A 41280-nucleotide genomic window follows, 5' to 3' on the forward strand; every position below is an offset into this window, starting at 1 on the left:
AAAGTTGAGGTAGAGCAAATGCTGGCCGATACCCTCACAATGCCCCAGATTGGTATTATGCTTGAAGTCCCCTCTACCCTTTTTTTGCTGCCCCAATTAAGGCAACGGCTTGATTTTGTTTCTATTGGTACGAATGACCTGACCCAGTATTTGCTTGCGGTAGATCGCAATAACACCCACGTCGCTTCGCTGTATGATAACTTACACCCGGCGGTGATTAGGGCGTTGAAACTGGCCTTTGATGAATGCCAGCGCCTTGATCTCCCTGTTAGCATATGCGGGGAAATGGCCGGCCTCCCCATGGGGGCACTCATCTTACTTGGCTTAGGTTATCGTAGCCTGAGTATGAGTGGTCGCAGTGTTCCGCGCACCAAATATTTATTGCGACACTTGGATGCCAAAGAGCTGGAGCAGCTTATTGAATGGGTATTGAAAGCCGAAACCAGCCATGAGGTCAAAGCATTATCAGCCGAGTTTATGGAATCACAGGGGTTGGGGGGATTAATTCGCGGGGGGATTTAGGGAGGCGATACAAAAATGGCAAATTTTCTGTGTGCGTGTATTGAGCCCAATGTATTGAATCTAAATAGTCGGGTGGGAGCAAGTCGCTTGCCTGTGTTATGATTTACAATTATTTGTCTTAAGCTATTCAAGTCATATAATTCATTCACACAAGATCATTTGTTCACAATATCATTCATTCACACAACATTATTTTAGTGGGGAACGATGAGCACTAGCTATCTGGCATTTCCTAATATTGACCCAGTCATCTTTTCAATCGGGCCTGTATCCCTCCACTGGTACGGTCTTATGTATCTGGTTGGTTTTGTTTTTGCTATGTGGCTGGCAAATCGCCGTGCGGCAAAACCCAACAGTGGCTGGAACAAAACCGAAGTTGAGAATCTACTGTATGCAGGGTTTGTCGGGGTTTTTGTCGGTGGGCGCCTCGGTTATGTCCTGTTCTATAATCTGCCAATGTTCCTTGATAACCCCCTTTACCTGTTTAAAGTTTGGGATGGGGGAATGTCTTTCCACGGTGGATTGATCGGGGTTATCTGCGCCATGTGGTGGTTTGCGCGCCGGACTCAGCGCCACTTCTTACAAGTCGCCGATTTTGTTGCACCATTGGTTCCTTTTGGCTTGGGCATGGGGCGTATCGGTAACTTTATCAATGGAGAATTGTGGGGGCGGGTTACGCTTGATACGCCGTGGGCAATGTTATTCCCAGGTTCTCGCAGTGAAGATATTGCCATGGCCAGCGCTGATCCTTCGTTATGGCCTATTCTGGAAAAATATGGTGTCCTGCCCCGCCATCCATCACAATTATATGAAATGGTGCTTGAAGGCATCGTATTATTTATCATCCTCAATGTATTTATCCGTAAATCGCGCCCGATGGGGAGCGTTTCAGGTTTATTCCTGATTGGTTACGGTGCATTTCGTATCATCGTTGAATTTTTCCGCCAACCTGACGCACAGCTTGGGTTGTTTGATGGGATAAGTATGGGGCAAATGCTTTCTATCCCGATGATTTTAATGGGAATAATAATGATGGTATGGGCATATAAATGCCCTGGTAATAAAACTCGCAATAACCGTAATAACAAGGTACAAGAGGCAAAATGAAACAGTATCTGAATTTAATGAAAAAAGTGCTGGAAGAAGGCACAGCAAAAGATGACCGTACGGGTACGGGAACACTCTCTATCTTTGGTCATCAGATGCGTTTCAATTTGCAAGCAGGTTTCCCCTTGGTCACAACCAAGCGTTGCCATATTCGTTCTATTATTCATGAATTACTGTGGTTCTTGAAGGGCGACACCAACACCCAATACCTGCGTGATAATGGCGTGTCTATCTGGGATGAATGGGCAGACGAAAATGGCGATTTGGGGCCGGTTTATGGTAAACAGTGGCGTGCCTGGGGCGCTGCGGATGGTCGTCAAATCGATCAATTAACCCAGGTTATTGAGCAGTTGAAAAGTGATCCTGATTCACGCCGGATTATCGTTTCTGCCTGGAACGTTGGGGAGCTGGATAAAATGGCACTGGCACCCTGCCATGCTTTTTTCCAGTTTTACGTCGCAGATGGCAAACTCTCCTGCCAGCTTTACCAGCGATCTTGTGATGTGTTTCTAGGGTTGCCATTCAACATCGCCAGTTATGCGTTATTGGTGCATATGATGGCGCAACAGTGTGATCTTGAAGTGGGTGATTTTGTCTGGACTGGCGGAGATACTCACCTTTACAGCAACCATTTGGAACAGACCAGACTGCAATTAAGTCGTGAGCCGCGCGCGTTACCTAAATTAGTGATTAAGCGTAAGCCAGACTCATTGTTTGATTATCAATTCGAAGACTTTGAAATTGTGGATTATGATCCGCATCCGGGTATAAAAGCCCCAGTTGCCATTTAATTCTCCTTTTCCATCCTCAAATCTGGGGGTGGAAAACGTATTTACCCACCTTAATCATTCCTTTCATTAATCACATTTCGTATGGTACACCCATCTCATTGAGGCCTTGACATTTTTTGTTCAATTAGTAGATTGTTTGTTTATAACATCAACAGTCGGAGAAATTGACATGTTAAATAATGCAGTCATTGAATCATCATTTATGACAGGGCAATTAAGTTTAGACGCAGTGATCATCGAGGCATTCAAATATAATGATGGGTATATCGTTATTACAAATAATAGTCCTTTTTATCCCAAAAACTACAAGTGGGGTGACCAAAAAAGTGATGTCGGGGTTATCGTCTTTAATAACCATGAATTAAATATTGTCAAGACTTATTCTGCGATCTTCATTGACGGGAAGATTTATATTGATCATGATATCCCCAATAAATTAAATATAGAAGACAAACTTATTCCAGCCCACTACCTGGAATCGCTAAATGGCCTGGAATGTCAATCTATAGTAGGTGAAAAAGTTAAATTATCGGTTGATGCTGAAACCAGACATAAAGTTAGCGCCGCGCATAGCATGGCTCACTTTATGTCTTTAGCTTTAAATAAAGCAGCCAATAAATATTGGAATAAAGATTATGATACAGATAGTTTGGGCAACTATAACTTAGATAAGGCAGCAATATTTAAGTCATCAATTTCTGAATTAAAATCAATAGATACATATAGGTTTGGTAAGTCAATAAAAAAGAAAGGGTTTGATAAAACATCATTTCTGGAAAATATTGTTAGCCTCAATGAGGAAATCAATTTAATCCTGAAAAACTGGCTTGCAACAGGGAGTGAAGTACGGGTTGAATACACATCAAAAGACATTGAAAATTTACGGTTATGGAAAAGTACGGTAGAAAATCATCCGGTTGTTATCCCATGTGGTGGAACTCATATAAAAAATACAAAAGAAATACAGGATGTTAAGGTGGAAATAAAACCAGGAGAAAGTGATGAATATATCGTGATTATAACGCACTGTAAGTTGAGATAATAACATATGATCAGTTTTGAATTGCTATCGGTATTTATTCTATTAGCGTTACTCTCTTACCTGACTCCTGGCCCTGATTGGGCTGTTATCAGTAAAGGCGTATTCAAGAGCAAGAGAGAAGGGATGATCACGGCATTTGGTGTGCAATCAGGGTTGTTTTTTCATCTTGTATTAGGATCATTAGGCGCTACAGTTATTTTGGCTACATCGAAAACCGCGTTTAGTCTGTTACAAATAATCGGTGCCATTTATCTTGTGTATCTGGGGAGTTCAGGATTAAGAGAGATTTACCTCAATAAAAATCAACAACAGTCAATTTCTGATTCACAAGAGATCATTAAGCAGAAAAGGAATCCTTTTTTAGTCGGATTATTAGCTAATGTATTTAACCCCAAAGTGGCCATATTTTTTATCAGTATTCTGCCTCAATTTATTAATCCGGTACTCCCTCCGCTTAAACAAGTTATCATACTTGGGATGATTGATATTATCATTGGGGTTTTGTGGTGGATTATATTTGTTTATGCGCTTTCTTATGTTCAGAATGTATTTTTTAAAGGAAGGTCTCAAGTTATTATAGAATCGATAACTAATGTTTTTTTGTTGTTGTTTGGGATTGTTATGTTAGTCGGTGCTATTTTTATGTAATTGACTTGTTGCTGTAATATGTTATTTCTGTCCGAATTTATCTATAGCGTCATGGGGGCATCAATGTAATATTAATTGATGCCATTATAATCTTTATATATGAGGTTAGGTAATGAAAGGTAGAAGGCTTTGTGTTGTTTATGATGATTCTTTTTATAATAAATTAGGTGGTAACAATATTGCCAAAAATTCATTTTATAATGTAGTTTGTTTTTTTAAGTATTATAATTTTTATGTATGTAATATGCATTATTACATGTCAAAAGGAAATGCCTTAAGTGATATTGATATCTTGCTTACAACCAATGATGTTTCACAGCATGATTTAGAAGAACAACCCAAGTCATCCATTATATTTTCTTTGTCGGATATTTATTCTCATGCTAAAAATAATTCTATGAATAAATATGTTGTTACCAAAAACATAGAGTTTGAAAATAAAAAATTTAATTATTTAAATCAACTTAATGGGGAGATTGAAATAATTTACGAAGGGGAAGAATTCCATTTGCATGGTAATTATGTTAGGCATTTTGTTGATTATGATGGATGGCAGGATTTTATAAAATATAACGATTTTGTCATTGGCGTGAAAAAAGAGATAGGGAATAAAAAATTCTATTATTTAGGTTTGCTGAATACTTACTCTTCTTTCTATTTTGCAAAATGTGAAAATGAGGCTTTTTTAAAGAAAATGATTGGGGATATCATTGATAATGATCAAAGAGAATTTTATTTCCAATCTGGAATGAATTTTTCTAATAGTATCATTAAATATAAAGAGCCAGATACTACCCGTGATTTATCTGAAATTAAAGGTGATCATATTATTTATGTGGATAATGAGAAATTACTTAGAAAAGGATTTTATGGTGATAAGTTAAATAGCCCTTATAATGACTTAGATAAATTCCTTTCTGAAAGCTTTAAACGTATAACTTTCCTTAACCAAGAACTCATAGAAAGTTTATATAATTTTAAAAACCATGGTAATGATTATGGTGTATTATTATTAAAGGGGTTAAACTTTGATGATGTTTTGCCACCCACCCCATCTCATGCATTAAATTATCCCGATAGAGGTAATTTTTATGGTGAATTATGGTTAGCCATGGTCTCAGAATTTCTTGGTTATGCTGTTGGGTATTCACAGGAAAAAAATGGTAACATATTCCAAAATTTGGTTCCTAATATAAAAAAAGAGTTTCTATTGTCATCAGAAAGCTCAAAAAAGGAGCTTGATTTTCATACGGAAATTGCTTTTCATCCATTAATGTGTGATTACGTTTTACTATATTGTTTACGTCAAGATCATGAAAAAAGTGCTAGAACCTTTATAGCAAGCGCTAAAATGATGCTCCGTGACTTATCTTTTAGGGAAATTCGATTATTGTTTGAGCCACTCTTTATAACAGGAATAGATTATTCTTATGGTAGCCCTAATGGAGTAAAAGGTAATGGCCCGATGACGTCAATTCTTTATGGAAATCCTAATGATCCTTATATGATCTATGACTTAGATTTAATGAAAGGGCTTAACTCTGAGGCGGAATTTGTCCTTGATAAACTCAAAAAGATTGCTAACAAGCATAAATATTGGGTTGCACTTGAAGCAGGGGACTTACTTATCATTGATAATAATCGATGCGTACATGGCCGTTCTGAGTTTATACCGCGTTATGATGGTTATGATAGATGGTTGTTACGTACCTGCGTATTAACCAATATTAAACAGGCAAGTCATGATATCCTTGAAGAATCCAGGATCATTAATACACGATTTGTTATTTAATTTCTTCTTTATTTAAGGAGTTGTTATTTGCAAAATAATATTTAATGCTTTTGTTTGTTTTTATTAAAAAACCGACTAAATATACCAAAAAACAATATATTCCTTATTTAAATTATAGTGGAGAAAATTCGGGTTAAAAATAAAGGTGGTAAATTAATCAAAATGGAATAATTAAAGAGTAGATAGTTATTCTACTCTTTTTTTTATTTCTCCCGGTAAAAATACAGGCTTGATTTTGTGAACTATCTCGAAATTAAAATGTAACAAAATAAAATTTTTATTTTATATTCAAATCTCTTCGCAGAATTAAATCATGGCGCTGTTCATTACGCTTCTAATAGTCGATATTCCCCTTGACCACATTGAGCGGGATATAGACGTCAAGGAATTATGAAATACATTAACAATCACAACGGATTTACCTTATTAGAACTCATGATAGCGATGCTCATCATCTCCATCAGTTTGTCCTGGGGGTTGTATCATTGGGGGAAATATCAAAATCGCCTGCATTTGCAATCCGCGGTGCACAATGTGCTCTCTTTTATGGAGAGGCAACAGGCTTTGGCCAGTTATTTAAATCAAAATCGTACCCTGTGGTTAATCATCGGGCAGCCTTGGTGCCTGGTGTCCTCTGTAACCCAAATAACGGCTTGTGATGAAGGCGATGGGGAACGGGTTTATTCTCCTCACGAAGCGGTGTTTTTATCCTTTTCCACAACTGATCACATTGATTTTTATGGGATCAGAAATACCGCATTGCCCGCCAGTTTCACGCTGGTCAATCCGGCGGGTGATATTAACATCATCCTTTCAGGCCGTGGGCGGATCAGAACATGCAGTAACACACTTAGCCAGTTACCTCAGTGTGAGGGAATAAAAAACCCATGATTTTGACTCTCTTCGGCTGCAAGCAAAAACAGGCAGGGTTCTCCTTATTAGAAATAATGGTCGCCCTGCTAATCAGTAGCGTGATTTTTGTTGCCATGACAAAAACCTATCCGGTTTTATCGAGTCAGACACTCGATCTCTATCGCAAATATAGACTGCATTATTTGGTGAATAGAACAACTTATTTGATGGAAAAAGAGATTCGGCGGGCAGGTTATTGTCGGGAGAGAAAACAGTGTGAAGGAAATCCATTCATCATTAACTCTAAAAATAGGGAAGTCGCCGATTCCTGCTTTATTGTTGCTTTTGATCTCAATTTAAATAACCAATGGGAGAAACCTGATCATATTGAATCTGAATTTTTTGGTTATCGCTTAAATAATCGAGCACTTGAGTGGAAAAGAGGGGCAGAAGATTGTCAGGAAAGTGGCTGGGAAAGACTATTCGATCCAAAAGAGATTGTCATTGATACCTTCCATCTTGAAAAATCACGGGCAAAAGATGACATGATTTTTGTCACTTTGTCCATTGGTGCTCATTGGTTGAAATCCCCATCCGTTGTCTATCGTCATCAAGCGACAATTCGGCTGCGCAATATCAGGGAATAAACAGATCAAGGAAAGAAAAAGAGATGGCAGATAAGCAACAGGGAAATGTTTTGCTGGTATCGATAATGATGCTATTGGCGTTGAGTTTGATGATGTTGAAATCCCTCCATTATCAACAGGAAAGTGCCATGCGCATGATGATAGATGAACAACACTATTTGCAGGCTTTTGGGCAGGCAGAATCATCCCTGGCATGGGGAAAAGTGCAATCATGGTCTCTCAATCAGCAAGAAATGGGGAGCTGGTCTTGTCTGCAACAAACTGAATTTCACTTGAAAAGCTGCCTAAGACACTATTTGGACAATATTTTTCTACTAAAAGGCATTGCTCAATTCACATCGGGAGAGAAGTTTGAACTTTATCAATGGATGAAACAGATGAAACCCCTAAACCAAGATACACTTATGCCTGTTGAACTGATCCCCATTGAAAGCGGTTGGCTGGATTTTTGCCCTGTTGATCAGGAAGAGTTTTGTTTATGAAAATATTGGCTTTATCTGGACAACAAGCGGGGATGAGCTTACCCGAAGTCATGGTGGCCTCTGCCGTATTTGCGATCTCTTTATTGGGGTTAATGCGTTACCATCAAGCCTTGTCAGCTAATTTCCAGCAATATTGGGGGCAGCTTAAGGCGGTACGATATGCCCATGACCAATTGGAGCAGTATGAGCATCTGGCAGGCCAGGTTGGTATGAAGAAAACAGACGAAGAGGCGGCTATACCGCAGGAATGGAAAATGGACGTTCAGCGAGAATTTCGCGCTTGGGGATGCTATCAGGTAACGATTAAGCTGACAGTACATTACAATAAACCCAGTAAATTAGAACGCTGGTTTTGTGCAAGTGGGAGCATTGATGTTTAGCGTTTATCATTCAAATCAGCTCGATCTTCTTAAAGAGTTGATGGCGAGATTGATCCAAGATAACCCTCTTTCTAACCCATTTGGCAAAGAAGTGATTTTGGTTCAAAGCCCAGGGATGTCACAGTGGTTGCAGATCCAGTTGGCAGAAAAACTGGGGATTGCCGCCAATATGGAATTTCCCTTGCCTGCCACTTTTATCTGGCAGATGTTTACCCAAGTGTTGCCCGGTATTCCCAAGGAAAGTGCTTTCAGTAAGGATGCCATGAAATGGAAATTGATGACCTTACTGCCTGATTTGTTGACGGAGCCGGAATTTTCAGCGCTCAGACATTACCTTGATCACGATATTGATAAACGCAAAATTCACCAGCTCGCCGGCCGAATTGCCGATCTGTTTGACCAATATCTGGTTTATCGCCCCCAGTGGTTAGAAGGCTGGGAAAAGGGGCAATTAAGTGATGGCTTGGGCAGTAACCAGTTGTGGCAAAAAAGGCTATGGTTTGAACTGACAGAATACACTCGTCAGCGACAACAACCTTTGTGGCATCGCGCCAATTTATACCAACGATTTATCATGGCGTTGGAAGAGGGAAACTTTCCATTGGAAGCTCTCCCGCCCCGCATTTTTATCTGTGGGATATCGGTATTGCCTCCCGCTTACCTGCAAGTCTTGAAGGCATTAGGTAAGCATATTGATATTCATCTTATGTTCACGAACCCATGCCAATATTATTGGGGAGATATCCAGAGTTACGCCTTTCTTGCCAGATTAACTAGCCGCAAGCCAAGACATTATAAAAGCAAGCAATGGCTAGAAAGGTTCAAACAGCCAGAAGAAGCCTCATCGCTCTTTAATGCCGAAGGGGAACAGGAGCTGAATAACCCACTGTTGGCATCTTGGGGTAAATTGGGAAGGGATCACCTCTACCTGTTGTCACAATTGGAGCCGGATTCCGATTTTCATGCCTTTGTGGAATTAACGCCTGATTCTATCTTGCACCAAATCCAGCAAGATATCCTTAATCTTGAAGATCATGCCCAGATTGGTTCTACAGAAGATACCTTCAAAAACAGCCTGCAAAAGCGCCCATTTGATTGTGCTGATCGCTCTCTGACGTTTCATTCATGCCATAGCCCGCAGAGGGAGATCGAAGTATTGCAAGATCAAATCCTGCGTTTATTGGATGATGACCCTTCACTGACACCGAGGGACATCATCGTGATGATGGCAGATATCGATAATTATACCCCCTATATCCAGGCGGTTTTTGGCAATGCACCGGATGATCGTTATATCCCCTTTGCCATCTCTGACCGTAAAGCTCGTCAGGCGCACCCTGTCTTACAGGCATTCATTACATTGCTGGATTTACCACAGAGTCGATTTACCGCAGAACAGGTATTAGCATTATTGGAAGTCCCCGCTTTAGCCAACAAATTTGCTATTCAGGAAGACGGGTTGCGTTTATTGCGGCGTTGGGTAAAAGAAGCGGGAATATGCTGGGGGCTGGATGATGATAATATTGAAGCACTTTCTTTGCCTGCCACGGGGCAAAATACCTGGCGCTTTGGCCTGACACGAATGCTATTGGGTTATGCGATGGATAGCCAGGTCGGGCCGTGGAACGATGTGTTGCCTTATGATGAATCCAGTGGCCTGGCGGCCGAATTGGCGGGGCAACTGGCTGAGTTTTTAATGGAGTTGAATCGCTGGCGGAAAATTTTGGGGGAAGAACAGCGATTGGTGGATTGGCTGGCGGTATGTCCGCAACTGTTGGAAACTTTTTTTGCGGCGGATGATGACATTGAACTGGTTCTGGCGCTGATTACGCAACAATGGCAAAAAGTGATCGATAATGGCCTGAATGCACATTACCAAGAACGCATCCCCTTAGTGTTACTGCGCGATGAGCTGACGCTTCGTTTTGATGATGAGAAGATCAGCCAGCGTTTCCTGGCTGGAGCCCTTAATTTTTGTACTCTGATGCCTATGCGTTCCATTCCTTTTAAAGTTGTTTGCCTGTTGGGAATGAATGATGGGGTTTATCCGCGAACCCTCCCCGCCCTTGGGTTTGATCTGATGGCAGAAAAAACGCAACGAGGGGACAGGAAACGGCGCGATGATGACCGTTATCTCTTTCTGGAAGCGTTGGTTTCGGCGGAGCAATGTCTTTATATTAGCTATATTGGTAAATCGATTCGCGATGATACTGAAAGCAATCCATCCGTATTAGTCAACGAGTTACTGGACTATATTTGCCAGAGTTTTTGCTTATCGGGTGATGAGAGGTTGAATATTGATGACAGTGCCAAAAATGTCAGAAAACATTTGCTGTCACAACATACTCGCGTCCCTTTCGCGACCGAAAACTTTTCACCTGACCAATATTTACAGAGTTATGCCGCAGAATGGTTGCCTGCCGCAACCCGGCAGGGAGTTTTAGCAACGGATTTTTGCCAGCCGATTGCGTTTGATCGCAGTGAGGTAAAAGAAGTCGCCTTAGATGAATTGATCCGCTTTTATCGCCACCCTGTTCGGGCGTTTTTCCAGCAACGGCTGAAAGTGCATTTTGTCATTGAAGAGATGGAGCTACCGGAAGAAGAACCTTTTGTGCTGGATAACCTGCAACGCTACCAATTTAACCAACTGCTGTTAAGCATCCTGATAGAACAGGGAGCGCCTGAATCTTTGTTCCACCATCTCCGTGCGTCAGGAGGGTTGCCATATGGCGCCTTTGGTGAGGTTTATTGGATGGAACAGCTGGGCACCATGCAGCCTTTGGCCTCCAGGGTACGTGAAGAGAGAACAGACTCTTTTGCCATTGACCTCGATGAGCCATTAGACACAGTGAAATTGACCGGCAGAATTAATCAGGTACAGCCTGATGGCATTTTACGTTGGCGACCCGCGAACTTAACAGCCAATGATGGTATCCAACTATGGATTGAACATCTTGCCTACTGCCTTTCAGGTGGAAGTAGTGAAAGCCGTATGTATGGAACGAATAAAAAAGGGAAAAAAGAGAAAGAAGATAAAAAGGTGTCAGAATATCGCTTCTTACCGCTAAAACCGGATGAGGCGAAACAGTATCTGAACCAGATGATCGAGGGTTATCTGCAAGGAATGTCAGAACCCCTTCCCTTATTTTGTCGAAGCGGGTGGGCCTGGCTGGTTGACTGTTTTGATAAGGAAACCCGTGAAATCGATTTTAGCGAAGAGGCTCAACAAAGTGCTGAAAATAAATTGATGGAGCATTGGTTAGGGGCACATGACAGAAAAGGGGAAGGCGCTGATCACTATGTACAGCGGGCTTTCCGGCAAGTTGATCAATCACTGTTGGAGCGAATGAAGCGTGAAACTCAGCGTTATTTACTGCCGATGGCACGCTATTTTAATGGATCACTATTTAAATAATTAGGGAGAATATTAGGTTATGCCTAAATATCTTATCCGCATCATGACGATGCTCTGTCTGCTATTTTTTGGGATGACTGGATATGCACAATCACTTTGGCAGCCATTGCCAGAGACGATCCATAAAAGTGATCGCGATCCTCGTCAATATAAAGCCATTAAATTGCAAAATGGTATGACAGTTTTGCTGGTTTCTGATGAAAAAGCGATTAAATCATTGGCTGCCGTATCACTTCCGATTGGTCATATGGATAATCCAGATAACCAGCTTGGCCTGGCGCACTATCTTGAGCACATGGTATTGATGGGTTCTAAGCGTTACCCGCAACCCGGCGGGTTTGCTGAATTTTTGCAAAAAAATGGCGGCAGCCGTAACGCCAGTACCACCGCCAATCGTACTGCATTCTATCTGGAAGTTGAAAATGGCACCTTAGCAGAAGCGGTTGATCGCCTTGCCGATGCATTGGCTGAGCCTCTGCTGGATCCGGTTAATGCCGATCGTGAACGTCACGCCGTTGACAATGAGATGACCATTGCCCGTGCGGGTGAAGCGCATCGTTTATGGCAAATTCGTTCCGAAACCATTAATTCGGCTCACCCTAATGCCCGCTTTGCTGGTGGAAACTTAGAAACACTCAAAGACAAACCTGACAGCAAATTACAGACTGCCTTGGTTGATTTTTACCAGCGTTATTACTCCGCCAATTTGATGAAGGGGGTTGTGTATGGCAATCAATCCATCGATAAATTGGCTCAGATTGCGGCAGAAACGTTTGGCCGTATTCCGAACCGACATGCTTCGGTGCCGGCTATTACCGTCCCGGCAATCACTGACAAAGAAAAAGGCATCATCATCCATTATGTCCCTGCCCAGCCCTACAAAGCGTTGCGACTGGAGTTTAGCATTGCTGACAACAGTGCAGATTTTCGCAGCAAGACCGACGAATATGTCGGGTATTTGATTGGCAATCGCAGCCAAAATACCTTGTCTGACTGGTTGCAAAAGCAGGGACTCATCGAAGGTATTGATGCGGGGGCAAATCCCAAAACGGATGGCAATTCAGGCACATTTAATATTTCGGTTTCGCTAACGGATAAGGGACTTGAACATCGTGATCAAGTTATCGCCGCCATCTTTTCTTATATTAACCGGCTAAAACAACAGGGGATCAACAAGCGTTATTTCGATGAAATGGCTAAGGTTCTGAATTTATCGTTCCAATATGCGTCAATCGTGCGGAATATGAACTACATTGAAGGGCTATCTGATGCCATGCTGGTATTGCCTATCTCCCATGTGTTGGATGCGGGTTATATGACCGATGCGTTCAATCCCAAAGCGATAGCCAACCGTTTAGATGAATTAACGCCTGAAAATGCGCGCATCTGGTTTATCAGCCCAACAGAGCCACATAACAAAGAGGCTTATTTTGTGCAGGCTCCATATCAAGTCAACAAAATCTCGCCCCAGCAGATATCGGCATGGAAAAAACTGGCACAGGCAGACGTATTCTCTTTGCCTGCGTTGAATCCCTACATTCCTGATGATTTATCCTTGATTAAAACATCGGGTAGCCAAGAACAGCCTAAAATGATTTTGGAAAAGCCAAATGTTCGCTTGCTGTATATGCCGAGCCAATATTTTGCGGATGAACCTAAGGGCAGTATTGCACTGGAGATGCGCACGCCAAATGGCTTGAAGAACATCAAAGATCAGGTTTCCGATACCTTACTGGGCTATTTGTCTGCACTTGCCCTTGATCAGCTCAGCTATCAAGCATCGGTTGGGGGAATGGGCGTTTATACCGGTTATGTTGATGGTTTGAAAATCGGCGTTAATGGCTATTCGCAACATTTACCAGAGTTATTAACTTCCGTGATTGATCAGTATATTTCGTTTATACCGACCCAAGAGGAACTGGCTCAGGCAAAATCATGGTATCGGGAACAAATGGACGCCGCCAATAATGGCAAGGCTTTTCAAATGGCGATGCAACCCATTTCCCGCCTCTCCGGTGTACCTTACTTTGAACAGGCAGAAAAACGGAAAGTGCTGGATACCATCACTGTTGATGATATCGTGAAATACCGTCAGGGCATGATCCAACACTCGGCTTTACAGGCTTTGGTTTTCGGTAATTTCACCCAACAGCAGGGTATTGATATCGTTCAATCCGCACAGAAACAGCTCGCTAACCAAGGAACGATATGGTGGACGGGTGAGCGCATTGTGATTGACAACAATTATGCGATTAACTTCAACGGTACTGCGAATAGCACGGATAATGCGCTGGCAGAAATTTTTATTCCAACGGGGTACGACCGTATCCAGGGATATGTCTATTCCGGCTTGTTAAGTAGTATTTTGTCACCGTGGTTCTATGATCAATTGAGGACAACAGAACAGCTTGGTTATGCAGTTTTTGCGTTCAACCAAAATGTAGGCCACCAGTGGGGATTGGGTTTCTTGTTGCAAAGTAACAGCAAACAGCCGGATTACTTGCATCAGCGTTACCAAAGTTTCTACCAACAGGCGGATAAGAAGCTGAAAGCGATGTCTGAGGCAGAGTTTGAACAGTATAAAAAATCACTGCTAACCGAAATGCGTGAGCCGCCACAGACCTTCTATTCAGAAGTCGCCCGCTTTGATACGGATTTTGGGCGTAATAACTTCAAATTTGATACACGTGATAAAACCATCGCAGCGATGGAGAAAGTCACCAAAGCACAGCTTGTTGCATTTTATGAAAAAGCCGTTCTTAAGCGTCAGGGATTAGCACTGGTTTCCCAAATTATGGGGAAAAAAGGCACGGTTCATCAATATGCAGAGCTGAAAGGCTGGAAAACTTACGATTATGTGTCAGATTTCCAGAAACAATTACCGGTTAAGGTGAATGCTCAGTGAGCAAAGCAATACCGGAAGATGAAATGTCAGGCCGTCAGATGCAAGATCATCCAATGATACAGTCTCATAAACTTAACCCGTTAACATTGCCGCTGTATGGTCAGCGGCTGATCGAAGCCTCCGCAGGGACGGGAAAGACTTATACGATAGGCTTATTGTATCTCCGGCTGTTACTCGGATTAGGCGGCACTGCCGCCTTTTCCCGCCCGCTGAATGTTGAGGAGATCTTGGTTGTTACGTTTACGCAAGCGGCGACAGATGAGCTGCGTGGACGTATCCGCGAAAATATCCATCAACTTCGCTTGGCGTGTATCCGGCAAGGAACAGCGGATAGCGATCCGATCTATCAGCAATTACTGGCTGAAATTCCTGACAAAGAACGCGCGGCCAGTTGGCTATTAGCCGCGGAACGCCAGATGGATGAAGCGGCGATTTATACTATCCACGGTTTTTGCCAGCGCATGTTGGTGCACAACGCGTTTGAATCCGGTGTACTGTTTGATCAAACCTTAATCCAGGATGAAAGCCAGTTACGTAAACAAGGCTGCGCCGATTTTTGGCGGCGTCACTGTTATCCCCTGCCACTGCCCATCGCGACGGAAGTCAGCCGGCTATGGAGTGGACCGGATGCATTGTTGAAAGATATTTCGGACTATTTGCATGGGGATATGCCATATATCGTCAATGCCCCTGATGGTGATGAAACGCTGTTTAGCCGTCACCAGAAAATCATTGAGCAGATTGATGCAATAAAACGCCAGTGGAATGACGCGGCTTCTGAGTTAGAAGGGCTGATCACTCATTCCGGTGTTGATAAGCGCAGCTACAGCAAAAAGCATTTACCTAATTGGTTGCACAGTGTTTCTGAATGGGCTAAATCCCCCACGCAGGATTACCTGCTGCCTAAAGATCTGGATAAATTTTGTCAGTCACGCTTATCAGAAAAGACCAAAAAAGGGGAAGCGCCGCAGCACGCACTGTTTGCCGCCATTGACGGTTTATATCAACACCCGTTGACATTGAAAGATATCCTCCTCCCTAAAGCGATTGTTGAAATCCGCCAATCGGTTAACCAAGAAAAACGGGTCCGTGGCTACATGGGTTTTGATGACCTGCTGACCCATTTAGACAGTGCCTTGCGGCGTGCAGGAGGGGAGCAGCTTGCAGCAACCATTCGGCAACGCTATCCCGTCGCAATGATCGATGAGTTTCAGGATACCGACCCACAACAATATCGCATTTTTCAGGCCATATATGGCCATCAATCCGAAAATGAACGGCCGGAAAACGAAACGGGCTTATTCTTTATTGGCGATCCCAAACAGGCGATTTATGCGTTTCGCGGGGCAGATATTTTCACCTACATTCGTGCCCGTTCTAACGTTAAAGCCCATTACACGCTGGAAACGAATTGGCGCTCTTCCGCCCCCATGGTGCAAGCGGCCAATAAGTTGTTTTCCCGCCCGCCACACCCGTTTTTGTTTGCACAAATCCCCTTTATTCGCGTCTCTGCCGCAGAGAAAAATGATGGCCTGAGCTTTTCTTTGCACGGCGAGGATCAAGCCGCTTTGCGGTTTTGGTTACAGCCCGGTGAGGGGGTTTCCAAAGGGGAATATGAGCAAATCATGGCACGACAGTGTGCTGCCCAAATACGGGATTGGTTGCAGGCAGGGCAAGAAGGGAAGGCGCTCTTATCTCAGGCAAAAAATAAACTAACGGCCGAAAGTCGTCCGGTGATGGCGACAGATATTACAGTGTTAGTGCGTGATCGTCGGGAAGCTGCGCTGATCCGTAAGGAGTTGAATGAGCTTAAAATTCCGTCGGTTTATCTTTCTAATCGAGAAAGTGTGTTTGATACGCCAGAAGCGAAAGATTTGCTGTGGTTGTTACAGGCCGTATTGGCACCGGAAAAAGTGCGCGAATTGAGAAGTGCATTGGCCAGCAGTTTATTTGGTTTGAGTGCACAACAAATTGATCAGTTGAATAACGATGAAACGGCGTGGGATCGTCTGGTTGATGAGTTTGATGGTTATGCCCGTTTATGGCGGACTCGTGGCGTATTGCCCATGTTGCGGGCAGTCATGGTGAAATATCGGATAGCAGAAAATCTGTTGGCAGGTGATGACGGTGAACGTCGGTTAACCGATGTCATGCACATTGGTGAATTGTTGCAAGAGGCTTCCCAGCAGTTGGATAGCGAACATGCCATTACCCGCTGGCTGGCACAACAAATTTCACGCCCTAATCCGCAATCAGAAAACCAGCAACTGCGACTGGAGAGTGATCGGCATCGGGTGCAGATCTGTACCATTCATAAGTCTAAGGGGCTGGAGTATCCATTGGTGTGTTTGCCCTTTGTTTGTGGTTACAGGAAGCAGAAGCAGGCTGTTTATCACGACCGCCATAACTTTGAGGCTCATCTCAATATTGCCCATGATGATGAAACATTAAAAGCCGCCCTGGAGCTGGCTGACGAGGAACGCTTAGCGGAAGATTTACGTTTGCTCTACGTCGCATTAACCCGCTCGATTTATCACTGTAGCGTTGGCGTAGCCCCGCTTATCAAAGGGAATCGGGGGAAATCAGGCGAGACGGATTTGCACCTGTCTGCCCTTGGCTATCTGCTGCAAAAGGGACAAAAAGGTGATGCCGAACTGTTGGTTAACAGCTTAAATGAACTTTGTGATGACAGCATAGAGATAACGCAAGTGAGGGATGCCACGGAATCACAATGGTGTTCACAAGACGAAAATATTTTGTCGCTGGAAGCCAGAAAATTGCGGCGTCGTGTGCGGGATGACTGGCGGGTGACGAGTTATTCGGGGTTACGATATTCTGCTTCCTCCCCTTATACCGGCGCATTTGGGGAATCCGTTGATGTGATTGTGCAATCTATTTCTCCGAAGCTGGATATTGATGCGCGTGGTGAAAAACAAGGAGAACAATCATTACAGATGACGCCACATACGTTTCCACGCGGGGCATCTGCCGGGACATTCCTGCACAGTATCTTAGAGGATCTGGATTTCGGCCATCCCCCAGACCCGGCGTGGTTAACCGAAAAACTAACGGCATCAGGATTTGATGAAAATTGGGCGCCTGTATTGGAACGGTGGGTAGAGGATATTTTGCGGGCAGAACTGAATGAGCAAGGCATGACACTGGCCGATGTGCCTCGCCATCTCCAGCAAAGTGAAATGCAGTTTTACCTGCCAGTAGATAAGTTATTGCATGCAAAGGAAATGGATGCGCTGATCCGTCGTTATGACCCACTGTCTGCACAATGTGCCCCTTTGTCCTTTCAGCAAGTCAAAGGCATGTTAAGAGGTTTTATTGATTTGGTTTTTTGCTGGCAAGATCAGTTTTACCTCGTGGATTACAAATCAAACTGGCTGGGTGAGAATAGCCAGTCCTATACGCAAGCAGCGATGGCAAGCGCCATGATAGAACATCGTTACGATTTTCAATATCAGCTTTATACCCTGGCCCTGCATCGTTACTTGCGTCATCGGTTAGCCCACTATGATTATCGCCGCCACTTTGGTGGCGTGATTTACCTGTTTCTGCGTGGTATTGATAGGGATAATCCAGCGCATGGTATTTACCACTATTTGCCCCCCTTTGAATTTATTGATGAACTGGATACGCTTTTTAGTGCTGTGGGTGAGGAACAAAGCGTATGAATGCCATGATGTCATTATTGCAACAAGCAGTGAGCCAAAAGCTACTGCGCCCTTTGGATGTGCAATTTGCTTACGCGATGATTGAGGATGAAAACCCGCTGCTGCTGTTAGTGACGGCCTTGTTAAGCGCGGAATCCGGCGCGGGGCATGTCTGTTTGCCGTTGGCGCGAATTTCGCCAAAATATTTTTTTGAAGGCCGGCAGCCTGAGTTAGCGGCATCGCTTTGGTCTTTGGCAGGGGAACCCGATCAACGGCAAATTCTGGCTGTTTTGCAGACATGCCCGGCGGTAAGCACGGGAGGGGCGCCAACACCGATGATCCTGACCCATCACAGGGAAACGGGGTATCGCCTATATTTGCAACGCATGTGGCAAAGTGAACGGCGGGTGGCAGACTTTTTTGCGGCTGTGGCGTTAGTCGATACGTTTTCCCAAACTGCCGGTGATCAAACGGTTGTTGATGAAATTCAGTTACGTCGTATTTTAGATGCGCTTTTTGGTGTCACTTGCGGAGAGAAAATCGACTGGCAGAAAGTTGCGGCGGCCGTGGCGGTAACGAGCCGTATTTCTGTGATCTCTGGTGGACCAGGCACCGGTAAGACCACGACGGTAGCTAAGTTATTGGCCGCCCTAATCAAGCTGCATGAAGAAAAAAAATTAAATATCCAATTGGCTGCGCCCACCGGCAAGGCGGCGGCAAGATTAACGGAATCGCTCAGGGAAGCGGTCAAGAAACTGGATTTGACGCCAGAGCAGTGGCATAGCATTCCAGAGCAGGCACAAACTATTCATCGTTTACTGGGGGCGCAACCCGATAGCCAGAAACTGCGTTATGGACGTAATAATCCGCTGTCCCTTGATGTCTTGATCATTGATGAAGCCTCAATGGTGGATTTACCCATGATGGCTCACTTGATTGATGCTTTGCCGGCACGGGCGAAAGTGATTTTTCTGGGGGATAAAGACCAGCTCGCCTCGGTTGAAGCCGGAGCGGTATTGGGCGATATTTGCCGTTTCGCCGAACAGGGTTATAGCGCCAAGCGTGCCGAACAATTGGGGCGATTGACCGGATGTCAGTTAACCGCCTATTCCGCGCCATCGACTTCACATTCCGATGAAAGTGTTCCGGCGGTGCGGGATTGCCTGTGCCTGCTGCGCAAAAGCTATCGCTTCAATTCCGCTTCCGGTATTGGGCAATTGGCATCGGCGGTGAATCAAGGAGATCGCGCGGGCGTCGCGACGGTATTGAACCAGTCCTTTCCTGATGTTGATTTTTACCCACTTTTAGCGGATGAAGATTATCAGCGTCTGTTAGCGGAAACGGCGGCTGGCTACTACCAATATCTGGCAATGGCCAATAAGCGGGCGCCGGAAGAAGCCATTTTGGCGGAGTTTAACCGTTTTCGGTTGCTGTGTGCGTTAAGGGAAGGGCCTTTTGGGGTGGCGGGACTGAATCAGCGAGTGGAACAATTACTGCACAGAAAAGGCGCGATTATCCTGTCCAGAAATATGGAGAACCGTGGTTATGTCGGGCGCCCTATCATGATCTTGCGTAATGACAGCACGCTTGGGCTGTTTAACGGGGATATCGGGATTATGCTCAAGGATCAGGACAATGAGCTGAAAGCCTATTTTCAGTTGTCTGATGGGCAGATTAAAGGATTTCAGCCGAGTCGATTACCTCAACATGAAACAGCTTATGTGATGACGGTACATAAATCTCAGGGATCTGAATTTGAGCATACGGCCTTGGTGTTACCAACCCAATATTCACCGATAGTCAGTCGGGAATTGGTGTACACCGCACTGACACGAGCCAGAGAAAAATTGACGATTTATGCCAATAAACCCGTTTTGGATAAGGCTGTGACTACGGCAACACAGCGCAGAAGCGGGTTGGCTGATTGGTTCAACCCGTAATCACAAGGAAAGATGATTAACGCCGGCAAACTTAGGCACAAGCAGCATGAGAAGCCCGCCCGATAGGGCGGGTCAGCCACTAAGCCTGTAAATCCAGCATCAAAATTTTGGAACGGCGCTGGTAGTTATATAGCGCCTGTTTTTCCACGGGCAACATCTCTATTTCTGCTGGCTCAAAGCCTTTCTCCTGAAACCAGTGAATACTGCGGGTTGTGAGCACAAAAAGTTTTTCCAACCCTTCTTGTTTCGCCTGACTGGAAATTGAATTTAGCAGGATTTCGCCTCTGGAAGAATTTCGGTAGTCTGGGTGCACAGCAACACAAGCCATTTCGCCTATTTTTTCATTAGGATAGGAGTACAAGGCAGCGCAGGCGATAGCCACATTATCGAGTTCTATCAAGGTGAAGTTATCAATCTCCATTTCCAGTTGCTCACGTGAACGGCGTACCAAAATGCCTTGTTGCTCCAAGGGACGAATCAGTTCAAGAATGCCGCCAATGTCATTGATATTGGCACGGCGTATCTGTTCGGAACGCTCCATGACTATTTGCGTACCGATACCTTCGCGGGAAAAGAGTTCTTGGATCAACGAACCATTTTCCTGATAACTGATTAAGTGGCTGCGGCGAACACCACGGCGGCAGGCTTTGATCGCGCCCCTTAAGAAACGGACAGTGCCTGAATAATAATCACCGGCGTTTTCCAATTCATGCAGGTGGACTTCCCCTTCATTGGGAAACATCTCTGACAAGGCATTGCCTTCTGTGTCAAGTACGCCTTGAAATGAGCAAAATCCAATTAATTTTTCTGCTTTTAATTTGATCGCCAACTGGGTTGCAATTTCTTCGGAAGTCAGGTTGAAACTTTCCCCGGTAACGGAAACAGCTACTGGGCCAATCAACACAATGGCACCGTTATCCAGTTGTTGCGTGATTGCTTTTTCATCAATGCGGCGGACCCTGCCACTATGACAATAATCAACGCCGTCATCGATTCCCAACGGTTGGGCGATGACAAAGTTTCCACTGACAACACTAATATTGGCGCCTTGTAACGGAGTGTTGTTTAAGCTCATGGAAAGACGCGCGGTGATCTCCAGTTGCAATAGGCCGGCTGCCTGTTTGACTAAATCCAGTGTCTTGGCATCGGTCACTCTGGTGTGCTTGTGGTAAACCGATTGGCAATGGTGTTCAGTAATATTCTGTTCAATTTGTGGACGGGCACCATAAACAACAATTAAACGAATGCCCAGATTATGCAGTAACCCAATGTCGTTGACGATATTAGTGAAATTCTCATGGGCGATGGCTTCACCGCCCAGCATAATGACAAAGGTTTTACCTCGATGTGCATTGATATACGGCACCGAGTGACGGAAGACCTCAACTAATTCGGTACTGCGTTCTTTCATAAAACCCTCTCCGAATGAATTTTTATTCGTATTTTTTGTATTTTTATTCTTTTTGAGTGGAAATGGCAAGAGGAAACATGGATAAAAATAACGTTATTATTTATATTGGTATAAATAAATTAGGTGAGCAAAAATGTTTTTTTTGATGACAGCAGTTCGCTAATTAATTAGAGTTCCTGCCTGATTTTTGTATTTGGTAAAGATTACTGCGTTTGGTTGTTTTTAAATGGAATAAATGATGAGTCATTCAGGCCCTAATACTTCACGTCGTCGCCTGCTGAAAGGTGCCGCCGCTGTATGGCTGTTAAGCGTCAGCCCAATAGGTTATGCAGCGACTTCAAAAGTCATCGCTGTGCGTATTTGGCCTGCCTCAAGCTATACCAGAGTGGCGCTGGAGTCGAATATTCCACTGAAATATCGCCAATTTTCGCTTTCAAACCCTGATCGTATTGTCATTGATTTGCAGGGTATCCAGCTTAATAGCATTTTGAGTGGTATGGGGGCACAAGTTCAGCGGCGTGACCCTTACTTAAAATTAGTGCGGGCAGGGCAATTTAATCCTAAAACGGTGCGTTTAGTCTTTGAAATCAAACAGCCTGTTGCCCCACGTATTTTTACATTACCGCCAGTTGCCAAGTTTAAACACCGTTTGGTACTCGATCTGTATCCGAAAAAAGCCGCCAATGTGGCTGATGATCCTTTATTGGCCCTGCTTGAAGAGTACAACAGTGGAAATTTAGAACAACATTTGCCCGCACAGACACCTAAGTCTGGTAAGGCCGGCAAAGACAGGCCGATTGTGATTATGCTCGACCCTGGTCATGGTGGTGAAGATTCTGGGGCGATCGGTAAACATAAAACCCGTGAAAAAGATGTCGTGCTGCAAATTGCCCGTCGTTTACAGGCGCTTATCAAACGTGAGCCGGGCATGAAAGTTTATATGACTCGCAATGAAGATGTGTTCATCCCCTTAACGGTGAGAGTGGCGAAAGCGCGTAAAATGCGGGCTGATCTCTTTGTTTCGATTCATGCGGATGCTTTTACCAACCGTTCTGCGCGGGGGTCGTCTGTGTTTGCGCTTTCAACCAAGGGCGCTACCAGTAATACAGCCCGTTTTCTCGCCCAAACCCAGAATGAGGCTGATTTAATTGGTGGCGTCAGCAAAAGTGGCGATAAGTATTTGGATCACACTATGTTGGATTTGATCCAAACCGCGACGATCAACGATAGCTTGAAATTTGGTGGTGAAGTACTCAAGCGGCTGGGTAAAATCAATAAGCTGCATAAAAATAGCGTTGATCAGGCGGGATTTGCGGTATTGAAAGCCCCAGATATTCCTTCTATTTTGGTTGAAACGGCGTTTATTAGTAATCTGGAAGAAGAGCGCAAACTTAAGACAGCAAAATTCCAGCAACAAGTGGCAGAATCTATTTTTGCGGGAATTAAGGCGTATTTCAAAAATGGGGCAGAACTGGCACGGCGGTGAGTTATCCGCCGCGAAACATATTAAGTCAAGGCCAGCCTGTATTGACTGTTTATACCAATCTAACTTCAAGTTGCCGTTTGCAAACCAACGAGAGTGTTTATATCTCCCCGCTACGCGGGGAGATATAAGACGCATCTTGAAAGGCGATTGGTATATAAAACAACAAGAGTTATTGGCTTTATAATTTTTAAACCGGCTTTAAATAATGTTTAAATACTGATTTCAAAATAAGGGAATATTCGGTAATAAGGGGATGAAAAACAGGGTAGGAAATAAAAACCAAGGCGAGGTTGAAGAATAAGATATAAAGTAAAATTGGTTGCGGGGGCCGGATTTGAACCGACGACCTTCGGGTTATGAGCCCGACGAGCTACCAGGCTGCTCCACCCCGCGTCCGTCTGTTTGCATCAAATATGAATACAAACATTAAATAATGGCACTATCGACTGCCATATTTTACTTACCTATTTTTTTGCTGGCATCTTGTTCTGCTATCAGAACAACTACATCGTATCGACGATGATATCTATTCAAATTGGTTGCGGGGGCCGGATTTGAACCGACGACCTTCGGGTTATGAGCCCGACGAGCTACCAGGCTGCTCCACCCCGCGTCCGTCTATCTGCGAATTTTGACTATCTGTCAAGAATGCAAATACTAAATGATAGCATTTTTTACTGCCAGGGCATGTCACTGATAATGACTGCCAATCGAACTGGTTGCGGGGGCCGGATTTGAACCGACGACCTTCGGGTTATGAGCCCGACGAGCTACCAGGCTGCTCCACCCCGCGTTCGATGTCGGCACACTATACTCTGGAACGAAGCAGTTGCAAGTTTTTTTATTGTGATTGACTAAATTTGTTTGTTTTTTGATTTAAAAATAGTCTAATCGTTTTGTTTTTGCTCGATTGGGTGGGTTGAAACGGTAAGCTATTTTTTTCTAACCACATTTCATTATGTCTGAGTGTTTGATATTGTTCGCGATTCGAGTAAGTGACGGCTAAAGATAAGGCATTAATATGAACGTTTGGGGTAAATATCTGTTAGTTGGATTGGTCATTTCGTTAGTATCGGGATGTCAATTTCGGCCAACTGATCAGGCACAGCAGTATAAGGATGGGCGAATTACCCAAAACCTCCAGTTGGTTAATACGCCGAATGCCGAAGGATCGCCGGTTAATGCCAGGGACTTTGTCACCCAAGTTAACTATATCAGTAAAGCCTCCCCTCGCCTTTATGACAATAACCGTGAACTCTTTACAGCAATTGAAAACTGGATGCTCACCGGGGGTAATACCCGTGATTTAAATGAGTTCGGTTTGCTGGCTTATCAGATGGAAGGTGAAGATAAATACGGTAATGTGAAGTTTACCGGTTATTACACGCCGGTTCTGCAAGCACGATATACCCGACAGGGAGAATTTAAATATCCACTGTATCGTATGCCCACTCACCTACGTTCCCGTTTGCCAAGTCGCGCTGAGATATACCGGGGCGCCCTGAATAAGAAATTTATTATCGGCTACAGCAACTCCCTGATGGATAATTTCATGATGGAAGTACAAGGGAGTGGTTATGTTGATTTTGGTGATGGGCGTCCATTGACCTTTTTTGGCTATGGCGGAAAAAATGGGCATGCTTACCGCAGTATTGGTAAGGTACTGATCGATCGTGGAGAAGTGCCGAGCGAAAAAATGTCCATGAAAGCCATCCGTCAGTGGGGAGAACAGCACAGCGAAGCCGAAGTGAGAGAATTGCTGGAGCAGAACCCTTCATTTGTTTTCTTTAAACCTGAACCCCATACCCTTGTGAGGGGAGCCAGCGCGGTGCCCCTAGTTGCAAAAGCATCGGTAGCGTCTGACAAGTCATTGATCCCGCCTGGAACCGCGTTGCTGGCAGAAGTCCCGGTACTGGATGAAAAAGGCAAATTTACGGGTCAGTATCGGATGCATCTCATGGTAGCGCTGGATGTGGGTGGCGCTATAAAAGGAAATCATTTCGATATTTATCACGGTGTTGGGGAGAAAGCGGGAGAAATGGCGGGTTTTTATAATCACTATGGCCGTGTTTGGGTATTAAAGAAAGCATCATCTGGTTTTTTGGCGGCAAACCAGTAAGATCCCCCTCAATTCACACAATCAATAACCTATCTCAATAGAGGTAGGTTTTAGGCAGGATGTATTTAGCAATGCAAGTTTCTCTCTCTGATGCTTATCTTCAGCGTTTTGCTGGCACGGCTCGGTTATATGGTCAGAAAGCGCTTTCATTATTTGCCCGTTCACATGTTTGTGTCGTGGGAATTGGCGGTGTAGGTTCATGGGCAGCAGAAGCACTGGCGCGTACAGGTATCGGTGCTATTACGCTGATTGATATGGATGATGTTTGTATCACCAATACCAACCGGCAGTTGCACACGTTGGTACAGAATGTGGGGTTGCCAAAAACGGAAGTCATCGCTGAGCGGATACGGGCGATCAATCCTGAATGTCAGGTCACTTGTATTGATGATTTTGTCACCCCTGATAATGTGACCGAATTGATGTCCACAGAGTTCAGTTATGTTATTGATGCCATTGATAGCATACGGCCCAAAGCGGCGCTATTGGCTTATTGCCGACGCTATAAAATTCCGGTTGTGACAACCGGCGGAGCCGGCGGGCAACTTGATCCTACCCAGATCCAGGTGGTGGATTTAGCGAAAACGGTGCAAGATCCCTTGGCGGCGAAATTGAAAGAGCGCTTAAAGTCGGATTATCGTGTAGTGAAAAACGGCAAGGGCAAATTGGGTATTGACTGTGTTTTTTCAACAGAGCAGTTAGTTTATCCGCAATCTGACGGTACAGTTTGTGCGGCTAAAAGTACAGCGGAGGGGTCTAAACGAATGGATTGCGCTTCGGGTTTTGGTGCCGCAACGATGGTTACGGCGACCTTTGGTTTTGTTGCTGTATCCCACGCGTTAAAAAAGCTGGTGGCCAAAGCGGAGCGGGAAAATACGCTTTAACCGGATCTAATCCGTCTCGCTGTTAGCGATTTCCTGAATGGTCTTGATCAGGGATTTCACGCCATTGAGCCTTGAGCCACTGAGTTGCTGTTCCAGGCCGAGTTGTTGAAATAGCTCGGCCAACGGTGTTTGCACAACCTGCTCTGGTGTTTTGCCTTCCACGGCGGTCAGCAGAATTGCCAATAATCCTTTGACAATACGGCCTTCGCTATCACCATAAAAATGCAACCGACCGTCTGAAAGCCGTTGATGCCCTAACCAGACGCGATTTTCACAGCCGGATCGTTCGATAGTTTGTTGTTTCAATTCATCTGCCAAAGGAGGCAGCTTTCTGGCCAGGCCGATAAGCTGCCGATAACGATCTTCCCACAATTTGCATTGCTGAAAGTTTTCAATAAGTTGCTGTTGCGTAATTTCTGTTCCGAATGGATGCGGAGCAAGGATAGTGTCTGAGAGTTGTGTCATGGGTTATTTATCTTGCAGTAGGTTTGTGGTCATAATTATGAATAGTCATATAGTCCAAGTAATTGGGTAGCCAGACAGTATAACAAATTAACTTAGGCAGTTAATATTCTTTAGATACCTTTATAGTGAAATGATTTTGTATAATTAATTCTCTTTAAAATGAGGGTATTATATTAATCAAGGAAATTGTGTGGCTAATTTAATATATGCAACGATAAAAGGGAAGAAGCAAGGTTTGATATCTGCTGGTTGCTCTACCTTTGATTCCATAGGTAATAAATATCAAACAGGTCATGAAGATGAGGTGTTAATTCTTTCCTTTGAACATGAAATAACAAGAATGAGTAATGTTAATCACCGTCCTGTTTCATTCATAAAGCCAATAGACAAATCCTCTCCATTACTTGGTGTAGCTATCTCTAATAATGAAGAGCTTGAAATTCAGTTTTTATTTTATAGAACCTCCGTAACTGGAGGGAATGAATTATATTACTCCGTTAAATTAATAAAAGCATTTATAGAAAGAATGAATGTTAATTATCCTCATTCTATAAATCATGATAACCATCAGCCAGAAGAAATGATATCTATAAAATATGCCAGTATAACTTGGGAGCATCATGTTGCTGGAACTTCTGGATATAGTTTTTGGGAAGATAGGATATATTAATATTATATCCCCTCTGAATATTTTAGAGGGGTTAACAAAGTATTATTCTTATAAAAAAACGCCATGCCCAATACATAATCAATGATATCAACATGATGTTCATTTTTAACGATTTAAACTTAATTTTTATTGTTTTGAATAGCAGAGGAAGTATAAACAAAGCAGTCACAGGGGCGGAGACATCTCTTGTGTCATCAGCTACGAACGCACGATGAGCTACACACGCATTTTTTATTTCCATTCCATCAATATATATTTCTTCTTCAAAAAAAGAAAAAGAATATATAATTAACAAACAAAATAAATAATAAATGATGTATTTGATTTTACAGATCACCATTAACTCCTAATATCATATATATTGATTTTTTCTTTTCTAATATTCTTCTTCCATATGAACTGTAATTCCTCTCTTTTAAGTTGCTCGGTGAATATATGGATTTTAAAAAATCCTTTTTGTCCCTAGCTGTTCCTCGATTATATCTAGAGCCTGCCAATATTATTTGTTCATCAGTTAACACACTTGTATCTTTTATGTCAGGATAATCATGAAATATTAAATCTCTTAAATGAAAGGCAGATACTCTTATATTGAAATCATCTGTTAGTAAACAATTAGCAAGTTGAAGTTGTTGTGTCGTTGTCAATGTTGATGGGTCTATTCCTAATGTTTCAGCAGCGGCTCTTAATTGAATAGCTAGCACGCCAACTGATGTTGCATTTGATTTTTTATTGTCACCATTAAATGTATCGTTAAAAATTTGTCTTACCTGCAAAACACCATATGCTTTAATTCTATCTGGCTTTCCCCCTGCCTCAGCAACAGCAACACCAGCCAGCAGAAGTACTGGTATTTTAGCTTCATGTGCATATTTAATTATTAAATCTTTATTATATTGCAAATAAGCTGCTTTATACGCCCATAAATAACTTTCTCCTGTTACAAATCTAGGGTTATCAGGTAAAAATTTATACCTTATAAAGTCAAATGCATCAAATTTTGGAAATCCCAATTCATCGACTGTGCAGTAAGGATTTTTCATTTTTACATCATCCATGTAGTTATGATATTAGAATGATTTTGGAACAACCCACGAAGAAAATCCACATATATTTAATTGGCTTCGCCTAATAAGCTACCGTCTTGATTGTCAAGTTTTGATAGCATGGTTTTTATTATATGCTTGCTGTGTATTAATACTCTGTAGCACAAATGAACTATTAACCCGCAGGGTATTTAGATCAGAATTTATGTAGCTAAAAGCCGCATGAAATCTAGATGATATGACAATGTAAACTGCCGCCGGGTTAATACCTAAAATAACAGGAAAATATCACTCATCCAGCAGCGACAACGCAAATTTCACGGCGCTGATCAGTCTATCCGCATCTTGCTGGTTATTATAAGGCATAAACGAAACGCGCAGACAGCCGCTGATCCCAAGGGCATCCAGCAATGGCTGGGCGCAATGTTGGCCTGAACGCAGGGCGATATTTTGTTCTGCAATCAGCGTCGCTAAATCACTATGGTGTATTCCAGCGATATTGAAAGCCAGTAAACTGGAATCTGCCACACGGTAACTGATAAAACCCGCCAGCGCGCTGAGTTGCTGTTCAACGTAATCTGTCAGGGCGATTGCATGAGATTCGGCGAGTTGGATATCAATGGTTTTCATCCACTCCAGAGTTGCTGCAAAGCCGATCACACCTGCAACATTGGGTGTTCCTGCTTCAAAGCGATAAGGTACTGCTTCCGGTATAAAACCATCAAATGAAACTTGAGTCAGCATCTTGCCACCGCCATGCCACGGAGACATCGCATTCAGCAATTCACTTTTGCCATACAGCACTCCCAATCCATTTGGGCCATAAAGCTTATGGGCAGAGAAGGCATAAAAATCGATATCCAGTTGCTGCACATTGACAGGTGCGTGGACAATACCTTGGGCACCATCAACCAGAACGCGGCAATCATATCGGTGGGCGAGTGCGGTGATTTGAGCCAAATCGACTGCGGCACCGGTCACGTTAGACATTTGGCTGATGGCAACTAAGCGGCTTTTTTCATTCAATAGCTTTGCCAGGGTTTCGATTTCCGGCTGGCGTCGCTTGCCAATCGGCCATTTAACGACTTTGGCGCCCGTTTGTTGCGCAAGGATCAGCCACGGCAGCAGATTGGAGTGGTGTTCCTGCTCGCTGACTATAATTTCATCGCCTGCGTTCAAACGTGGACGTAAATAACTTTGGGCAACCAGATTAATGGACTCGGTTGTACCCTTTGTCCAGATGATCGCTTCCGGCAAGGGCGCATTGATCAATTCCGCCACCAGTAAACGGGCTTGCTCATAACGTGCAGTCATGGCTTGTGCAGTGGCATGCTGGCTGCGGTGTACTGTCGCACTGTGCTGTTGGTAATAATGCGTGGTGGATTCAATCATACATGTCGGTTTTAATGCTGTCGCTGCACTGTCCAGAAATGTCGTGGATTGTTGCAAAGCAGGAAATTGCTGACGGAATTTTTCTGAGTCAAAGGCTTTCATAAACGGTGCTAATTTAATCGTTGTGTGATAAAGAATGAGTTTTTTCTTTAGCCAAGAGAAGAGGGATTCTACAGGAGAAAGGCGGGAAAAAAAGCACCGCAATTGCGGTGCATTAAAAAATCACTATGGACAGACAGGGTAAATGTACAGGAAGTGAAAAAAACAGTAGCTTATGCTACAAAGTCTGGTATCCCAGACAACTTGCAAACACAACATCACAACCACAAAGCCAAAAGTTCCACTGTATCGCTACAAAGAGACTTTTCGTTCCGGCTTAGGAAGTGCGCACACTATAGGGATTTGCTGGTATATCATCAATGGACAAATTATAATGATTCGGATTATAAAAACTAATAACTGAACGAAAAGAGTTACCGGTATCATCACTACTATATAAGAAACGAACATGTCTAAACGTTTGCCTCCACTCAATGCCTTACGCGTTTTTGATGCCGCGGCCCGTCATTTAAGTTTTACTAAGGCGGCAGAAGAATTATTTGTGACTCAGGCCGCTGTTAGTCACCAAATGAAAAGTCTGGAAGATTTTCTGGGATTGAAACTTTTTCGTCGTCGTAATCGCTCATTATTATTGACGGAAGACGGGCAAAGTTACTATCTCGATATCAAGGAGATTTTTACCGCCATCAATGATGCAACCCGTAAACTTCAGGCTCGCAGCGCCAAGGGGGCGTTAACGGTCAGTTTATCCCCCAGTTTTGCGATCCAGTGGCTGGTGCCACGGCTTTCGGGTTTTAACCAGAGTTTTCCGGGGATTGATGTTCGCATTCAGGCAGTGGATCGGGAAGAAGATAAACTGGCGGATGATGTCGATGTCGCGATTTTTTATGGCCGGGGTCACTGGCCGGGGCTGCGAACCGATCGCCTTTATCCCGAATACCTGTTGCCTGTCTGTTCTCCCGCGTTGCTGGCGGGGGATCGTCCATTGAAAACCCCCTCAGATCTTGCTAATCATACCTTGTTGCACGATTCTTCCCGACGGGATTGGCAAGCCTATATTCGCCAGCTTGATATGCAGCAGCAAATCAATGTCCAACAGGGGCCAATATTCAGCCATAGTGCGATGGTGATCCAGGCGGCTGTGCATGGTCAAGGTGTTGCGCTGGCCAATAATGTTATGGCACAAAATGAAATTGATGCCGGGCGTCTTGTCTGCCCATTTAATGATGTTTTGGTCAGTAAGAATGCATTTTATTTGGTTTGTCACGATAATCAGGCAGAATTGGGCAAGATCGCGGCCTTCCGTAAATGGATACTGAACCAGGCCGCGACTGAGCAAGCAAGGTTAGGATTTATTACCCAACACACTTAGCAGCTATACCAAATAGCTGACAAACAGAAACAGGAGCTGTGCGATGAGCAGTCGAACGATGCTTATTTTTGTTGGGATCAGTGGCTTTTTCTATGTGGCATTGGGGGCGATGGGGGCACATTTGTTGGCGCCTATCCTGCCACCGCGTCAGATGGAATGGATCCATACCGGCCTGCAATATCAAGGGCTACATACACTTGCCATGATGGCGCTGGCCGCGTTGCTGATGCGCCAGCCTGTAGCGCCGTTGGGTTGGAGTGGGATTTTTTTCGTAGCGGGAATTGTGCTATTTAGTGGCAGTCTTTATTGTCTGGCCTTTTTACCGCTAAAATTTCTGGTTTATTTGACACCAATCGGTGGGTTCAGTTTTCTCATTGGTTGGTTATGTGTATTAATTGGCGCTCTGCGTCTAAGGAAATCGGCGCCTAGCCATGAATAAAGTTGCTTTATATTGCCGCCCTGGTTTTGAAAAAGAGTGCGCGGCGGAAATTACCGATAAAGCGGGTAAAAAAGAAATTTACGGTTTCGCCCGTGTCAAAGAGAACAGTGGATATGTACTGTTCGAGTGTTATCAGCCGGATGATGCCGATCGTCTGATCCGTGAAATTCCGTTTGGTGAATTGATTTTTGCCCGTCAAATGTTAGTTGTCGGCGAATTGCTGAAAGATTTGCCGCAGGAAGATCGTATTACACCGATTATTGGCATGTTGTTCGGTGTCGTCGAAAAGGCGGGTGAGCTGCGTGTGGAAGTGCCGGATACCAATGAAAGCAAGGAGTTGATGAAATTTTGCCGTAAGTTTACGGTTCCACTGCGTAATGCTATGCGCCAGGAAAAACTTTTGCTGGCGAAAGAAAATCCTAGTCGCCCAGTGATCCATGTCTTTTTCATCGCTTCCGGTTGTTGCTATGTCGGGTATTCCTATAGCAACAATAATTCCCGTTTCTATATGGGGATCCCTCGCCTGAAATTCCCTTCAGATGCACCCAGCCGTTCAACGCTGAAACTGGAAGAAGCCTTTCATATCTTCATTCCTTATGATGAATGGGAAGAGCGTCTGAGTAGCGGCCTTCATGCTGTCGATCTCGGCGCTTGTCCGGGAGGATGGACTTACCAGCTTGTGAGACGCAGCATGATCGTTCATGCGATAGATAATGGTCCAATGGCTGACAGCTTGATGGATACAGGCCAGGTGAAGCATCATCGGGTGGATGGCTTTAAGTTTGAGCCACCAACGAAGAATATTTACTGGTTGGTGTGTGACATGGTTGAAAAACCCGCTAAGGTTGCCCAACTTATGACGGATTGGCTGGTAAAAAGCTGGTGTCGTGAGGCCATCTTCAATCTTAAATTGCCGATGAAAAAGCGTTATGAGGAAGTGGCGCATATATTGCAGAAAATAGAACAACAGTTGCAAGAAAACGGTGTGAATGCACAAATTCAGGCGAAGCACCTGTATCACGATCGTGAAGAGGTCACGGTACATGTCCGCCGTATCTGGTCTGTGTATGCAGCCGAGCGGGATTTTTGATATAACCCGATTATCGTTAATATGCTGCCTTTTTGGCAGCATTTACTCTGTTTTTTTGATTACCTTATTTATCTCCTGCCGTACCATTTAACCAAATTATTTCAGTGACGCTTATCCCAGATATCTGGCTGATTATATTTCTGGAGGAACTTTATTTCCTTTATGTTCTATTGTGACGGGAAATATAAAGGATATGGAATTAATTTCAAGTTAGGTAGGAAAATCATTTTGTTTGTTAAAAACAAGACAAAACAACTAAAGAAATCATACTTCCTTAAAATAAATATTCAGCAAATAAATACGATATTATTTCTTACTGAATTATGTTGTTTCTTTATTATCAAAAAATTTTCATTGAGAAATTAATAATTAAGTACATAAACTAAATTTGTTTAATATGTATTCTAAAACAATATATTAATTATTTTTACACCGGCAATAACTAACGCTATTTTATGCTGGAGTTTTATTTCTGAGAGGATCTTGGAAAGAATTTAAAACTCTTACTCCCGTTTTTATAAAAATTTCGGGTTATAGGATAATTGTCTTGTTTTAAAGGAGATTTATATGGCCTCAAAGAAAAAGTATACCTACAAGGGGTTATCTGATTCCAGTTACGTTCAGGATGTTAATTCGCTTCTCAAAGCCTACGCACCAAATTACGATCCCTCTATTCGTGTTGCGCATGATCCATTAGGAGAAAATGCGCCTGATGAGCTTTTGCGGGGGGATTATCAGTGGGCGAATAAATATGTTAATTCCTCTGGAACACTGGAATTATCATATCATTTTATGACATCGAAACCGGCTATCATGCCGCTGCTTAAAATTTCGGGTTTCAGTGCCTTTAATGAAGAACAGAAAGAGGCCGCGAGACTGTCTTTACAGTCTTGGTCTGATGTTGCCAACATTAAATTTACCGAAGTGAGTAGTATCAAAAAAGCGAATATCACGTTTGGTTTCTTTGATTATAGCCAAATGAAGGATTATGCCTTTGCCACTCTGCCACAAGGACAAAAAAACGCGTTTACATGGTATAACGCGAAAAGCCATACGTTTGTCGATAATGACATTGATGTGAATGGTTATGCCCGCCAGACTTTTACCCATGAAATTGGACACGCATTAGGATTGGAACACCCTGCCGATTATGATGCGTCTGACAAAGTGCGTCCAAGCTATATCACTAAAGCAGAATATTTCGAAGATTCTCGTGCCTATACAGTCATGAGTTATTTCAGTGAAAAATATACGGGCCAAGATTTCAAAAGTCATTATTCATCGGCGCCTTTGCTGAATGATATCTCTGCCATTCAGGCGTTGTATGGCGCCAATATGGAAACCCGTAAAGGGGATACCGTCTATGGTTTCAATTCCAATACTGACCGTGACTTCATGACGGCCACTGATGCGGACAGCAAACTGGTGTTCAGTGTCTGGGATGCCGATGGTGAAGATACCTTTGATTTCTCTGGTTTTACCCAAGATCAGCGTATTAACCTGAATGAGGGCGCTTTTTCTGATGTTGGCGGCTTGAAAGGCAACGTTTCTATCGCCCGTGGTGTCATTATTGAGAACGCCATTGGCGGCAGCGGTGATGATATTCTGGTCGGTAATAGTGCGGATAACATCCTGAAAGGTGGCGCCGGCGATGATGTCATTTATGGCGGACTTGGCGGTGATCATCTGTGGGGCGGTGAAGGCAAAGATACCTTTGTTTATCTGGACGGTAAAGAATCGCTGAAAGACAATCCAGACTGGATCCACGATTTCATCTCTGGCGAAGACAAGATCGATTTGTCTGAATTCAATTTCGGCGGTACTGGCGACATCAAATTTGTCGATTCCTTCTCCGGTCAATCTGGCGAAGTGCTGCTCACATATGATGAAGTCAACGAAGTCACCGATCTGGAGATTAGCCTTGGTGGCGCTCTGGTGAGCAATGATTTTCTGGTGAAAGTGATCGGCCAACCGTTAACAGAAGCCGATTTCATCGTTTAATTGATGTCATCACGTTAATTGAATATTGCCGTATGCCCCGCAGGATACGGCAATATTATGGGCATGATGGAAAGTGAAAGATGGCAGATCCTGTACGTTGTGGTGGTCGGTTTTATATATCGAGATCGTTTCTATTAAAAACGATCTTTCCGATAATTTTTGCACTCTTTTTTGTAGGAGGCTGTATGGCGAGTAGTTTGAGACTTCCAACCGCGGGTGAATTAAAAGGCGTGTGGCAACTTTCCGATGGGAATAAGCAGTGCGGTATTGAATTGACCGATATCCGTTTAGCCGAAGGTTCACTTTGGGCTTTGAAAAGTCATGCTTGTGTGACGGAGTTGATTGGGCAGCCCGTTAAAGGATGGTATCCGTCCCCAGATGGCATCACATTGACCGATGATGATGGCAATAGTTTGGCCTTTTTTAGCCAGGAACCCGCCCAATGGATCGCTTACTTGATTGATGGCCGGGAACTGGTCATGACGTTCAGCGGCGCACGTCAATAACGCATTTTTGTTTTTTCAGTTAACGATAAAGGGATTGCAGTGAAATTACGCTTTCCGCAGGATGAAATCACGGATGTTATCCGTGCACGCAGCAAGGTCTTCTGGACTCTTGGATTATTTACGGCATTCATTAACGTGCTGATGCTGGTTCCCTCTATTTATATGCTGCAAGTCTATGATCGAGTGTTGCCCTCCAGTAATGAAATGACCTTGCTGATGCTGACCTTGATCACGTTGGGGATGTTCGCCATCATGGGCGGGCTGGAATATATCCGAAGCCAGGTGGTGATCCGCGTCGGCAGTCAGTTTGATATGTGCCTGAACCAGCGGGTTTATACCGCTTCCTATGAATCCAACCTGAAAAATGGTTCCACCGATGCCGGGCAGATGCTCAATGACCTGGCGACCATCCGCCAGTTCCTAACCGGCAATGCCCTGTTTGCCTTTTTTGATGCACCCTGGTTTCCGGTCTATCTTTGCGTCATTTTTCTGTTCAGCCCGTATTTGGGATTGCTGGCGCTATTTGGGGCGATCATTTTGATCATGCTGGCAGTGTTAAACCAGTGGTTATCCCAAGCGCCTTTAGCGCAAGCCAGCCAGCTTTCTCTGCGTTCAGCCAATTTGGCCAGCACTAACTTGCGCAATGCCGAAGTGATTGAAGCACTCGGCATGTTGCCTGCATTACGCCGTCGTTGGTTTGGCCTGCATCAGCGTTTCCTCAATTTTCAGCGTATCGCCAGTGAACGCTCTGCCGCTATCACGGCGCTGACCAAAACGGTACGTATGGCCTTGCAGTCGTTGATCCTTGGCCTGGGCGGTTGGTTGGCGATTGAAGGGAATATCACACCAGGGATGATGATTGCCGGTTCCATTTTGATGGGAAGGGCGTTGTCGCCGATAGAACAGTTGATACAGGCATGGAAAAGCTGGAGTGCTGCCCGCTTGTCGTGGCAACGATTGGACACGCTACTGAAAGCCCAACCAGAGCGCCAGAGTGGCATGTCATTGCCGCCCCCGAAGGGCGTATTGCTGATGGAAAAAGTATCGGCCATGCCGCCGGGTAAGGCACAAACCTCGCAACAGGGATCATCATCAACCCACCCATATGTCTTGCAGGATATCAATTTTACTTTGAATGCGGGTGAGGTCTTGGGGGTGATTGGCCCCAGTGCGTCGGGTAAATCGACATTGGCTCGCCTGTTGGTCGGGATATGGCCGGCGCAAGAAGGCGTGGTACGGCTGGATGAGGCTGATATCTACCAATGGAACAACGATGAATTAGGGGCATTCATCGGTTATCTGCCGCAGGAGATTGAACTGTTTGGCGGCACGATCGCAGAGAATATCGCACGTTTTAATGAGGTTGAGCCTGAAAAAGTCATCGAGGCGGCGAAAAAGGCCGGTGTCCATGAACTGGTGCTCAATCTTGAACGGGGTTATGACACCCTAATCGGCGTCGGTGGCATGGGGTTGTCCGGTGGGCAGAAACAGCGCATCGGTTTGGCTCGCGCCCTGTATGGCAACCCATCGCTCGTGGTGTTGGATGAACCTAACTCGAACCTGGATGATGTGGGCGAAAAAGCCTTAAGTCATGCGATTGCACAATTGCGGGAACAGGGGAAAACCGTGGTAGTCATCACTCACCGGCCTTCACTGCTCTCGCAAACAACCCAAATTTTGCTGTTGGTGCAGGGGAAAATGAAAATGTTTGGCCCTTCCCGGCAAGTGATGGCGGCGCTATCTAACGCACAATTAAACGCGGTCGAACGTGCCTCGTAACATAACCAGCCAGATGTCAATGTCTGGGATATTTCAATCTGGGAGTCAAGATGTCCTATCAGATTAACACAAAGGATGCCCAAAACGCGGTATCGGAATTATTGCCGCTGGATGCAAATCGTTACTTGCGGATCGGCTGGCTGATTATTGGGATAGGCATGTTAGGGTTTTTCATCTGGGCCGCGTTTGCGCCCCTCGATAAAGGGGTGGCTTCGTCGGGTATTGTCGTGGTTGATGGGAATCGCAAAACGATACAGTCGCCGGTTAATGGCATTATCAGCCAAATTCAGGTGAAAGAGGGGGAGCAAGTGAAAGCGGGGCAGGTTTTGGTTCAGCTCAGTCAGGTGCAGGTGAATGCACAAATTGACTCCCTGAAACAGCAGTTTTATACCACATTGGCCACCGAAGCCCGACTGTTAGCCGAGCAACAAGGGCAGGACACGCTGGTTTTTTCGCCTGCACTACGGGATCAACAATCGGAACCGCGTATTAACGCGATTTTGGCCTTGCAGAAACAGCTTTTTTTATCACGCCGTGAAATGTTGCGCAGTGATCTGGCGGGAATGCAACAGGCCGAAGAGGGAGTGAATTTTCAAATCAAGGGGCTGCGGGATGCGTTGATAAATAAACAGCAGCAGCAAATTTCACTTAAGGAACAGGTTACGAATTTGCAACCCTTGACGGCAGAGGGCTATTTTCCCCGTAACCACTATCTGGAACTTCTGCGTAGCCAAAATGAATTAAGTGGCAATCTCGCTGAAATGACAGGAAAAATTGGCCAGCTTGAAAAACAGCGGCAGGAAACGCAGCAGCGAATTATCCAGCGTCAGGCGGATTACCAACGTGAGGTGCGCAGCCAATTGGCCGATGTACAGGTTTTGGTGAATGAGCTGAGAAATAAGCTGGAGACGGCACAATTTGATTTGTCACATACCTCTATTATTGCGCCGGTGGAGGGTTCGGTGGTGGGATTAAGCGTGTTTACCCAGGGCGGTGTGGTGGCTTCCGGCGAGAAATTAATGGAGATCCTGCCAACCCAGCGTGTGCTGGAAGTCGAGGCGCGTTTGATGGTGAACCTGATTGATAAGGTGGCTGTAGGGCAGGGCGTTGATTTGATGTTTACCGCATTCAACCAGAACCGGACGCCGAAAGTCACCGGCGAGGTGACGGTGGTTTCTGCTGACCGTTTGGTGGATGAGCTGACGAGAGAGCCTTACTACCAGATGCGATTAAGGGTCAGCCCTGAAGGGATGGAGAAACTGGTCGGGTTGAATATCAAACCCGGTATGCCTGTTGAGGTGTTCGTCAAAACAGGGTCGCGTTCGTTGTTGAGTTACCTGTTCAAGCCATTAATGGACAGGGCGTCTACCTCGCTGATTGAGGAGTAATGGAAATGTTGATGGCTAATAAACGGACGCCGTTATCCACCCTATTTTCTAAAACATTGTTGCCAATGTCGGTTGTATTGATGCCAGTCTTACTGCTGGCATTATTTCCCCGTTCAGCCGGTGCGCTCTCCTTAACGGAGGCTTATGCACTGGCATTGCAGCACGATCCCACGTTTCAGGCGGCGATCAAAGAGCAGGAAGCGGGGCAGGAGGAAAAAAACCTTGGGCTGGCGGAGTTGTTGCCTAAGCTCACGTTCAGTTACCAGAATGCCCCCAAAAACGGGCAGAAGATGGACTCACAATCGTTGGATCGGCGGGGCAGGATCGTCAAGGAGCGCCGTGACCGGCAGTATGACAGCTATAGCGGTGCGATTATTTTGACCCAACCCGTGATTGATTTCGAGGCATGGGCGCGTTATCGAACCCGTCAGGCTTATGCCTTGATGAGTAATAGCCGTTTTCGGGCGGACAGCCAACAATTGGCGGTCAGGGTGGTGAACCGTTATGTGGCTGTCGCTTATGCGCAGGATCGGCTGGCACAAGTTTCCCAGCAACGGGCAGCCTATGAGAAGCAATTGGAACGGAACCAGAAATTGTTTTCTTCCGGTGAAGGTACTCGCACCGATGTCGCGGAAACCCAGGCACGTCACAGTCAGGTTTTGGCTGATGAGTTAGCGGCGCAAGACGAGTTGGACGCCGCCATTCGTGATTTGCAGTTATTAGTTGGCATACCGTTGCCAATCGATGTGCCTGTCAATCGGTTATCCAACGCCCCACAGTTCAAAACGATCAAACTGGACTTAGAACACTACGCGGATTGGGAACAACGGGCGTTACGCCAGAACCCACAACTGGCTGTAGCCCGTCAGAAAGTTGAGGTGGCGTATCACGATATTGAGCGTAGTCGGGCGGGATACCTGCCGAGACTGGAGCTATATGCTTCCCATAGCGAAAATAAATCCAGTAGCGACAACAGCATCGACCAAAAATACCGGACGGATTCTATTGGATTGCGGTTATCCGTGGATCTCTATAATGGCGGGGGCACCACGGCGGCAGTGCGCCAGTCAGCCGCAAATTATGGCAAAACTAAATTTGAAATGGATGCACAGACGGGGGAAATCCTGAATGCACTAAGGCGCAATTATAACGCCTGCGTAAATGGCGAAAAACGGATACGTGCCTATGAAGTGGCGGTGGAAGCGGTCGCATTACAAGTCAAGGCAACCCAAAAAAGTGTGGCATTGGGACAAAGAGTGAATGTCGATATATTGAATGCCGAGCAGCAACTCTATACCGCCCGTCGTGAACTTTCTCAGGCAAAATATGACTATATGCAAGCGTGGATTGGGTTATTAAATGAATCTGGCCAATTAGAGGGTGAACATATTAAGTTAATTGCTGATTATTTTGGGTAAGTTATTTCATATAAGGCGTCGTGATTAAATGATGTCATGGTAATGTTCTATTCAGTCATAAAAAAACAGCATACCTTATTATCAGGTTATGCTGCTTTTTTATGGTGGAAAAATCATAATTAAAATTAATATTGTTGGCTCCATTGATCAAATGGAGTTTGAGGTGAGTTTTTAATACAAATTAAATGAAGTGTAAGGTTAGGGATAATTTTTATCAGTGGGAATTATTGTTGCTATAAATACGCTATACCAATCCAACTTCAAGTTTCAGCTTGCAAACCAGTGGGCGTGTTTATACCCGTCGTCTTTCAAGTTGCCGCTTTGTTGGCGGCGCTCATTCACCCCAGTCACATAGTTATCTATGCTCCTGGGGGGCATTCCCTTGCCGTCGTGCTGCATCTTGAAATCCATAGGGTATATATCTCCTTTTTTATTGCATCGGCCTGTTACAAGGCGGTGGGTAAAAAATAAACAGAATAAATTGGTAAGAGGTGGAAAAGTGCCTGTGAAAGCACAGTCTCCCAGTAATACAAGGTTCAAAGGGTGCGTAAAGCCAGCCTGATTGTACTCTGGACGTTGACCGCCGCAGTGTAGCATGTGGTGTTATGTTTAAACACCCGTTGCCATCCTTACAGTTTGATTGAAATTTTTGGCTAGAAAGTTCATCATTTCTTCCAAAATTTCATCTGATTTTTCAAAAATGGGTATATGAGCAGCATCCCGCAGTACGACTAGTTTTCCACTGCGAGCAATCGCCATTTCTTGTGCGGCTGCTGGTGTAGCGACAATATCATCTTCGCCGACTAACACCAGTACTGGAACTTTTTTATTCTTTGGTTGCCTCGGCTTAACCTGCGATAGTGCCTCGGCGCATCCTGCATAACCTTCTGCTGGGGTGCGGCATAGCATCTGTTTCATTCCTATAGCTGATGGTGTGTCACGAAATTCAGGTGTTACCCAACGAGAGAAGATTTCTTGAATTCGATGGTCTAAGCCACGCTTGCGGATATCATCGGCCATTGTGCTCCAGATAGATTGTGTAGCGGGTGCAAGATAGGTGTCAATGAGCACCATTGACACGAGTCGCTCAGGTACACTGTCGGCTAAATGCTGGGCGATCACTCCACCGATTGGGACACCCGCTACCGAAAACACATCTATTCCAAAATAATCCGCAACTCTGAGAACATCTTTGGCCAGATCCTCTATAAGAAAAGGAACCTGCCCAACTTCACTCAGGCCATGTCCTCGCATATCCAGACGCAACACACGATAGTCTTGAGTTAAACTCGAAACCATCGGATCCCAGAGATGTAAATTCGTCCCAAGAGAATGAAGTAATACCAGAACAGGGGCGTCACTGGAGCCTTGTAAATCAACATGCAATATTCATTCACCAGATTTCACGAACATGCTTAAACCTCCTAACCTAATTAACCCGAATTCTGCTTAAGCCGTCATTGAAAAATCGTCTTCTGAGTAGAAAACTTTCAGTGATGGCTTCTTTAATTTAAGGCAGTAAGCAATCAATCCCCCTAAGACGCACAACAGAAAGCCTTTTATACTTCG

General features: G+C 44.5%; 32 protein-coding genes, 3 tRNA genes and 1 pseudogene (1 of these 36 cut by a window edge). 26 read left to right on the plus strand and 10 right to left on the minus strand.

Translation table 11 applies throughout. The features are described 5' to 3' along the window. The 14 genes from ptsP to recD form a co-directional block, all read left to right on the plus strand. On the plus strand, nt 1–522 hold the final stretch of the coding sequence (ptsP, locus tag Xkoz_RS12550; RefSeq protein ID WP_099142486.1) for a phosphoenolpyruvate--protein phosphotransferase. The gene continues 1725 nt to the left of window position 1, outside the view; 522 of the gene's 2247 nt are visible here — the last part of the coding sequence; the start codon falls outside the window, past its left edge; its stop codon occupies nt 520–522. A gap of 207 nt (nt 523–729) precedes the next feature. Further along, the gene (lgt, locus tag Xkoz_RS12555; protein WP_099142487.1) at nt 730–1629 is read left to right on the plus strand and encodes a prolipoprotein diacylglyceryl transferase; all 900 of its coding nucleotides are present in this window, start codon (nt 730–732) and stop codon (nt 1627–1629) included. Further along, nucleotides 1626–2420: a thymidylate synthase gene (gene thyA / locus Xkoz_RS12560; protein ID WP_099142488.1), complete on the plus strand. Its 795-nt coding sequence runs from the start codon at nt 1626–1628 to the stop codon at nt 2418–2420. The genes lgt and thyA overlap by 4 nt, the downstream gene beginning before the upstream one ends. A 169-nt stretch (nt 2421–2589) precedes the next feature. After that, nucleotides 2590–3462 (plus strand): alanyl-tRNA editing protein, encoded by an 873-nt coding sequence (locus tag Xkoz_RS12565; protein ID WP_244183470.1) that lies wholly within the window; start codon nt 2590–2592, stop codon nt 3460–3462. A gap of 6 nt (nt 3463–3468) precedes the next feature. Next, nucleotides 3469–4110 (plus strand): LysE family translocator, encoded by a 642-nt coding sequence (locus tag Xkoz_RS12570; protein WP_099142489.1) that lies wholly within the window; start codon nt 3469–3471, stop codon nt 4108–4110. Nucleotides 4111–4222: 112 nt separating this feature from the next. Beyond that, on the plus strand, nt 4223–5902 hold the full coding sequence (locus tag Xkoz_RS12575) for a TauD/TfdA family dioxygenase (protein WP_099142490.1): 1680 nt from the start codon (nt 4223–4225) through the stop codon (nt 5900–5902). Nucleotides 5903–6292: 390 nt separating this feature from the next. Next, nucleotides 6293–6793, plus strand: coding sequence for a prepilin peptidase-dependent protein (locus Xkoz_RS12580; protein ID WP_244183471.1), 501 nt, complete (start codon nt 6293–6295; stop codon nt 6791–6793). Continuing rightward, entirely contained in the window at nt 6790–7401 is a 612-nt protein-coding gene (locus tag Xkoz_RS12585; RefSeq protein ID WP_099142492.1) for a prepilin peptidase-dependent protein, read from the plus strand. Before Xkoz_RS12580 ends, Xkoz_RS12585 begins: the two co-directional genes overlap by 4 nt. A 23-nt stretch (nt 7402–7424) precedes the next feature. Further along, nucleotides 7425–7883 carry a YgdB family protein gene (locus tag Xkoz_RS12590; RefSeq protein WP_099142493.1) on the plus strand — a complete coding sequence of 153 codons (459 nt, stop codon included), beginning with the start codon at nt 7425–7427 and terminating at the stop codon, nt 7881–7883. After that, nucleotides 7880–8263, plus strand: coding sequence for a prepilin-type N-terminal cleavage/methylation domain-containing protein (locus Xkoz_RS12595; protein ID WP_099142494.1), 384 nt, complete (start codon nt 7880–7882; stop codon nt 8261–8263). Before Xkoz_RS12590 ends, Xkoz_RS12595 begins: the two co-directional genes overlap by 4 nt. Beyond that, nucleotides 8256–11678 carry an exodeoxyribonuclease V subunit gamma gene (gene recC / locus Xkoz_RS12600; RefSeq protein WP_099142495.1) on the plus strand — a complete coding sequence of 1141 codons (3423 nt, stop codon included), beginning with the start codon at nt 8256–8258 and terminating at the stop codon, nt 11676–11678. Before Xkoz_RS12595 ends, recC begins: the two co-directional genes overlap by 8 nt. Before the next feature lie 19 nt (nt 11679–11697). Next, nucleotides 11698–14583 carry a pitrilysin gene (gene ptrA, locus Xkoz_RS12605; protein ID WP_099142496.1) on the plus strand — a complete coding sequence of 962 codons (2886 nt, stop codon included), beginning with the start codon at nt 11698–11700 and terminating at the stop codon, nt 14581–14583. Nucleotides 14584–14636: 53 nt separating this feature from the next. Further along, nucleotides 14637–18266 (plus strand): exodeoxyribonuclease V subunit beta, encoded by a 3630-nt coding sequence (gene recB / locus Xkoz_RS12610; protein WP_208615263.1) that lies wholly within the window; start codon nt 14637–14639, stop codon nt 18264–18266. Between the two features lie 5 nt (nt 18267–18271). Further along, nucleotides 18272–20185: an exodeoxyribonuclease V subunit alpha gene (gene recD / locus Xkoz_RS12615; protein WP_208615264.1), complete on the plus strand. Its 1914-nt coding sequence runs from the start codon at nt 18272–18274 to the stop codon at nt 20183–20185. Nucleotides 20186–20264: 79 nt separating this feature from the next. Here the strand turns inward: recD and argA are convergent, their stop codons facing one another. Continuing rightward, a complete protein-coding gene (gene argA, locus Xkoz_RS12620; RefSeq protein ID WP_099142498.1) occupies nt 20265–21596 on the minus strand; it encodes an amino-acid N-acetyltransferase in 1332 nt (443 codons plus the stop codon). Between the two features lie 238 nt (nt 21597–21834). On the opposite strand from argA, the gene amiC reads away from it, so the two are divergent. Then, on the plus strand, nt 21835–23082 hold the full coding sequence (amiC, locus tag Xkoz_RS12625; RefSeq protein WP_099142499.1) for an N-acetylmuramoyl-L-alanine amidase AmiC: 1248 nt from the start codon (nt 21835–21837) through the stop codon (nt 23080–23082). 316 nt (nt 23083–23398) lie between these two features. Here the strand turns inward: amiC and Xkoz_RS12630 are convergent. The 3 genes from Xkoz_RS12630 to Xkoz_RS12640 form a co-directional block, all read right to left on the minus strand. Continuing rightward, nucleotides 23399–23475: transfer RNA gene (locus tag Xkoz_RS12630), tRNA-Met, on the minus strand. Between the two features lie 143 nt (nt 23476–23618). Next, nucleotides 23619–23695 (minus strand) — tRNA-Met (locus Xkoz_RS12635). Between the two features lie 103 nt (nt 23696–23798). After that, a tRNA-Met gene (locus Xkoz_RS12640) sits at nt 23799–23875 on the minus strand. 228 nt (nt 23876–24103) lie between these two features. On the opposite strand from Xkoz_RS12640, the gene mltA reads away from it, so the two are divergent. Continuing rightward, nucleotides 24104–25201, plus strand: coding sequence for a murein transglycosylase A (gene mltA / locus Xkoz_RS12645; protein ID WP_099142500.1), 1098 nt, complete (start codon nt 24104–24106; stop codon nt 25199–25201). 71 nt (nt 25202–25272) lie between these two features. Continuing rightward, nucleotides 25273–26085 (plus strand): tRNA cyclic N6-threonylcarbamoyladenosine(37) synthase TcdA, encoded by an 813-nt coding sequence (gene tcdA, locus Xkoz_RS12650; RefSeq protein ID WP_099142501.1) that lies wholly within the window; start codon nt 25273–25275, stop codon nt 26083–26085. A 6-nt stretch (nt 26086–26091) separates the two neighbouring features. Here the strand turns inward: tcdA and csdE are convergent, their stop codons facing one another. Then, nucleotides 26092–26550, minus strand: coding sequence for a cysteine desulfurase sulfur acceptor subunit CsdE (gene csdE, locus Xkoz_RS12655; protein WP_099142502.1), 459 nt, complete (start codon nt 26548–26550; stop codon nt 26092–26094). A gap of 190 nt (nt 26551–26740) precedes the next feature. Here csdE and Xkoz_RS12660 point away from each other — a divergent pair, with 190 nt between their 5' ends. Then, a complete protein-coding gene (locus tag Xkoz_RS12660; protein ID WP_099142503.1) occupies nt 26741–27220 on the plus strand; it encodes an Hcp family type VI secretion system effector in 480 nt (159 codons plus the stop codon). 31 nt (nt 27221–27251) lie between these two features. On the opposite strand, the gene Xkoz_RS12665 is transcribed toward Xkoz_RS12660, so the two are convergent. From Xkoz_RS12665 to csdA, 3 genes are all read right to left on the minus strand, one after another. After that, nucleotides 27252–27560 (minus strand): DUF2645 family protein, encoded by a 309-nt coding sequence (locus Xkoz_RS12665; RefSeq protein WP_099142504.1) that lies wholly within the window; start codon nt 27558–27560, stop codon nt 27252–27254. Then, complete coding sequence (locus Xkoz_RS12670; protein ID WP_099142505.1) at nt 27547–28263, minus strand: hypothetical protein; 717 nt, start codon at nt 28261–28263, stop codon at nt 27547–27549. The genes Xkoz_RS12665 and Xkoz_RS12670 overlap by 14 nt, the downstream gene beginning before the upstream one ends. A 291-nt stretch (nt 28264–28554) precedes the next feature. Next, a complete protein-coding gene (gene csdA / locus Xkoz_RS12675; protein ID WP_099142506.1) occupies nt 28555–29760 on the minus strand; it encodes a cysteine desulfurase CsdA in 1206 nt (401 codons plus the stop codon). Between the two features lie 406 nt (nt 29761–30166). On the opposite strand from csdA, the gene Xkoz_RS12680 reads away from it, so the two are divergent. From Xkoz_RS12680 to Xkoz_RS12720, 8 genes are all read left to right on the plus strand, one after another. Beyond that, the gene (locus Xkoz_RS12680) at nt 30167–31090 is read left to right on the plus strand and encodes a transcriptional regulator GcvA (RefSeq protein ID WP_099142507.1); all 924 of its coding nucleotides are present in this window, start codon (nt 30167–30169) and stop codon (nt 31088–31090) included. 43 nt (nt 31091–31133) lie between these two features. Next, complete coding sequence (locus tag Xkoz_RS12685; RefSeq protein WP_099142508.1) at nt 31134–31529, plus strand: DUF423 domain-containing protein; 396 nt, start codon at nt 31134–31136, stop codon at nt 31527–31529. Beyond that, nucleotides 31522–32619: a 23S rRNA (cytidine(2498)-2'-O)-methyltransferase RlmM gene (gene rlmM / locus Xkoz_RS12690; RefSeq protein ID WP_099142509.1), complete on the plus strand. Its 1098-nt coding sequence runs from the start codon at nt 31522–31524 to the stop codon at nt 32617–32619. The genes Xkoz_RS12685 and rlmM overlap by 8 nt, the downstream gene beginning before the upstream one ends. A gap of 567 nt (nt 32620–33186) precedes the next feature. Continuing rightward, entirely contained in the window at nt 33187–34620 is a 1434-nt protein-coding gene (locus tag Xkoz_RS12700) for a serralysin family metalloprotease (RefSeq protein WP_099142511.1), read from the plus strand. Nucleotides 34621–34805: 185 nt separating this feature from the next. After that, complete coding sequence (locus tag Xkoz_RS12705) at nt 34806–35126, plus strand: AprI/Inh family metalloprotease inhibitor (protein ID WP_099142512.1); 321 nt, start codon at nt 34806–34808, stop codon at nt 35124–35126. A gap of 39 nt (nt 35127–35165) precedes the next feature. Next, nucleotides 35166–36905: a type I secretion system permease/ATPase gene (locus tag Xkoz_RS12710; RefSeq protein WP_099142513.1), complete on the plus strand. Its 1740-nt coding sequence runs from the start codon at nt 35166–35168 to the stop codon at nt 36903–36905. A gap of 50 nt (nt 36906–36955) precedes the next feature. Continuing rightward, complete coding sequence (locus Xkoz_RS12715; RefSeq protein WP_099142514.1) at nt 36956–38293, plus strand: HlyD family type I secretion periplasmic adaptor subunit; 1338 nt, start codon at nt 36956–36958, stop codon at nt 38291–38293. Between the two features lie 11 nt (nt 38294–38304). Next, nucleotides 38305–39711, plus strand: coding sequence for a TolC family outer membrane protein (locus Xkoz_RS12720; protein ID WP_099142523.1), 1407 nt, complete (start codon nt 38305–38307; stop codon nt 39709–39711). Nucleotides 39712–40320: 609 nt separating this feature from the next. Here Xkoz_RS12720 and Xkoz_RS12725 read toward each other — a convergent pair. Together Xkoz_RS12725 and Xkoz_RS12730 are read right to left on the minus strand one after the other, a co-directional pair. Beyond that, entirely contained in the window at nt 40321–41097 is a 777-nt protein-coding gene (locus Xkoz_RS12725) for an alpha/beta fold hydrolase (RefSeq protein ID WP_167386587.1), read from the minus strand. Between the two features lie 63 nt (nt 41098–41160). Next, nucleotides 41161–41280, minus strand: a pseudogene (locus tag Xkoz_RS12730) (IS982 family transposase); the annotation flags it as partial.

This window comes from Xenorhabdus kozodoii, from assembly GCF_002632875.1.
Taxonomy (GTDB): domain Bacteria; phylum Pseudomonadota; class Gammaproteobacteria; order Enterobacterales; family Enterobacteriaceae; genus Xenorhabdus; species Xenorhabdus kozodoii.

What these genes read in the sequence shown, in the direction of transcription:
- tcdA (WP_099142501.1), top strand. Translation starts at nt 25,273, where the DNA reads ATGCAAGTTTCTCTCTCTGATGCTTATCTTCAGCGTTTTGCTGGCACG.
- Xkoz_RS12570 (WP_099142489.1), top strand. Translation starts at nt 3,469, where the DNA reads ATGATCAGTTTTGAATTGCTATCGGTATTTATTCTATTAGCGTTACTC.
- Xkoz_RS12720 (WP_099142523.1), top strand. Translation starts at nt 38,305, where the DNA reads ATGGCTAATAAACGGACGCCGTTATCCACCCTATTTTCTAAAACATTG.
- Xkoz_RS12585 (WP_099142492.1), top strand. Translation starts at nt 6,790, where the DNA reads ATGATTTTGACTCTCTTCGGCTGCAAGCAAAAACAGGCAGGGTTCTCC.
- Xkoz_RS12665 (WP_099142504.1), bottom strand. Translation starts at nt 27,560, where the DNA reads ATGGTGATCTGTAAAATCAAATACATCATTTATTATTTATTTTGTTTG.
- Xkoz_RS12705 (WP_099142512.1), top strand. Translation starts at nt 34,806, where the DNA reads ATGGCGAGTAGTTTGAGACTTCCAACCGCGGGTGAATTAAAAGGCGTG.
- Xkoz_RS12590 (WP_099142493.1), top strand. Translation starts at nt 7,425, where the DNA reads ATGGCAGATAAGCAACAGGGAAATGTTTTGCTGGTATCGATAATGATG.
- recB (WP_208615263.1), top strand. Translation starts at nt 14,637, where the DNA reads ATGATACAGTCTCATAAACTTAACCCGTTAACATTGCCGCTGTATGGT.
- Xkoz_RS12680 (WP_099142507.1), top strand. Translation starts at nt 30,167, where the DNA reads ATGTCTAAACGTTTGCCTCCACTCAATGCCTTACGCGTTTTTGATGCC.
- argA (WP_099142498.1), bottom strand. Translation starts at nt 21,596, where the DNA reads ATGAAAGAACGCAGTACCGAATTAGTTGAGGTCTTCCGTCACTCGGTG.
- Xkoz_RS12580 (WP_244183471.1), top strand. Translation starts at nt 6,293, where the DNA reads ATGAAATACATTAACAATCACAACGGATTTACCTTATTAGAACTCATG.
- Xkoz_RS12595 (WP_099142494.1), top strand. Translation starts at nt 7,880, where the DNA reads ATGAAAATATTGGCTTTATCTGGACAACAAGCGGGGATGAGCTTACCC.
- Xkoz_RS12715 (WP_099142514.1), top strand. Translation starts at nt 36,956, where the DNA reads ATGTCCTATCAGATTAACACAAAGGATGCCCAAAACGCGGTATCGGAA.
- Xkoz_RS12565 (WP_244183470.1), top strand. Translation starts at nt 2,590, where the DNA reads ATGTTAAATAATGCAGTCATTGAATCATCATTTATGACAGGGCAATTA.
- csdA (WP_099142506.1), bottom strand. Translation starts at nt 29,760, where the DNA reads ATGAAAGCCTTTGACTCAGAAAAATTCCGTCAGCAATTTCCTGCTTTG.
- mltA (WP_099142500.1), top strand. Translation starts at nt 24,104, where the DNA reads ATGAACGTTTGGGGTAAATATCTGTTAGTTGGATTGGTCATTTCGTTA.
- thyA (WP_099142488.1), top strand. Translation starts at nt 1,626, where the DNA reads ATGAAACAGTATCTGAATTTAATGAAAAAAGTGCTGGAAGAAGGCACA.
- ptrA (WP_099142496.1), top strand. Translation starts at nt 11,698, where the DNA reads ATGCCTAAATATCTTATCCGCATCATGACGATGCTCTGTCTGCTATTT.
- Xkoz_RS12670 (WP_099142505.1), bottom strand. Translation starts at nt 28,263, where the DNA reads ATGAAAAATCCTTACTGCACAGTCGATGAATTGGGATTTCCAAAATTT.
- amiC (WP_099142499.1), top strand. Translation starts at nt 21,835, where the DNA reads ATGAGTCATTCAGGCCCTAATACTTCACGTCGTCGCCTGCTGAAAGGT.
- Xkoz_RS12575 (WP_099142490.1), top strand. Translation starts at nt 4,223, where the DNA reads ATGAAAGGTAGAAGGCTTTGTGTTGTTTATGATGATTCTTTTTATAAT.
- lgt (WP_099142487.1), top strand. Translation starts at nt 730, where the DNA reads ATGAGCACTAGCTATCTGGCATTTCCTAATATTGACCCAGTCATCTTT.
- Xkoz_RS12685 (WP_099142508.1), top strand. Translation starts at nt 31,134, where the DNA reads ATGAGCAGTCGAACGATGCTTATTTTTGTTGGGATCAGTGGCTTTTTC.
- Xkoz_RS12700 (WP_099142511.1), top strand. Translation starts at nt 33,187, where the DNA reads ATGGCCTCAAAGAAAAAGTATACCTACAAGGGGTTATCTGATTCCAGT.
- recC (WP_099142495.1), top strand. Translation starts at nt 8,256, where the DNA reads ATGTTTAGCGTTTATCATTCAAATCAGCTCGATCTTCTTAAAGAGTTG.
- csdE (WP_099142502.1), bottom strand. Translation starts at nt 26,550, where the DNA reads ATGACACAACTCTCAGACACTATCCTTGCTCCGCATCCATTCGGAACA.
- rlmM (WP_099142509.1), top strand. Translation starts at nt 31,522, where the DNA reads ATGAATAAAGTTGCTTTATATTGCCGCCCTGGTTTTGAAAAAGAGTGC.
- recD (WP_208615264.1), top strand. Translation starts at nt 18,272, where the DNA reads ATGATGTCATTATTGCAACAAGCAGTGAGCCAAAAGCTACTGCGCCCT.